Source organism: Streptomyces azureus (assembly GCF_001270025.1).
Classification (GTDB): Bacteria; Actinomycetota; Actinomycetes; order Streptomycetales; family Streptomycetaceae; genus Streptomyces; species Streptomyces azureus.
Genome location: NZ_DF968291.1, coordinates 1 through 56,129, shown reverse-complemented (window position 1 = coordinate 56,129; position 56,129 = coordinate 1). Strand labels below are relative to the sequence as shown.

Genomic DNA, 56,129 nt, shown 5'->3' with positions numbered 1-56,129 from the left:
GCCGTACGGGATGTCGTCCAGCGCGGCCCAGACCTTCTCCCGGAAGACGGAGCCGTCGGTGCGCCACGTCAGCCGGAACTCCTTCAGTTCCCCGGCGAAGTAGGCGGCGAGCTGCTCCTCGGCCTCGTGGAAGGGCCCCCGGTCCTGCCGCCAGTCGTCCCGCACCACGCGTCCGCCCTTCTGCCCGGGCACGCACAGCGAGGTCAGGGCGCCGTCCGGGGCTGCGGTCAGGAGCAGCGGCCCGAGCGGGGAGGCCACGTTCGTCCAGTACGTCGAGGTCATCGGAACTCCCACTTCCCTGCCGCGCGCAGGTGGTTCAGGGCGTACGAGCGCCAGGGGCGCCAGCTGTCGGGGACGTCCGCGCCGGGTGGGGCCACGTCCGGGTCGCCGAGGGCGCGGGTGCGGATCTCGGCGATGGTGCGGGCGTCCAGGCCGGGCACGGCGCGCAGGGCGTCCTGCGCGTCGTCCCGGTCGGCGCCGGGGTCCAGGCGTACGGCGTGGTCGGCGAGGGCGGCGGTGAGCGCGCCGAGGGTGCCGCCGGGTTCGGCGCCGGCGAGGACGGCCGGCTCGGGGAAGAGGTGGGTGAGGCTGCCGCAGGGGGCGTCCAGGGCCTTGCCGTAGCGCCGCACGAGCCGTTCCGCCTCCGCCCGGCCGACCAGTGCGCGTACCGCGAGTTCCTCCGGGTCGGCGGTGCCCGGCGAGCGCAGGCCGGGCCGGGCTGCGACCAGGGGGGCCAGTCCCGGGTCGGCGCCGAGGCGCTCGTCGACGGCGTAGGGATCGGCGTCGAGGTCGAGCTGCCGCCGCAGCCGCTGCACGGCGGTGGTCAGGTCGCGGGGGTCGGTGAGGTGCAGCCGGGCGTCGAGCCAGCCGCCCGGGTGGGCGCCGGACCCGGTCCGGACGGTGCCGGGGCGTTCGTCGACGGCGACGATGCCGGTGCCGTACGGGAGGCGGAGCGTGCGCCGGTAGGTGCGCGCGCCGGGCGGGCCGCCGACCTCTTCGATGCCGGGCACGGCCTCGCGTTCCAGCAGGTCGAAGACGGGGCCGGCCTGGTACGGCCCGCGGTGGGCGAGCCGCAGCGGGATCCCGGCGTTCGGGGTGGCCGTACGACGGGCCCGGCCGTTCTTCGGCGCTGCGGCGGCCCGCAGCTCGCTCGGGGTCGAGGCGTACACGGCCCGGATGGTGTCGTTGAACTGCCGCACGCTGGCGAAGCCCGACGCGAACGCGATCTCGGTGATCGGCAGGCCGGTGGTCTGCACCAGGACGCGCGCGGTGTGGGCCCGCTGGGCCCGGGCGAGGGCGACCGGCCCGGCGCCGAGCTCCGCGGTGAGCTGCCGCTGCACCTGCCGTGCGCTGTAGCCGAGCCGTCCGGCGAGACCGGCGACGCCCTCCCGGTCGACCACGCCGTCGGCGATCAGCCGCATGGCCCGGCCCACCACGTCCGCGCGGACGTTCCACTCGGCGGAGCCGGGCACGGCGTCCGGGCGGCACCGCCGGCAGGCCCGGAAGCCCGAGCTCTGCGCGGCGGCGGCCGTGGCGAAGAACCGTACGTTGGCCCGCTTCGGGGTGACGGCGGGGCAGCTCGGACGGCAGTAGATGCCGGTCGTCTCGACGGCGAAGAAGAAGGCGCCGTCGAAACGCCCGTCACGACTGCGCACGGCTTCGTACCTGGGGTCTTCCCTCGTGTCCGCGTCCCTCACGCTGTCCAGTCTCCGCCGCCGGCGGTAGTGCCGCTGGCGGAAATCGGACACGGCGCCCGGGACGCCGCCCTTCGGTACTACGGGACGTAGCACTCGGTGTCGTAGTACCAGTCGTCGACCCCGTTGAGCCGCAGCCGGCCGGCCACCACGAAGATCGACTCGTTGCCGACACGGACGGTCGGCGCGAGACATCCGCGGGTGAAGCCGGCGTTCAGCGTGGAGCTCGCGCAGTCCACGTTGCTGCCGAAGTTGCTGCTCACCGCACCACCGATGGACACCGCCACGCTCGCCGCGTTCTGCACGACCAGGACGGCCTGGCCGTACCTGCTGCCGTTGATGACGGCGCAGACCTTGAACTTGACGTTGCCGGAGACCTTGTGGGTCTTGTAGGCACCGCAGTGCCAGGTGGAGTTGGTGCTCACCGCCTGCCAGTTCTGCGCGGCGGCGACCGCACCGAGAGCTCTGAAACGCATGTCGTCCCCCTCAGTCCGAACACGTGCCCGCCCCCGGGCGGCCGTTGATCATATCCGGTCGGCGCGGCGCGGTTACGAACGCCAGCGCGGTCCGCGCTTCGCCTCCATCGCGGCCTTTCCGATCGCGCCCTTGCGCTTCCAGTCCTTGCGGATCTCCGCCCGGAGCCGGGCGTCCGTCTTGGCGACGATGCGCTGGTTCTCCCGCAGGAGCTTGCGGTAGCTGTGCAGCCGCCGCTCCGGCAGGTCGCCGCCCTCGACGGCGGCCAGCACGGCACACCCCGGCTCGGCCTCGTGGGCGCAGTCGTGGAAGCGGCACCGCTCGGCGAGTTCCTCGATCTCGGAGAACACCTGCCCGACGCCGGTCTCGGCGTCCCACAGCCCGACGCCCCGCAGTCCGGGCGTGTCGATCAGGACGCCCCCACCGGGCAGCGCGAGCAGATTGCGGGTGGTCGTGGTGTGCCGGCCCTTGCCGTCGACGTCCCGGGCGGCCTGGACAGCCATGACGTCCTCGCCGAGCAGCGCGTTGGCGAGGGTCGACTTGCCCGCGCCGGACTGCCCGAGCAGCACGGACGTACCACCGCCGACGATCGCCGCGACCACGTCCAGCCCGGCCCCGTCGACGGAGCTGACGGGCACCACCGGCACGCCGGGCGCGCTGGTCTCCACGTCCTGGACGAGGTGGGCGACGGTCGCGGCGTCCGGCACGAGGTCGGCCTTGGTGAGGACGACGACGGGCTGCGCCCCGGACTCCCAGGCGAGCGCGAGGAACCGTTCGATACGCCCGAGGTCGAGCTCGACGGCGAGGGACACGGCGACGATGGAGTGATCGACGTTGGCCGCGAGGATCTGCCCCTCGGACCGCTTGGAGGAGGTGGAACGGACGAAGGCGGTGCGGCGGGGCAGGTACGCGCGGACGTAGCGCGGGTTTCCGCCGGGTTCGACGGCGACCCAGTCGCCGGTGCAGACGACCCGCAGGGGGTCGTGCGGGGTGACGAACGCCGTGTCGGCGCGCAGCACGCCGTCAGCGGTGACGACGTCGCACTGCCCGCGGTCGACCCGGATCACGCGTCCGGGCAGCAGTCCTTCGGTGGCGAAGGGGGCGAACTCGTCCGCCCATGCGTCGTCCCAGCCGTAGGGGGCGAGCGCGGAGAAGACAAATGAGGCAGAGCTGGAAGTCAAGGGTGACCCTTCCCAGGTCGGCCCCCGGCCCGACAGTCGGTCGGTCAGCCGGCGGCCACGGAGGTGGACTTGATGGATTCCTGGATGCGGGCAGCGCCCGTCGCAATGACAGCCATCGGTCAACACCTCCTCGATCCTCGACTCTTGGTGATCCCTCGACTCCTCGTGGAACCGCCGTCACGGTATCCCGTCACGGCGGAGTCGCGTCAACTGCTTTTCGCGCAGTCCTGGCCGTTCAGCGTGAAGTCGTACGGCGGGGAGTTCTTGCCGCGCCAGGAGGCGAGGAAGCCGAAGGCCAGGTCGCCGCCCGCGGCGACCGACTTGTTGTAGTCGGCGGCGGTGGCGGTGACGCGGGAGCCGTCCTGGGAGACGGAGGCGTCCCACATCTGGCCGACGTGCTGACCGTCGCGGAAGGACCAGGACACGCGCCAGGAGTCGAGGGACTTGCTGCTGGTGACGGTGACGGTGGCCTGGAAGCCGTCGGGCCACTGGTTGACCAGGTCGTATTCGACCCGGCAGGCGGGGCTCTCGCTCTCGCCGCCCTCCGTGGGAGAAGAGGTGCCCTGCGGTTCGGTGTGGCGGTTACTGCTCTCCGGTTTGCCGGGCTTCTCCGACTTGCTCGTGTCCTCGGTTGTCTTGCCGGCCGGCTTCGAGGTCGCGGGAGGCAGTGTGGGGGCGGACGGCAGGGGCGGGTCGGGGTTGGGGTCGGCCACCGGCTGACGGCCGACATCGCCGCGTGCTCCGAGGTCGTCGCCGGAGCCGCCGAACGGCATCATCGAGACGCCGAGCGCGAGGACGGAGACCAGGACGGCGGCGACGAGGAGGCCGTTGCGGGCGACGCGCGCCTTCTGCTCCGCGTCCTCGGGTTCTCCGGTCGCCTTGTCCGCCGGGCCGGGGCGGCCGGCGCCGAGCCGTACCTCGGCGGCGCGGCGGCGGCGCTCCAGGTAGGCGAGGCCGCCCCAGCCGATCACCCCGCCCGCCAGCGCCCCGGGAAGTCCGCCACCGTGCAGGCGCAGACAGGCCGCGGCTTCGGCGCACTGGACGCAGGTGGCGAGGTGCCGGGAGAGGTCGCCCGGCGTGTCGGCCGCGGAGGAGCGGGTGACGGCGTCCAGCAGCCGGGCGTAGCTGCGGCACTGGGCGTCCATCGGGGTGTCGAGGTGGTTGCGGTGGCAGCGGTCCCGGAACAGGGTGCGCACCTGCTGGAGTTCGTCGGCGGCGGTGGCCGGGTCGAGGCCCAGGCGGCGGGCGACCACGGACAGCGGCAGCGCCTCCACCTCGGCCAGCCACAGCAGTTCCGCGTCGGCCTGCTGGAGGTCGCGCAGGCCGCGCAGCGCGAGCGGGCGCGTCAGGGGCGGGCCGGTGTAGCGGGCGGCCTTGTCCGAGTTGAGCCACAGGCGCAGGTCGGGGTCGAGTTTGTGGCCCTGCCCCTCCTCTTCCCAGGCCGCGGCCGTAGTGCGTACGGCGGTCAGCAGCAGGGGTATCCGGGGCAGCCGGACCGCGCGGCGGCCGGCGCTGCGCACCTGGCCGGTCTCGGCCGCACGGGCCTCACGTGTGCCGTGTGCGAACGCCTCGCGGCCCAGCTGTGCGGCGGCGGTGGAGCCGGACGTGCACAGGTCGGCGTAGGCGAGGACCGCGTCCCAGCACTCGGAGAACAGCGCGGCCTCGGCGGCGTCCTGAGGGGTCGGCAGGTCGGGCATGGGTCTCCTGCATCCACAAGCGAGGTCAACTCACCGTATTGGCAATGGAGTTGGGGGGAACCTCGAGGCAGGGCAAGAGCTTTTCACGCCACCCACACAACTGACAAGCGCCCTGTTCGGATATCACGACAGGGCGGCGTGCCCCCCACGGCTCCGGCGTCTGTATGCCGTACGGGTGCAACCGCCCTGCGACTCAACGCCGTAGCGCAATGATGCACGACGTCATCGAAGCGTTATCAAACAGCGGTGGGTTCGTCCGCCGGCAGGCTGTCCATGAAGGAGCTGACCGAGAAGACCGCGCGTCCGGCGCCGGGGGGACCGTAGCCGGGGGGCGAGGAGAGGCCGAAGTCCTCCATGGTCTGCCGGTACGCCTGGAGCAGGCGGATGTGGTACTCCAGCGGCGCGCCCTGGGGGTTGGCCTTGCCGAGCGGCGTCGTGGGCTCCGGGCACCAGGTGGTGAAGCGGGGCGTGATGCCGTGCGACATGAAGAAGCGCAGGCCCTCGGTGGTGGAGGCGATGGCCTCGTCGACCGTGGTGAAGCCGAACGGCTCGGCCATCTCCACGCCCGCCACGAAGTTGGGGATGACGTTGCGCGCGCCGAAGATGTCCGCCGAGTCGAGGATGCGCTTGTGCCACTCGTCACGGCCGACGTAGCGCTCCTTGCCGGGGCAGTACATCTTGAACAGGTACTCGTCCCACACCTCGTAGTTGGGGTGGTAGATCTGCACGCCGTAGTCCTTGAAGCGCTGGACGTCGTCGCGCGGCAGCGCCTGGGCCACGACCTTGCCGATCCAGCGGCCGGGGAAGCGCTCCTCGATGGCCTTGGCGTAGTGGCCGTAGAAGTCGGCCTCGTCGCGGCCCGCGACCGTCTTGGTGATGGCGCCGCCGGTGAGGGTGTAGGCGGTGGAGGCCTTCGCCGTGTCGTAACGGTCGATGATCTCCAGGGCCTCCAGGACCTCCTCGACGTCCTTCACCCCGGTGTACGGGCGCCCGGCGGCCTTGTGCTGGCGCCAGTTGTGGTTGATGTCGCAGTACTGGCACTCCTCCTTGGCGCCGAAGTACTGGCAGACCCGGAAGACGGTCAGGTAGATCAGGTAGCCCCACTGGATGGTCGGGGCCACCTCCATGACCGACTTCCCGCTCGCGAGGGTGTGCCGGTAGTACTCGGGCATCGGCGGCACGCCGACGTCGGAGATCCGCTTGCCGTCGAGGTAGAGACCGAGCACGCCGTCCTCGTTCGCGGCGACGCGGTAGGGCGAGGACGGGTTCACGCGCACCGAGACGACGGTCCGGCGCAGGTCGTACGGGCCGCCGGTGAGGATGATCTCCTCGGGCGGCCGGCGCAGCGCGGCCTCGCCCAGCTCGGGCAGGGTGCCGTGGTCGAAGGAGAAGATGAAGTACGACTTCGGCTTGACCTCGCCGCCCTCGTTGTCGCTGAGCGCGGACGGGTCGAAGGCCACACCGCCGCGGAGCAGGTCCTCCTTGAAGACGGCCTCCCGCGGGACATGCGGGAACCGCTCCATCAGATCCTCGACCAGCGCGGTACGGCTGCCGCTGCCCATCCCGACTCTCCTCCCGGTTCGGACGTACGACTCCTCACGTTATGCCCATGGGTGCGCGAGGCCGGTACCGGGTCCCCCTGGCTCGGGCGTATGCCCCTTATGTCCGCAAGTTACTGCCGGACCGTGATCAGCGGCCTGACGACCTGTAGCGTGCCGGCTCGCGGCGGAGCCCACAGCCGCGGGTACGAAGGAGCGGGGATGCCGGGAATACGCAGCAGGATCACACCACTGAGCAGGATGGGCGGCCTGGCCGTCGACCCGTGGAAGTCGGCGCGGCGAACGGCCGGGGTGGTGGCGTTCGGAGGGGCGTCCGCGGCGGCCGTCACTGGCCTCGCGTACCTGACCCCGGGCTCGGAGGCGGTCCCCATCATGGTCGGGGTGGCCCTGTGCATCGCCTTCGCCTTGTTGTTGCTTCTTCTCCATCGAGCCGTGTGGCTGGCCGTACTGTCCGCGGTGCCCGCGTTGTTCGTCCTCTTCGGCGCCGTCCGGTACGCGCCCGAGGCAGCTCTGGAACAGCGCGGCGTGCGCGAGAGCGTGGTGATCGTGGCCGACACCGCGGCCGGCACGTCGAGCAGCAACCATCGCTTCACCCTCCGGGGCGCGGACGGAAAGGAGCTGGAGGAGAAGCTGGGGTTCGATGGCGACGCCTGGGCTCCGAAGGTGGGTGACCGGCTCGACGTCGTTCGCGACCCCGAGGGCGCGGTCCCGATGGAGCAGGCGGATGACGTGGATGCCGCGGGCCGACTGGGCGGCCTGGTCGGCGGCACGGTGACGTGGACGTTGATGGCGGTGTTGGCGGGCCGGCGCGGCCATGTCCGTCGCCGCCGGGGGCGCGACTCCCTGTTGTACCAACTCCTGTGATCCCGAGCGTGCGCATGCCGCTTCGCAAGGATGAGGGCGACGCTATGGACATGCCCGAACGTGCCGACAGGCAGCACTCCGACGGAGGGGACGCGCTCACCGCGGGATGCCTCCTGCTGCTCGTACTGGTGGCGGACGCTGCGGCCGGCTTTCTGGTGGTCCTCCTGCTCGCGGTACGGGGGCTGGGCCGGATGGGCGCCGGCTCCGGGCAGACACCAGCCGGCTCACTGCCTGCGGACTGGGCGCCACTGCTGTGCTTCGGCGCCCTGGCCCTGGCAGTGGGAGCGACGGGCGTCCTGCTGCTGCGGCTCGGGCACCGATTCACCGGGGCGGTCCAACTGGTGTTCTGCACCGTCCTGGCATGCCACGCGCTGGGGTCATGGCCCTGACCAGATCGGCTCCTGCGCCGGCCCCGGCGCCCGACTACCCCCTCAGGCCCCGCGCTCCAGCGCCGCCAGGTCGACCGCGTACGCGAGTTTCCCCCCGGCCAGCAGCCGTTCGGCCTCCTCGGCGACCGTCAGCCCGAGGCGGGCCAGCTCGTTGCCCTGGGAGCCCGCGAGGTGGGGGGTGACGAAGGCTCCGGGCAGGTCGTAGAGGGGTGAGTCGGCGGGGAGCGGCTCGGGGTCGGTGACGTCGAGGATCGCGGTCAGGCGCCCGGCGCGCAGTTCCGCCACGAGGGCGTCGTGGTCGACCAGGGCGCCGCGCGCGGTGTTGATCAGCACCGCCCCGTCGGGCATCAGGGCCAGCTCGCGGCGGCCGATCATGTGGTGGGTCTCGGGCGTCTCGGGGGCGTGGACGGTGACGATGTCGGACGTGCGCAGCAGGTCGTCCAGCGGCAGCAGGGGGACGCCGAGCGCGGCGGCCTGACGCTCGTCGACGTACGGGTCGGTGAGGGCGGGCCGCAGATCGAAGGGGCGGAGCAGTTCGAGGACGCGGCGGCCGATGCGGGAGGCGCCGATGACGCCGACGCGGCGGCCGTAGTTGCCGATGCCGGGGACGACGCCCCAGCCGGAGGAGGTGCGGGTGGCGCGCATCCGGTCGCGGGCGACGAGGACGTCCTTCCCGGCGAGCAGGATCATGGCGAGGGTGTACTCGGCGACCGGCAGCGCGTTGGCGGCGGCGGCCGAGGAGACGGCGATGCCGCGCCGCCAGATTCCGGGGGTGGCGAAGGACTTGACCGAGCCGGCCGAGTGCAGCACGGCGCGCAGCCGGGGAGCCGCGTCGAGGACCGCCTCGTCGAGCCGGGGGCAGCCCCAGCCGGTCACCAGGATCTCGGTCCGGGCCAGCGCCTCGCGCACGCCCGGGTCGGCGAAGTCCCGCGCCACGAGCGCCGGATCGATGTCCACCGACTCGCGCAGCCGCGCCAGCACCTCGGGCGGGAAGACCTGCGGCACGTTCTCGGCGGTCATGGCGAACAGTGCCTGGGGGCGCTGGCTCAAGGAGGTGACCTTCCGGCTCGGCGGCGCGCTGAGGGAGACGGTTCAGCGAGACACGCATGGATGGGCGGCCCGGGGCAGAAACCGCTCTCTACAACTTCTCCACGGTAGGCCGCGCCGGGTGGCAGGAGCAATGGACGGAAGGAGCGTTGAACGGCACGGCGAGGTAGGTTCCGGCGGGGGCTCTCCCGGTCCCCGCTGTCTCGGGGAAGGACGACGCGATGGACGGGACCGTGACCAACTGGGCGGGGAACATCACCTACGCGGCCAAGGAACTGCACCGGCCGGGCTCGCTCACCGCGCTGCGCGCGCTCGTCGCGGACAGCGACCGGGTGCGGGTGCTGGGCAGCGGACACTCGTTCAACGAGATCGCCGAGCCGGGCGCCGAGGGCGTCCTGCTGTCGCTGGCGGACCTGCCCCCGGAGGTGGACGTCGACACGGCGGCCCGCACCGTCCGGGTCGGCGGCGGCGTGCGCTACGCGGAGCTGGCCCGCCGGGTGCACGGCGAGGGCCTGGCCCTACCCAACATGGCGTCGCTGCCGCACATCTCGGTGGCCGGGTCGGTCGCGACCGGCACCCACGGCTCGGGCGTGCTCAACGGCCCGCTGTCGGCGGTCGTGCGCGAGGTGGAGCTGGTCACGGCGGACGGCTCGACGGTGACCATAGGCCGGGACGAGGAGCGGTTCGGCGGAGCCGTCACCTCGCTCGGGGCACTGGGCGTCGTCACCGCGCTCACCCTCGACCTGGAGCCGGCGTACGAGGTGGAGCAGCACGTGTTCACCGAACTGCCCTTCCAGGGGCTGGACTCCGGCACGTTCGAGACCGTGATGGCGACGGGGTACAGCGTCAGCCTGTTCACCGACTGGGGTGCGCCGGGCTTCCGGCAGGTGTGGCTCAAGCGGCGCTCCGACCAGCCGCTGCCCGCCTTCCCCTGGGCCGCTCCCGCCACCGAGAAGATGCATCCCGTGCCGGGCATGCCCGCGGTCAACTGCACCGAACAGTTCGGCGTGCCGGGGCCGTGGCACGAGCGGCTGCCGCACTTCCGGGCGGAGTTCGTCCCGAGCAGCGGGGCGGAGTTGCAGTCGGAGTACCTGCTGCCGCGCGGGCACGCCGTGGAGATGCTGCACGCGCTCGACGCGCTCCGGGAGACCATCGCCCCGGTGCTCCAGACCTGCGAGGTGCGCACGGTCGCCGGCGACGACCAGTGGCTGAGCCCCTCCTACGGCCGGGACACCGTTGCGGCGCACTTCACCTGGGTCGCGGACACACCGGCGGTGCTGCCGGTGGTGCGGCGGGTCGAGGAGGCGCTGGCCCCGTTCGGAGCGCGGCCGCACTGGGGGAAGGTGTTCACCGTGCCCGCGTCCGCCCTGCGCGTGCTGTATCCGCGGCTCGGCGATTTCCGGGCGCTGACGCGGGAGCTGGACCCGCAGGGGACGTTCGCCAACGCCTTCGTGCGGAACGTGCTGACGGACGCGTAGCAGGAGGGGCCCGGCCGTCCGGTGGTGGACGGCCGAAGCGTCAGGTCGTGGCGTGCGGCCGGCCGGGGCCGCTGGGGGTCGTGGCGCGGTCGGCCTCGTCCTTGATGAGCAGGGAGAGCAGCGCCGCCACGGTCAGACCGGCCTCGGCTGGGTGCCGCAGCACCTTGCCGGGGTCGATCCGGTACGTGTTGGTGCGGCCCTCCCGTGTGTGGGAGAGATAACCGTCCCGCTCCAGGTCGGCGATGATCTTCTGGACGGCGCGTTCGGTGAGCCGGCAGTGAGCCGCGATGTCCCGGATACGCGCACTGTGGTTGTCGGCGATGGCTGCCAGCACCCGGGCATGGTTGGTGAGGAACGTCCATCCGGTGTGTGGCTCGGGCACTCCATCCATGCTCCAAGTCTACCGACCAGGCGTACACGCATTCAAAAACACGTACTGCGTTTCGTGTATTGATTGACGGGTGTGGGGTAGAGGGGCAACGCTGGAAGGCGGAGGCACGGCGAACAGACAAGGGAGAACGGGGCCATGCCGGACACTGCGCACTCGGTGACGGCGATCCCGCCATGCATGGCGACCATGGACGTCGTACCTGACGGCGACCGGATGACCGTCACCGTGTGGGGCGAACTCGACCTGGGCAGCCGGCAGCTGCTGCCGGATCTGCACGACACCCTCACCTTGTCGGGCAACGGCATCGACCTGCGTCTGGACGCGGTCGGGTTCTGCGACTGCTCCGGGCTCAACATGCTGCTCGACCTGCGGACGCATGCCCTCGACGAGGGCAAGACGGTCACTGTCCGCTCCTGCGGCCCCGCGGTCGAGCGCCTGCTCGATCTGACCGGTACCCGGGAGCTGTTCGCGGCCCGGGGCCCGCAGCAGGACGCCGTACGCCCGGCCGCCGACGAGCCCGGCCCGCCCAAGGGCGACGAGGACCAGGACCTCCGCGCGGAAGTCACCCAGCTGCGACGGGCCATGCAGACCCGGCCGACCATCGACCTGGCCCGCGGCATCCTCATGGCCTCCTTCGGCCTGAGCCCCGAGGGGGCCTGGAGCGTACTGGTCAGGACCTCCCAGAACACCAACACCAAGCTGCATCATCTGGCCCGGGACCTGGTGGGCACCGTGCACGGCGGCACACTGCCCGAGCCGGTGCAGCAGCAACTCGCGGCGGCCGTCGCGAGTACGGCCCCCTGAGCGAGGCGCCGGCGTGCCCCGGGAACGAGACATCACCTGAGGCAGGGTGATCAGGCTGCGATCAGCCACCACCGGTCCCCACCGGCCCTCACCTGGAGCGCACTTTATAAAGCCCCTTTCCTAACCCCTTGTCGAAAGTCCCGGCAGCCCATAGCCTTGCGCCGCGCCGGTGCCGAAGTCGACCCGGCCCGAGCCGGCCTGGGAAGGGATGGGCACCCCGGTGAAGCGCACATCACGTGACATCCGCACCGCGAACCGCTACGAGGTGCTGCGCCAGATCATCGCCGAGTCACCGACCTCCCGGCAGGAGCTGGCGGCCGCCACCGGCCTCAGTCTCGCCACGGTCGCCACACTCGTCGGCGAGCTGCTCGAACTCCGCATGATCACGGAGGTCGGCTTCGAGGACTCGGCCGGCGGCCGCCCCCGGGGCCTGGTGGCGGTCAACAGCTCGGGGGGCGCGCTGATCGGCGTCGATATCGCCGAGACGTACGTCCATGTCGAGCTGTTCGACCTGGGACTGAACGTCCTCGCCCGCGCCGAGGAGGACGTCCGCGCCGGCGAGAGCCTGCCGGAGCAGGTGGTGGGCCATGTGGCCGCCGCGGTCGGCTCGGTGGTCACCCAGGCCGGCATCGAGGGCGCCCGGGTGCTCGGGGTCGGGGTGAGCGTGCCGGGGCAGGTGGACCGCGCCACCGGCACCTCGGAGTACGCGCCCAACTGGGACTGGCACGACGTACCGCTGCTCAACCTGCTCACCGAGCACATCGCCTATCCCCTGTACCTGGACAACCCGCTGCGTGCCAGCGCGGTGGCCGAGCTGTGGTTCGGGGCCGCGCGCGGGCGGGGGGACGCCGTGGTGGTCAACCTCGGGACCGGGGTGGGGGCCGGGCTCGTCCTGGGCGGCGGGCTGCACCGCGGGGTGAGCAACAGCGCCGGGGAGTGGGGCCACACCACGATGGTCCTGGACGGACGCCTGTGTCGCTGCGGCAATCACGGCTGTGTGGAGACGTACGTCGGCGCGCGCGGCATCATGCTGAACCTGCGTGAGATCGGCCCCGACAGCGCGCTGCTGCACCCGGACGACCAGACGGCGACCATCGACGCCCTGGCCCGCGGGCTCGCGGCGGACGACCCGGTGGCGCGCCGGGCCGTTCATGAAACCGCGCGTTATCTGGGAGCCGGCGTCGCCGATCTGGTGAACCTGTTCAACCCCGAGATCGTCGTGCTGAGCAGCTGGGTCGCCCGCACCCTGGGCGAACCGCTGCTGCACGAGGTGCGTGAGGCCGTCGCCCGGCACGCGCTGCCGCGACCGCTGGCCGCCACCGAGATCGTCCTCTCCCCGATCCCCACCGACCCGGTGTGCCTGGGCGCGGCGACGTTCGCGCTCGAAGGGGCGCTCCAGACCGCCGGGCAGAGGAACGGCAAACGCACCACCCTCGCCAGAAGCACCACCCCCGCGCGGAGCCGCACCACCGCTTCACCCTCGTAGCGGCGGAAGCAACTCCTCCGCCACCCTGCGTGTTCGAAATCGCGAACCGGACACAACGCTTCGAACAGACTTCGTCCAACCCCTTGCCGAAGCCTTAGCCGAAGCTCTAGCGTCCCGCACCGCACCTCTCTTTGAGCCATCTGGCGCGAGCCGCCAGCTCGTGAGCCATCAGGCAGTGAGCCGAAGAGCCGCAGCCGCACTCGAGACAAGGACGTCAGCATGTCGGCATCGAGCAACATGAACTGGGACCGCCGGAACGTACTGCGGGCCGCGATGGGTCTGGCCGCCGCCGGCGGACTTGCCGCGTGCGGCAGCAACACGGGACGGGGCGGCGGGTCCGGGTCGGGTGAGGGCCTCGTCCAGTACTTCCACGCGTACGGCGAGGCCGGCGTCGAGCAGGCCGTCAAGCGCTACGCGAAGGCCTACAAGGGCGCCAACGTGACCACGCAGTGGATCACCGGCAACAACTTCGAGCAGAAGCTCTTCGCCGCGCTGCTCACCAAGAACGCGCCGGACGTCTTCGAGTTCCACCCGCAGATCCAGATGGTCAAGAGCGGCCAGGTGGCGGACCTGACCGACATCATCGAGCCGGTCAAGAACGACTTCAACCAGGCCGACATCAAGTCGCACACGGTCGACGGCAAGATATACGGCGTCCGGATGATCGACGACCCGCAGTTCCTCTTCTACCGGCCCTCGATGTTCGAGAAGGCGGGGGTCGAAGTTCCGACCACGCTGGAGGAGCTGATCGAGGCTGCCGACAAGCTGACCACGAGCAAGGTCAAGGGCATCTTCCTCGGCAACGACCTGACCAACATCGACCGCCCGCTGATCTGGTCGGCCGGTGCCGACACGCTCACCGCGGACAACAAGCCCGCCTTCAACACCGACGCCGTCGCCGAGGGCCTCAAGCAGCTGCGCGGTCTGTTCACCAGCGGCAACCTGCTCCTCGACGCCCCCGCCGACTCGTGGGACCCGTCGGCCTTCATCCAGGGCCTCACCGCGATCCAGTGGTGCGGCATGTGGGCCATGCCCGCCATGCAGAAGGCGCTCGGCGACGACATCGGCATCTTCCCGTTCCCGAAGGTCGGCTCGGCCGGCAAGCAGTCCGTCTACAACGGCGGCTGGTCGATGTTCGTCAACGCCAAGAGCAAGAACGTCGAGGCGGCCAAGGAATACGTGAAGTGGCTGTGGATCGACCAGAAGCAGTACCAGGAGGACTTCGCCACCTCCTACGGTTTCCACATCCCGCCGCGCACCTCCCTGGCCCAGTCCGCGGACAAGCTGAAGTCCGGCCTGCCGGCCGAGGGCGTGAAGCTCTTCAACGAGTTCGGCCACTTCGACAACATCGGCTGGACGCAGGCCATGATCGCCGCCTTCTGGGACGTGATCGCCAACACAGTCCGCAAGAACGGCGACCCGAAGGCCGCACTCGACGCCTGTGAGAAGAAGGTCGACGCCGAGCTCAAGAAGCTCTTCGGATAGACCACCGGACGGATCTCGACATGTCGACCACCACCACGCGCGGGGTCGCCCAGCCCGCCCCGGCCAAGGTCTCCCGGACCCGGCCGCGGCGGGGCCTGCGGGCGAACAGCACCTTCAACTTCTGGCTCTTCACCGGCCCGTTCCTGATCGGCCTGGTGATCTTCGTCTTCGTGCCCATCGGCTGGAGCGTCTGGCTCAGCTTCTTCGAGGCACGCTTCACCGTCACGCCGAGCGAGTTCGTCGGCTTCGACAACTACAAGCAGGTCCTGACGGACGCGGACTTCCGTAGCTCGCTCGTCACGTTCACCGTGTTCGCCGCGTTCATCGTGCCGGCCACCTGGGCCATGTCGCTGGGACTCGCCCTGCTGGTGAACCGGCTGCGGTTCATGCGGGCGTTCTTCCGGTCGGTGTTCTTCCTGCCGACCGCGGTCAGCTACGTGGCGGCCTCGCTGATCTGGAAGATGTCCATCTTCAACGGCGTCCGCTTCGGCATGGCCAACACCTTCCTCGGCTGGTTCGGCGTCGAGAACATCGCCTGGCTGGCCAACCCCGACCCGCCCTGGTACTGGCTGGTCATCGTGACCGTCCGCCTGTGGCTCCAGTCGGGCTTCTTCATGATCCTCTTCCTCGCGGCGCTGCAGAACATCCCGCAGGAGCTGTACGAGGCCGCCGCCATCGACGGCGCCAAGCCGGGCTGGCAGACCTTCCGGCACATCACGCTGCCCCAACTGCGGGCCACGTCCACCGCGGTGATCCTGCTCCTGCTGATCGCCGCCTACCAGGCCTTCGACGAGTTCTGGAACCTGCTGCCCAAGGCCACCTGGGGCCAGCCGCCGCTGGTCGAGCTGTACAAGATGGCCCTCGGCGAGAACCAGAACTACGGCGCGGGCAGCGCGGGCGCGGTCGTCCTGACCCTGCTCATCTGCGTCGTCACGCTGTTCCAGGGCAAGATCATGGGCTTCGGAAGGGGTGAGGAGTCCAAGTGACCACCACAGCACCCGACCTCGGGAAGGTCACGAAGCCGGCCAAGGCCAAGCGCGGCGGCGGCGTCATGAGCAGTACCGGCCTGTACATCGCGACCGGCATCGCGGCCGTCCTCTTCCTGATCCCCTTCTACCTCATCGTCCGCAACGCACTGATGACGGACCCGGAGATCACCGGGGAGGACTGGAAGTGGTTCCCCACCGCCATCCAGTGGGGCAACTTCGCCGAGCCGTTCAACGACGTCACGGTCGACTTCGCCCGGTCCCTGTGGAACTCGGTGGTCGTCGCCGTCCTGCACACCGCGGGCATCCTGCTGATCTGCTCGATGGCCGGATACGGTCTGGCCCGCATCCCGTACAAGCACGCCAACAAGGTGTTCTACGCCGTCCTGGCCACCCTGATGGTCCCCACGGCGGTCACCTTCGTGCCGAGCTTCGTGCTGGTCTCGTCCCTCGGCTGGGTGGACAGTTACCGGGGTCTCATCATCCCGGGCCTGTTCAGTGGTTTCACCTGCTTCCTGTTCCGGCAGTACTTCCTCGGGTTCCCGAAGGAGCTGGAGGAGGCGGCACGCGTGGACGGGCTCGGCTACTGGGGCGCGTACTGGCGGATCGTCGTACCCAACTCGCTGAACTTCTTCGCGGCGATGGCCACGATCACCTTCATCAACGGCTGGAACTCCTTCCTGTGGCCCCTGGTCATCGGACAGGATCCGAGTGCCTGGACAGTCCAGGTGGCTTTGTCGTCGTATATGACCAACCAGACCGTCAACTACCACCTGATCTTCATGGCCACGGCCATTTCCATCCTGCCCCTGGTGTTCGTCTTCCTCTTCCTCCAGCGCTGGCTGGTGCAGGGGATCGCCCAGACCGGCATCAAGGGCTGAGCTAGGAGACCGATGTCTTTCCGCACCTCCCCCAAGCTCTCGGCTCCGCTCGAGCAGGGGGGACCCCCAGCTGAGTACGTCGAGGACGTCTCCCCGGGCAGCGGGGCCCTGCCGCCCCGCGCCTGGTACGCGTCCTCGGACGCTCGGTCCCTGTCCCTGAACGGCAGCTGGCGCTTCCGGCTGTCCGCGACGATCGACGCCGAGGACGACTCGTTCGCCGAGGAGGGCTACGAGGCCGGGGGCTGGGCCGAGGTCACGGTCCCCGGGCACTGGGTCCTCCAGGGCGACGGGGCGTTCGGGTCCCCGATCTACACCAACCACCTCTACCCCTTCCCGGTGGACCCGCCGCACGTCCCGACGGAGAACCCGACCGGTGACCACCTGCGCGCCTTCGACCTGCCGTCCGACTGGCCGTCGGACGGCGGGGCGGTGCTGCGGTTCGACGGTGTCGAGTCCTGCGCCCGGGTGTGGCTGAACGGCACGGAACTCGGCGAGTTCAAGGGCTCCCGGCTGCCGCACGAGTTCGCGGTCGGGCACCTGCTGAAGCCGGGCGAAAACGTGCTGGCCGTGCGCGTGCACCAGTGGTCGGCCGGGTCGTACCTGGAGGACCAGGACCAGTGGTGGCTGCCGGGCATCTTCCGTGACGTGACGCTGCTGCACCGCCCGGCGGGCAGTGTGGGCGACTTCTTCGTGCACGCCTCCTACGACCACACCACCGGCGAGGGCACCCTGCGCGTCGACTCCGACGTCGACGGGCGGGTGACCGTCCCGGCCCTGGACATCGACGTCGCCACCGGCGAGTCGGTGACGGTGGCCGTGGAGCCGTGGACCGCGGAGACGCCGAGGCTCTACGACGGTGTGCTGGCCACCGAGGGCGAGCGGGTGCCGCTGCGGATCGGCTTCCGCACGGTCGTCCTCGAGGACGGGCTGATCAAGGTCAACGGCAGGGCCGTCCTCTTCAAGGGCGTCAACCGGCACGAGTGGCACCCCGAGCAGGGCCGCGCCCTCGACCTGGAGACCATGCGCGAGGACGTCCTGCTGATGAAGCGGCACAACCTCAACGCCGTGCGCACCTCGCACTACCCGCCGCACCCGGCCTTCCTCGACCTGTGCGACGAGTACGGCCTGTGGGTCATCGACGAGTGCGACCTGGAGACCCACGGCTTCACCGAGCAGGACTGGCGGGACAACCCGGTCGACGACGACCGCTGGACCCCGGCCCTGCTGGACCGTGCGGCGCGCATGGTCGAGCGGGACAAGAACCACCCGTCGATCGTCTTCTGGTCTCTGGGCAACGAGGCCGGTACCGGGCGCGGACTCACCGCCATGGCCGAGTGGATCCACGACCGCGACCCCGACCGGCTGGTGCACTACGAGGGCGACTGGAACTGCCGCGACACGGACGTGTACTCGCGGATGTACGCCTTCCACGACGAGGTCGACAAGATCGGGCAGCGGCTCGACGGCGGTACGCACAAGCGCCGTGAGCTCCCCTTCATCCAGTGCGAGTACGGCCACGCCATGGGCAACGGCCCGGGCGGGCTCGCCGACTACCAGGAGCTGTTCGAGAAGTACGAGCGGCTCCAGGGCGGGTTCATCTGGGAGTGGATCGACCACGGCGTCAAGCACCCCGAGCTGGGCTACGCCTACGGCGGTGACTTCGGGGAGGAGCTGCACGACGGCAACTTCGTCTGCGACGGACTGGTCTTCCCGGACCGGACACCGTCCCCGGGCCTCGTCGAGTACAAGAAGGTCATCGAGCCGGTCCACATCGAGGGCGACGGCGCGAACGGCATCGTGCGGATCACCAACAAGCAGGACTTCGCCGACCTGTCCGCGCTGGCCTTCGAGTGGTCGTGCCAGGTGGACGGCGAGACGGTCGAGTCGGGTTCGCTGTCGGTGCCGGCGCTCGCGCCGGGCGAGAGCGCCGAGGTGAAGCTGCCGGAGCCGCCCGTGGACGGCCGGGGCGGCGAACGCCAGTGGACCGTGCGGGCGCTGCTCGCGGACGACACGCTGTGGGCCGCGAAGGACCACGTCGTGGCCTGGGGGCAGTTCGCCGCGGGGGCACGGCCGCTGCCGTCCTTCCCGGCGACCGACCGTCCCGTGCGCGACGGGGACCGGTTCACCCTCGGCCCGGCCGCGTTCGACGCCCGCACCGGTGCGCTGCTGTCGATCGGCGACGTCGAGGTGAGCGCCCCGCGGCTGGACGTGTGGCGGGCGCCGACCGACAACGACGACGGCGCCGAATGGCAGACCGACACCCGCTACGGGATGCTGTGGCGCACGCTCGGACTGCACCGCATGCGGCACCGCCTGGTTGCGGTCGAGGCGGGCGACGACGCGCTGACGGTCCGCACCCGGGTGGCGCCCGCCGCCCGCGAGGTGGGCCTGGACACGGTGTACCGCTGGACGTCCGACGGCGAGCGGCTGAAGCTCACCGTGTCCGTGACGCCGGAGGGCGACTGGACCGTGCCGCTGCCCCGGCTCGGCGTCCGCTTCGGGCTGCCGGAGGCCGACGGGGTGGAGTGGTTCGGCGGCGGCCCGGGCGAGGCGTACCCGGACACCCGGACGGCGTCCATGGTGGGCCGCTGGCAGTCGACGGTGGACCGTCTCCAGACGCCGTACCTCCGCCCGCAGGAGAACGGCGCCCGCGCCGACGTCCGCTGGGTGGAGCTCGGCGGTCTGCGGATCGAGGGCGACCCGGAGTTCTGGTTCACCGCGCGGCGCTGGACCACCGAGCAGCTGGACGCGGCCCGGCACCGCACCGACCTCACACCCGGCGACACGGTGTGGGTCAACCTCGACCACGGGCAGCACGGCATCGGCTCGCAGTCCTGCGGTCCGGGTCCGCTGCCGCAGTACTTCCTGAAGGCCGAGCCGGCGGAGTTCGCGTTCGTGTTCTCGACCACCAGGTAAGAAATCGATGTAAGAAATCGATTAATCGATTGACCCATTGATCGACATTCCGACAGGGTCGGGACGTCATCCGCGGCCGGTCGGCCCTCGAAGCCGACCGGCCGCGACTGCGTTCACCGCAAGGAAGTTGGTGAGTCGGTTGAATGTCTCCATCGAGGTCCGCGGACTGTCCCGCACCTTCCACACCACCGTCCGCCGCCCCGGTTTCCTGGGCGCCGTCCGATCACTGGTCAATCCCGAGCGGGTGGCCAAGCACGCCGTCTCCGACATCACCTTCGACGTGGCCCCGGGCGAACTCCTCGCCCTGCTCGGCCCGAACGGCGCCGGCAAGTCCACCACCATCAAGATGCTGACCGGCATCCTCACGCCCACGTCCGGCGAGGCCCGGGTCGCGGGCGTGGTGCCGTACCGGGAGCGGGAGCGCAACGCCCGCAACGTCGGCGCCGTGTTCGGGCAGCGCACGCAGCTGTGGTGGGACCTGCCGGTGCGCGAGTCGTTCGCGATCCTGCGGGACATCTACGAGGTGTCGAAGGCCGAACACGCCGCCCGGCTCAAGGAGTTCGACGACATCCTGGACCTGTCGTCGTTCTGGGACACCCGGGTCCGTCATCTCTCCCTCGGCCAGCGGGTGCGCAGCGATCTGGCCGCCGCCCTGCTGCACGACCCGCCGGTGGTGTTCCTGGACGAGCCGACGATCGGCATGGACGTGGTGGTCAAGGAGCAGGTGCGGGAGTTCCTGCGCCACCAGGTCGAACAGCGCGGCCGTACGGTGCTGCTGACCACGCACGACATGACGGAGGTCGAGCGGCTCGCCGAGCGGGTGGTGCTGGTCAACCACGGCCGGCTGGTCCTGGACGGCACCCTCGACGAGATCCGCCGGAAGTTCGGCTCGACCTGGCAGGTGCGGGCCACGCTCGCCGACCCGCACGCCGAGGTCGTACCACCGCCCGGCATCACGCTGCTGCGGCGGGGCGGCGCGCAGGTCGTCTTCGGCCCCGACGGGACGGACGCGCCCACCGTCCACCAGGCGCTGAAGGCCGTGGTCGAGCGGTTCGAGGTGACGGACATCGCCCTGGACGAGGCGGACCTGGAAGACGTGATGCGGGCCGCGTACGTGCACGACGGGGAGGTCTGACGTGGCCGCGCTGCACGCCTGGCGCGCCGCGCGCGTCACCCCGCTCGGCGAGCTGAACGCCCCGCCCCGGATGACCGCCGTAGCGCTCCGGCTGGCCGTTCAGGTGGTGCTGGTCTGGTCGCTGTGGCGCGGCCTGTACGCGCAGACCGGCACGACCGCCGGCCTGAGCCGCGACCAGGCGGTGACCTACGCCGTACTGGCCGTCCTGGCGTCCCGGCTGCGGGAGCTGGACCAGTACGCGGGCCGGGACACGGTCCTCCAGCACATGCACTTCGGCACCATCGTCTACTGGTACCTGCGTCCGCTGCCGCCGCAGCGCTACTACGCCCTGCGGGCCGCCGGCGAGCAGCTGTACGGGCTCGCGTGGGCGCTGACGGGGTACGTCATCTGCCTGGCGGCGGGGGTCATAGAGCCGCCCCGCTCGGCCCCGGTGGCCGGGGTGTTCGTGCTCAGCATGCTGCTGGGCCAGTGGGTCCTGTACTACGTCATGCTGGTGCTCGACCAGTTGTGCTTCTGGACGGTCCGCAACACCGCCGCGATGCTCATCCTGCTGTTCGCGCAGAACCTGCTGTCCGGGGTGTACGCGCCGCTGTGGTTCTTCCCGGACTGGTTCGTGACGATGAGCGCCTTCCTGCCCTTCCAGGCGACGCTGAGCGTGCCGCTGTCGCTGTACGTGGGGCGGATCCCCTTGTCCGACGCGGCCTTCCAGCTCTCCGTCCAGGCCGCGTGGGTCGTGGTGCTGGCGCTGTTCACCCGGCTGCTGTGGCGGCGGGCCGCCCGGCGTGTGATCTCGCAGGGAGGCTGAGATGTCGGTGAAGGCTCTGCGGATCGTGTGGCGCGTCACGGCGCTCAACTTCCGCGCGCAGATGGAGTACCGCACCGAGTTCCTGCTGATGATCGCGATCGGGGCGATCTGGCAGGTGTCGGTGATCGTGTTCGCCACGGTGCTGCTGTCCCGGTTCGCCGGGATGGGCGGCTGGGACAGCTCGGACGTGCTGCTGATCCCGGCGACCCGCATGCTGGCGCACGGTCTGTTCGTGCTGTTCCTGGGGCGGATGCACTGGGCCGGCCGGCAGATCCAGGAAGGCCGGGTCGACATCTACCTGATGCGCCCGATGCCGGTCCACCGGCAGATGCAGCTGGCCTTCTTCCCCACCAACGCCATCGGGGACCTGACGGTCGCGGCGGGTCTGATGGTGGGCGCGCTGTCCCGCAGCGATCTCGACTGGACGGCGGGCCGCATCACGTATCTGGTCGCGGCCGTGCTCGGCGGCATGCTTCTGGAGGCGGCCCTGTTCACGGTCGTGGCCAGCGCGTCCCTGCGCTTCCCGGCCTCCGACTACTGGGGCCGCTGGCTGGAGGAGCTCCTCGGCACGTTCGGCAGCTACCCGCTGAACGTCCTCCCCAAGGCGGTGGGCGGTTTCCTGACCTACGGTCTCCCGCTCGCGTTCGTCGCCTACTTCCCGGCGGCGGTCCTCACCGGCCACGGCCACACCACCGGCGTGCCGTACTGGCTGGCGGCGGCCTCACCGCTGCTCGGGCTGCTGGCGTATCTGGGGGCGCGGCTGCTGTGGCGGTGGAGTCTGCGGCACTACAGCGGGATCAACGGGTGAGGTTCCGGCCCGATCCGCGGGGTCAACGGGTGAGAGCGCGGCCCGATCCGCGGATCGGGGTGAACAGGGCGGTCACGGCGAGCAGGACGCAGGTGGCTCCGGCGGCCAGGGCCACCGGGGTCGTGCCCTGTTCCTCGGCGGCCCAGGTCAGCACGGCCGCGCCGATCGGTGCCGCCGCGTACTGAAGCGTCCAGAAGGCGGACGTGACGCGGCCCAGGAGGTGCTCGGGGGTGACCTCCTGGCGCAGCGACATCGAGCAGGTGCCCGCCATGCCGGCGCAGGCGAGGAAGGCGGCGCTCAGGGCCGCGACGACCGGCACGTCACGGGCCCAGCCGAGACCCGCGAAGGCCAGCCCGCACACCGCGACCGAGCCGGTCCACGTCGGGCCGAAGCCGAGGCGGCGACGGAACCGGGCCACGAGCAGAGCACCGGTGATGGTGCCGAGCGCGCCGACCGCCATGACGGTGCCGACCGTGCCGTCGTCATGGCCGAGATCGTGCTTGAGGTGGTAGATGACCAGGTCGTTCAGGCCGAGCGTGAGGAAGCTGAAGACGAACAGCAGAGCGGTGAGCGAGCGCAGCACGGGGTGGCCGTAGAGGAAGGCGGCGCCGGTGCGCAGGTCCTGCCACAGGCCGGTGCGCTCACAATTGTGCTGCCCCGGCCGCTCGTCCGGTGTGCGCTTGCGGAACCGTACGAAGAACAGGCACGCGGCCGACACACCGAAGCTGGCCGCGTCCACTCCGACCGCCGCGGCCGGGCCTGACCAGGCGGCGACCACTCCCGCGCACAGCGGCCCGAGGACGCCCGCGGCGGCGGCCGTCGCGTTCAACCGTCCGTTCGCCTCCGTGAGTTGGGCGGTGCCGACCAGGCCCCGCACGACCGTGACGTAGCCGACCGCGAACAGCATGCCGACGGCCTCGCACATCGGCAGCACCACGTACAGCAGCCAGATCTGCGGGCCGAACAGCCACACCAGCGGGACCACCCCGTACAGCCCCATGCGCGCGAGGTCGCAGGCGATGAGCAGCCGCCGCCGGTCCACCCGGTCCACCACGGCCCCGGCGAACACCGCCGCCACGACCGAGGCCGCCCCGCCCGCCGCCGTCAGCAGACCCATCCGCGCGACCGAACCCGTGGCCTCCAGCACCAGCAGGGGCAGGGCGATCAGCGCGAAGGAGTCGCCGAGCACGGAGAGGGTCTGCGCGGCCCAGAAGATGCCGAAGTCGCGCTGCCGCCACAGGGGACGGGTGCCGGGTAAGCCCTCGTCGGCGACGTCCTCGCGCCGCGCCGCCCCGTGCGTCATGCCGCCGCCTCCCCGTGTCCCCACCGCCCGGCCCCGGCAACCTTACGGCTCCCCGCGGCGACCGAGGAATGCCGCACCCGCCCGCATTCCGATGCCCGCGCAAATCGATACCGGTGGGCGGTGCGGACGGAGTAGTGTCCGCACCGTGAGGTGATCTCTCCCGCGGTGTCCCCGACACCGCAGACGCGAACCCGACCCGTACCCCTGACGTTCCGCAGGGAGAGATCACCATGCACATCACCTTGGGCGACACCCCTGACGACACCCTGGCCGCCTTCACCGCACGGGCGGCCGCCGATCCCGGCGTCGCCGGGCTGGTGCTCAGCGGTTCCCGGGTCCACGAGGGCATGCCGACGGTCCACTCCGACTACGACCTGCACGTGATCCTGAGGGACCGGCACGCCTCGCCGATCGCCGAGTTGGACTGGTTCCGCTCCGCCCACCTGGACCTCGTGGTCATTCCGCTGGCGGAGTTCCGCACGCGCGGCATGCCCGGCCGCCCGGACAGCTTCGCGCGCTACTCCTACGTCCACGCCGAGGTGCTGCTCGACCGGCTCGACGGGACCATCGCCCGGATCCTCGACGAGAAACGGACGCTGGGCGCCGGCGAGGCCCGGGCCGCCGTCGACGGCTGGCTCGACGCGTACGTCAACCAGACCTACCGCTCCCTCAAGAGCTACCGCGACGGCCGCCCCGCCATGGGCCACCTGGACGCCGCCGAGTCCGTCCCCTACGCCCTGGAGGTGCTCTTCGCCCTGCACCGCCGCGTCCGGCCCTACAACAAGTACCTCCAGTGGGAGCTGGAGCGGAGCCCGCTGGGCGACCGGCGGTGGGACGCCGACCGGCTCCTGCCCGTGCTGCGCCGCCTGCTCGCCGACGGCGACCCGCACACCCAGCGCACCCTCTTCATGGCCGGCGCGGTCCTGCGCCCGCTCGAGGGCGGCGCGCGCATCGCCCCGTACATGGTCGCCACTGCCGACAAGGCTCCAGGACTCGAACTCCTGGAGCGGTCGGTCAACGGTGTGCCGGGTCTGGTGGCCCAGCGTGCCGGCGTCGTCATGACCGTGGCCTCGTTCGACGTCTCCGACGGGCGCGTCACCCGGGTCTGGGTGGTCCGCAACCCGGAGAAGCTGCGGCCGTGGGCGTGGTCGTAGCCCCGGTCTGCCGTTTCATCTCCCACTGTTTCCCCCTTGTCCCTTGCGCCTCGCCCGAGTTGGCATCGAACCTGAGCATCGTTCATGTCCCGCTCTGCCTCCCCGACCGGAGACACCCCCACCATGAGACGACTCCTCGGCGCCCTCGCCGCTGCCGCCCTGACCCTCACCGGACTGACCGCGACCTCCGCGACGCCCGCCGCCGCCGCGGAATCCGGCTCCTTCAACGTGCTGACGTACAACATCGCGGGCCTCCCCCTCGGGCTCGGCGACAGCGACCCCGAGACCAACACCCCGCTGATCGGGCAGCGGCTCGGGCCGTACGACATCGTGAATGTGCAGGAGGACTTCAACTACCACGCCTCGCTGTACGCCAACGACAAGCACCCCTACCGCACGGCGACCAGTGGTGGCGCGGCCTTCGGTGACGGGCTCAACACCCTCTCGGACCACTCCTTCGAGGACTTCCAGCGGGTGAAGTGGAACGCCTGCACCGGCACCAACTGCCTGACGCCCAAGGGGTTTTCGCTGGCCCGGGTGAGGCTCGCGGAGGGCGTCTTCGTCGACGTGTACAACGTCCACACCAACGCCGACTCGACCGACGACGCGCTGGCCGCACGCCGGGCCAACGTCGAGCAGCTCTCCGACTTCGTCCAAGCCAACTCGGCGGGCAACGCGGTGATCGTCATGGGGGACACGAACACGCGGTACACCCGCACCGGCGACAACATCCGCACGCTGCTGTCCGAGAACGGCCTGACGGACGCGTGGGTGAAGCTGGTGAAGGGCGGTACGCCACCCGCCCAGGGCAGCGACGCGCTGGTCTGTGACGAAGCGGTGCCGACGAACGACTGCGAGGTCGTGGACAAGGTCCTCTACCGGGGCAGCAAGCTGCTGACGCTCACCGCGACCCGCTACGCCAACGACTGGAAAGCCTTCCTCCGCTCGGACGGCAAGCACCTCTCCGACCACTTCCCGCACGCGGTCGACTTCTCCTACACGCTCAACTCGTCCCTGCGGGCGAGCGACTTCTTCGGCGGCCCGCACGGCACGGCCTTCAACGACGCGGACGACCTGCCGGCGAACCCCGCTCCCCGCGCCCTCACCCTGCGCGGCGGCACCCGCCTGGACGCGGTGTCCCTGACCCACGACGGCGGGACGGCCCTGACCCACGGCGGCACGGGCGGCACGGCGACCTCGCTGACGCTGGCCTCGGGCGAGCACCTGACCTCGGTGAAGCTGACCCAGGGCCAGAAGGACGGCCGTACCCGGATCTTCTCGGCGTCCTTCACGACGGACAGGAACCGCACCTTGTCCGCCGGCACGGCCACGTCCGCCGCGAAGACCTTCACGGCCCCGTCCGGCTGGCAGATCGTGGGCTTCACGGGCCGCGCGGGCGGAGAGATCGACAAGCTGGGGGTGATTTACGCGCCGATCCGCTGAGCTCGTACTACGCTCTTCCCTCATGCCCAGAGCCGGCCTCACCCCCGACCGCCTCGTCGCCGCCGCGGCCGATCTCGCCGACGAGGCCGGCTTGGATCACGTCACCCTCTCCGCCCTGGCCCGCCGCTTCAGGGTGAAGGACGCGAGTCTTTACACCCACGTGCGGAACCTCAAGGACCTGCGCACGCGGATGGCCCTCCTCGCGGGCGGCGAGATGATCGACCGGATCGCCGCGGCGGTCGAAGGGCGGGAGGCCGGCCGGGACACGCTCGGGGCCTACGCCGGCGCCTACCGGGCCTACGCCCTGGAGCACCCCGGCCGGTACGCGGCGACACAGATCCCGATCGACCAGGACCTGGTCGCGGACTCTCCGGCGATGCGCCGCACGGCCGACATCACCTACGGCATGCTCCGCGCCTACGGCCTGGAGGAACCCGACCTCACCGACGCCGTGCGCCTGCTGCGCAGCACCTTCCACGGCTACTGCGCCCTGGAGTCCACCGGTGCCTTCGGCGCGCCCCGTGACGTACAGGCGTCCTGGGACAGGGCGATCGACGCCCTGCACGTACTGCTTCGGAACTGGCCCCACGGACAGAGGACGACCGATGCGTGACACAGCCGACTCCATAGCGCGGACCTACGCCCTCGGCGCCGGGCCCTGGACCATGACACCGGTCACCCGGGGCGCACTGGGCCAGATCTGGAAGCTCACCGGAAACGGGTCCTCGTGGGCCGTGAAGGAGCTCCTCTTCGGCTGCGACGAGGCACAGGTGCGCCGCGAGGCCGCGCTCCGGGACTCCGCTGCGGACCTGGGCATCGCCTCGCCCCGTCTCCACCCCGACCGCCAGGGCGCGCACGTCTCCCGCCTCGGCGCCCCGGCCGGGTCCTGGGTGAAGCTGTACGACTGGGTCGACGGCACCCGGGCGGACGCGTCCGACCCGGACGTCCTGGACTGGTTCGGCCGGACCATGGCGCTGCTGCACCAGGCCGGTGAGGGCGCCGTCGAGACGCCGGGCGACTGGTACGAGCGGTGTCCTGACGAGGCCGACTGGGAGGACGTCCTCGAGAAGGTGCGGGACGCCGGCCTGCCGTGGGCGGACGAGCTGGGCCGGTTCGTCGCCACGTCCGCGCCCCGGCTGGCGCACTGGGTGACACCGTCGGCCCCCGGCGGTCTCGTGACCTCGCACCTCGACCTCCAGCCCCAGAACGTCCTGGTCGGCCCGCACGGGCCGGTCCTCCTCGACTGGGACAACGCCGGGCCGATCTCGGCGGAACGGGAGCTCGCGCGGGCCGTGTACGTGTGGTCGGGCCGCAACGAGGTGGACATCGCGTCCGCCCGGCGTCTGGTCCGGGCCTACCGGGATGCCGGAGGCCGGGCCGTGGTCACGGGCCCGCAGTCGTTCTCGATGCTCTTCGCCACGGACCTGAACTACATCCATGTGCAGGCGGAGACGGCCGTCGATCCCGCCGTGACCGCCGCGCAGCGCGAGTTCGCGGGCGACCAGGTCGTCACCTGCCTGCGCGGCCTGCCGGACCTCGCTGCCGTGTCGCTGCTGGTCGCCGCGCTCAACACCTGACGGAACCGCCTGCGGAAGCCTACGGAGCGACCTGACGAGCCACGTCCTCGTACGACGGAGTCGGCCCCGTCGGCGTCCGGCCGGCCCGGATCTCCGCCGCCGCCTCCAGGGCCGCGCCCAGCGCCCGCCGGTACAGCAGCGAGCCGAGGCTGATCCGGCGTACGCCGGCCTCGGCGAGGTGGAGGACGGAGGGGCCGTCCGGTGAGTAGAGGACGTTGAGGGGGGCGTGGACGCGGCGCACCAAGGTGGCGATCTGCCGCAGGTCGGTGAGGCCGGGGACGAACAGGCCGTCCGCGCCCGCCTGTTGGTAGGCGTCGAGCCGTGCGAACGTGTCGGTGACGTCGCCGTCGCCGAGCCAGTGCGTGTCGGTGCGGGCGTTGACGAAGAGGCCGGGGACGGCCTCCTTGACCGCGGCGATCTTCGCCGCGTGCCGGTCGGCGGGCCCGAGTCCGTCCTCCAGGTTGATGCCGGCCACTCCCACGGCGTACAGCTCGCGCGCGAACTGGGCCACCTCGTCCGGGTCCTCGCTGAAGCCGCCCTCGGCGTCGACCGACACCAGGAACGGCTCCGAGCCGAGCGCGAAGGCCAGCCGGAGCGTCTCCTCCCGGGTCGCCGCCTCGCCGTCGGGCAGCCCCGCGGCCGCGGCGACGCCCAGGCTCGTCGTCGCGACCGCCCGGTACCCCTGCCCCGCGAGGGCCCGGGCGGACGCGCAGTCCCAGGCGTTGGGCAGCAGGAGCGGCTCGTCGGCGTGGTGAAGGTCCGCGAAGGCGGTGTCCGCCCCGTCGTACCGTGTCTGCTTCGGGTGAGCGGTCATGGGGCCACGCTAGGCGCGGATCGCTTCGGTCCGGACCGAAGTGCGGCCGACGTGAGGCCGCCTCGGCGCCCCACCCGCCTCAGGCCGTGAGCGGCGCCACCTCCACTCCCGAACCGTCCAGCAGGACCCGCGCCCCGTCCCCGTCGCTCCAGCGGACCTCGACCGACCCCGGCTCGTCCACCCGCACGGAGACCAGTTCCGTCAGCGGGACCGGGTCCGGCTCGCCCGTCAGCCGGGCCAGGGCGACGAACAGCGTGGCGCCGTCGCCGGTGACGCCGGTGAGGGCGTCGTCGAGGCCGGCCGCGGGCAGGAGTTCGGCCCGCAGGCCCTCCTCCGCCGGCCAGCCGGTGACCCGTACGGGCGTCCCGGGCTCGGCGTCCGTCACCAGATGCGCCCGTACCTCCGCCGCCCCGTGCGCCAGCACCACACTCGTCACCCGGGCTCCTCCGCCCGCCGTGTGCCGCGAGGCCGCCCAGCCCTCGCCGACGCCCAGCGGTTCGATGCCGGTGCGGCTCGGGTCGTCGCCGACGAGCACGCTGTTGTCGTAGGAGGGGGACGGGGCCGTGACGGTCGAGTAGGCCAGGCGCGTGTAGTACGGGTCGTAGCGGACGTCCTCGCTGCCGTGGTTGTGGAGGCGGACCACACCGTCGGAACGGGTGGACTGGAGCAGCCAGTTGGGAGGGCCGACGGGGGTGACGGCGTCCGCGCGCTCGGCCGGGGCGGGTTCCTCCGCCGCCGTCCACACCTCGTGGCCGGGCGGCAGGAGCAGGCCGAGGAAGCCCTTGCTCGCCCAGTACGGGGAGGCCGGGCCCGAGTAGCCCTGGAGGACCGACTCGTCGGGGCCGTGCCAGCCCAGGGAGAGCAGGCCCCGGTCGTCCACCGCACCCCGGTCGAGGAAGTAGCGCAGTGCTCCCGAGGCCAGGCGCCGGGTCTCCCCCGGCGGCAGAGGCGTACGGCCGGTCAGTGCGCCCAGCCACAGCGGTGCCGTCGTCGCGAAGCGGTATGTCAGGGACCGGCCCTGGTGCATGGGAGCGCCGTCGCCGCCGAACAGGCGGGCGTAGTCGGAGAGATGACGTTCGAGGCGCGCCCCGTACAGCTCCAGCAGGCGCTCGTCCCGCTCCAGCCAGGCGTGCAGCACCGGGTAGAGGTGCATGGCCCAGCCGTTGTAGTAGTCGAACTTGCGGCCGTCGCCGTCGGTGTACCAGCCGTCGCCCACGTACCACTGCTCGATGCGCTCCAGGCCGCGCTCGATCGCCGCGCGGGACGCGTCCGGCTCGTGGCCGATCTCGGCCAGGAAGCCTCCCACCATGACCGGGAACAGCTCCCAGTTGCAGGGCCAGGCCTCGGCGGTGAGCGCGTCGCCGAGCCAGGCCGCCGTCCGCTGCCGTACGCCGTCGTCCAGCCGGTCCCACAAGAGGTCCCGCGTCAGGCGCAGGGCGAATGCGATCGACGCGGCCTCCACCAGGGGCTGGCTGCGGTCCTCGATGCGGGGCCAGACACCCGAGACTCCGGCGGCCAGGCCGTCGGCGTAGCGCTCCAGGGCCTTCTCGTCGCGGCGGAAGGCGGCCAGCAGCAGGGTGCGGGCGTAGCCCTCCAGTCCGTCGGAGAGGCGGCCCGACCAGCTGGTCCGGTCACCGGGCAGGTAGTAGAGGGCGCGGTCTTCGGTCGCGTACGGCTCGACGGCGGTGAGCAGGGCGTCGGCCGCCGCCTCCCAGTGGGCGCGGGTGTAGCCGGTGTACGCGGAGGTCGTGCGGTCGGCGGGCGGCAGCTGCATCGCGTCTCTTTCGTGCCGGGACAGGTCGGAAACGGTTGGACCTGGAGCGCCCCGGTTCCGGTCGGGGCGCCCCAGGGGTTCATCCCACCCGCACCTTGCCCTTCGGCACCAGATGCTGGGTGACGAGTTCGTCGCGGACCAGGCCCGCGTAGGCCGTGGCACCGCGCACGGAGGTGTGCGTGTTGTCCCGCGCCTCGTTGGTGAGGTACAGGGCCTTGGAACCCTCCACGCCCAGGGACTCGACGAGTGCCTTCGTCTTCGCCGTGAGGTCGATCAGCGGGACGTCCCGCTCGGCCGCGACGGAGCGTGTGACCGCCGGGTGGTCGACGCCCAGGCCGTTGACCAGGAGCGCGGTTCCGTTGTTCAGCGTGCCGTCGGGGTTGAACCAGCGCCGCACGATGGGAGTGACAAGGACCGGCTGTCCGCCCCGCTCCCGGACTCCCGCCACCAGGGTCTCCAGGTTGGCCCGGTAGGTGGCCTCGTCCGTGGTCTTGTCGTTGTGGGCGAGCTGGACGAGGACCAGGTCGCCGGGGCGGATCAGGGGCCGTACGGTGGCCCACAACCGCGGGTTCCCCAGAAACGTGACCGTACTCTCGCCGGAATCGGCGTAGTTGGCGACGGACACGCCCTTGCGGAGGTATTGGGGCAACTGCTGGCCCCAGCCGGAGTACGGGTCGCCGGGCTGATCGCAGACGGTGGAGTCGCCGACCAGGAAGATCTGGCGCGTGTGCCGGGCCGGGGTGACCTTGATGCCGGCGAGGGCGGGGGCGGAGCCGCCGATCCTCAGGTCGAGGCCGGGGGTTCCGTCAGGTCCGGTGGGCTCGCCCTCGGGGGTGCGGACGTTCACGGTGAAGGTGCGGGTGACGCGCTCGCCCGCCGGTGCGGCCGTCTCCGGCAGCAAGGCACGGCGGGTCTCGCCGCTGACGCTCGTGGCGGACGCGGTCTTTCCGCCGAGCACGACCCGCACGTCGTACGTGCCGGGCGGGACGTCGAAGTGGCAGGCGTCGGCGGTGCAGTTCGCGAGGCCCGGCCTTCCGCCCTCCCCCACGCTCGAACCGCCTCGCGCGGGGGGACCCCCATCGCCCGCATGGGCGGGCACGGCGGACAGGGCGGTGCCCAGCGTCACAGCCGCCAGCACGGCAATGTTGAAACGTCTCACTCGCAGCTCCTCCGTCACGGCGACAAGGCCTGGCGGCTGAACGTATCGCTTGCGGCAAGCGCTTTCTAGACCTGGGCTCGATTTCGCAACGATGCTCCTTCCGAGCGCGTGAAAGCCCTTTCGCGAAATCGATTCAACTGGCACGGTCGCTCTCGCTCTCGCTCTCCCCCGCAGCCCCACTGGTCTTCAAGGTGAGCAAGTCCACCGGCGACCTGACCTCCCTGGTCTACGGGGCACGGAGTACCACGGCTACGGCGGCATGAACTCGCACATCGAGTCCGGCCTCGGCGCCTCCACCGTGAGCCTCAGGCAGTCCGGCTCGACGATCCTGGTCCCGGTCACGCACGGCACACTCAGGCACTACTTCGCGGCCCGCAGCGGCGAGAACAACGCCTACCTGTGCACGATCAAGGCCGAGGGCCAGCGATTTGGTCTCCAGAGCCCGTACGTCATCACCTTCACGGACGGCGGGGCGCCTTCCCCGGCGCTGTTCCCGGGCACGCTGACCACACCGTGGGCCGATGCGCTCGGCGTCCCCGGGGCACGTGCCGGCGAGCAGCCGGGGGAAGGTCGCGGGCGCCGGGAGATCCGGGCGGAACACGGCGTGCCCGTACACGGTCGGGCTGGCCAACGCGGCGGCGCAGTACTGGGGTCCGGCGCGTTCCTCGGACGGCTACTTCTCCATCCCGGGTGTGCTGCCGGGGACGTACACGCCGACCGTCTTCAAGGGCGAGCCGGCGAGCGCGATCTCGCGGGCCGGCGACTCCACGCGGACCTGATGACGTACGCGCATCCGTTCCGGCGCGCGGGCCGCGTCCCGGACGGGGAACGTCGTCATCGGCGACGGCGAGACCGCGGCCTTCCCCTGCTGCTTCTGGAAGGACGTCAACAGCGGGGTGCTGGTGCACTTCCGGCTGACGGCGGCCCAGGCGGCGTCCGCGCACACCCTGCGGCTCGAAGGACGACGGCGTACGCGAACGGCCGGCCCCAGGTCACCGTCAACGACGCCTGGGCCCCGGCCATCCCTCCCCGCCCACCCAGCCGAACACCCGGTCGCTGACCACCGGTTCGTACCGCGGCAACAACCACACGTTCACGTACAGAGTGCCGGCGTCCGCTCGGAAGACGGACCCGAGTCAGTACAACGTGCTCAGGATCGACGTGGTGAGCGGGTCGGGGGCGACCGGCTCCCTCAGTGCGGGGACGGCGATCGACGCGATCGACCTGCTGACGTAGCGGCCGTCACGGCGGGTGTCATGTGCCGCGCGTCCACTGCTGGTTGGTGCCTCCGTTGCACGTGTACGTGATGAGCGCGGCGCCGTTGGCAGTGGACGCGCCGTTCACGTCGAGGCACTCGCCGCTCGCGCGCGACTTGACGTTCACGTACGAGCCGGCGGTGGTCAGCGACCACTGCTGGCTCGTCGCGGAGGCGTTGCAGTTCTCCTGCGTGACCGTGCTCGCGTTCTCCTGCACGCACAGGGAGCTGTTCCTGACCATCAGCTGGTAGTAGCCGCTGCCGACGGACTTGAACCAGTACTTCTGGTTGGCGCCGCCGTTGCAGTCGTACTGCTTGAGCTGCGCGCCCGCCCACAACGACTGACTGGTCACGTCCGCGCACTTGGACGAGTGGCGGGCGATGAGCGTGTTGTACGCCGCGCTCGTGCCGCTGATCGTCCCGGCGGCCGTGTCGATGGTGACCTCGGGCGACCATGCCATGGACATCGTCGTGGAGTTGGAGAAGGTCAGCGGGAGCCACACGTACCGCGAGTCGTTGACGGTCCCGCCGAAGGAGTTGCCCCAGCGGTCGCCCAGGTAGAGGTACGAGGTGCCCGAACTGCCCTGCACCGGAAGGACGTAGGCGGTCTGCGAGCCGAACGTCGTCGAGTCGCCGATGTTCTTCATGGCCGACCAGGGGCCGGCGATGCTGGTGGCCGTGGCGTACTGCTGCTGGTTGGGGTTCCAGCCCGTGGCGCCCGAGGTCAGCATGAAGTACACGCCGTTCCGCTTGAACAGCGCCGGGGCCTCGCGGTGGCCGCCGGGCCAGGGGTTGGCGACCAGGCTCGCGATGCCGGTGTAGTCGGCGGTGAGGCGGTAGATCTGGAGGTCGTAGTTCTCGCGGGCTGCGGAGATCATGTACCCGGCGCCGTCGGTGTCGACGAAGACCGTGATGTCGCGGGACATGTGCCGGCCGAGCGGGCGGAAGCTGCCCTTCCAGGTGTAGTTGCCGTCCACGGTGTCGGAGACGGCGACGGCCGCGCGGGCCTCGCTGTAGTCGGTGCCGTTCTCCTTGTGCATCCACATGACGAACTTGCCGGTGGACGCGTTGTACATGACCTTGGGCCGCTCGATGTTGGCGGTCGCCAGCTCCGGGTCGCTGGCCTCGGTCAGGACGTGGTTGCGGAACTCCCAGTTCTTCAGGTCGGTCGAGCGGTAGGCGTCGACGTACCGGAAGGTGTTGTCGGCGTTGCGGTGCTCGCCGAACCAGTAGTAGTACGAGCCGACCTTGATGACCCCGCCGCCGTGCGCGTGGACCGGGTTGCCGGAGGTGTCCTTGAACTGGGTGCCGTTGGTGATGGTCTGGGGCGCGGCCTGTGCGGTCCCGGCGGTGGCGAGGGCGCCGGCCAGCGCCAGGCACAGGGCGAGGAGGAGCGCGTACGCGCGTCTCATCTCAGTCACCCGCCTTCACGGTGTCGGCGACCGGGATGCCGAAGTCCGGGGTGCCGTCCGGCTTCCAGCCGAGCTTCTGGATGCGGGTGTGGCGGTTGGGGTCGTTCAGCGGGTCGCCGTTGATCTCCTTGTACTGGCGGGCGTGGTAGACGAGGACATCGGTGCGGCCGTCCTCGGCGACGGTGAAGCAGTTGTGGCCGGGGCCGTACTGCTTGGTGGTGTCGTTGCTGGTGAAGACCGGCGTCGGCGACTTGGTCCAGCTCATGGCGTCCAGGAGGTGGCTGTCGGCGTCCGCGGTCAGCAGGCCCATGCAGTAGTTGAAGTCGGTGGCGCTGGCCGAGTACGTCATGAAGATGCGGCCGTTGCGCTTGATGACGTACGGGCCCTCGTTGACCTTGAAGCCGATGCGCTCCCAGTCGTACTCGGGGGTGGAGAGCCGTACCTGCGGGCCCTTCAGGGTCCAGGGGTTCGCCATCTCGGACAGGAAGATGCCGGTGTTGTTGTCCATTCCGGGCTCGTGCTGCGCCCAGGCGAGGTAGCGCTTGCCGCGGTGGGTGAAGGTGGTGGCGTCCAGGGAGAAGGTCTCCCAGGCCGTCTTCACCTGGCCCTTCTCCACCCAGGTGCCCTTGAACGGGTTGGGATGGGCGTTCTCCAGCACCCATATGCGGATCGCCCACACGTCCTCCGCGGGCGCCGAGGCGAAGTAGATGTACCACTTGCCGCCGATGCGGTGCAGTTCCGGCGCCCAGATGTGCGCGCCCATGTTGCCCGTGGGGTGGGCGCGCCAGATCACGGACTCGTCCGCCGTGCCCAGGCCGTTCAGGGTGCGGGAGCGGCGCAGGATGATGCGGTCGTACTCGGGGGCGGTGGCGGTGAAGTAGTAGTAGCCGTCCTTGTGCCGGTTGATGTGCGGGTCGGCCCGGTTGCGGACGAGCGGGTTCACGAAGGGAGCCGGCTTCGGGGGCCTCGTCGGCGTGGCGGCCTGGGCCACACCCGGGAGGGCGGGGACGGCGGCCAGGGCACCGGCGGCTGCGGCGCCCTTCAGCAGCAGTCTGCGGCTGGGGGATTCGGGCAGAGCGTGGTCGCGGTCGCGGCTCATGCGGTGGGGCCTGCCTCTCGCTGGGGGACACACGGCGTCGCCTGACGCGTCGTCCGACATTTCGAACGCCATCTGTCATTACGAACGCCGAAAAGGTAAGGGTGCGCCACGACGAGGTCAACGGGTCTGACGGGACGAAGACGGCTGGGACATGGAAGGGGCGGCGGTACGGGTTCCCGCAGGCGGGGTTCCTCCTGTCGTGCCGCCGCCGCACGCCCGGCAACCTTTCCGGCCGCGACGACCACTGGTGAAGCGAAAGCGCGCATCCTCCTGCACCACGTAAGGACTCAACCGTGGCATCCCATTCCCGCCGCCGTCCCCTCCGCAAGCGGCGCACGGCCCTCGTCCTCGCAGTCGCCGTCGCAGCGGTGGGAATTCTGCTGTCCCTGGTGATGGCGCTGCGCCCCGACGGCGAGCCGAACACCGTGCGAGCCGCTGCCGAGCCCGCCGCCGGCAACCAGCCGACTGCCCCGGCCCCGACACCGGAACAGAAGCCCAAACCGAAGCCGAAGACGAAGCCGAAGCCGAAGCCGTCCAAGGCATCCCCGACGCCGGCCGCGGACACCCCGTCGGCGCGGCCCTCGCCCACCGGCGCCCCGCCGTCCTCACCACGGCCGGCGGCCGGCACGGCACCGCTGGCAGGGCGTATCCAGCCCCAGGTCGACTACAAGGGAGTCGCCACCCACTACGACGCCAAGGACGGCGACGGCGCCTGCCTGTACGGCCCGAGCCCCGACCTCATGGTCGCGGCGATGAACCACACGGACTACGAGACGTCCAAGGCGTGCGGGGCGCACATCCTCGTCCGCGCGGCGAACGGCGCCTCCGTCACGGTCCGGATCACCAACGAATGCCCGCTGCCCTGCGCCCCCGGGCAACTCGACCTCAGCAAAGAGGCCTTCGCCAAGCTCGCCGGCCTCTCCGCCGGCCGGATCCCGATCACCTGGAGCCTGTTGAGCCCCAGCACGTCCGACACCGTCGCGATCCGCTACAAGACCGGCTCCAGCCGCCACTGGTGCGGCATCCAGGCACTCGGCCACCGCAACCCGCTGGCCCGGCTGGAGGTCAGGACCGGCAGCGGATGGAGCCGGCTGACCCGCACCGAGTACAACTACTTCCTCTCCCCCGACGGCACCGGCTGCGGTGGCCCGGTGAGGCTCACCGACATCTACGGCGAACAACTCACCGTCGACGGCATCGCGATTCGACCGGACACCGTACAGCCGACCCGTGCCCAGTTCGCCCGGCACTGAGCCTCCACAGAGCAGCTGACGGAGCAGGACCGTTTGCCTGGGCTCCCCGGCCACACCACCGTCACCGACCGGGTCTCCCGGAAGCCATCCGCGCGGAAGCGGCCCGTCAGCGCCTTGTCGGGTGCGGCCGGCAGGATGAGGAGATCGTGGCCGGGGGCCTGCGCGGACTCAGGCCACGACAGGGGTAGGCCAATTGCCTCGGGGAGCAGCGGTCGTCGATTTTCTGTTATCGGCCGCCTGCCGCCCGCGTCTCCCCTCCCGTGCGCAGTCTCACCCACACCACAGCAGCGGCCGCCGGTGTCCTCGCGGCGGTCGCCTCCCTGCTCGCCGCTCCCCCGGCGGCGGCCGCCGGTCCCCGGGACGTCACCGCCGACGTGCTGGCCGACCGTGACGTGACGCTCACCGGCGACACGGTCGTCAGCGTGCCGCGCGGGACGACGACGTACGACGGCGTGTTCCGCGGCGAGGGCACGCTCACGGTGCGCGGCAGCGGGACCCTGGTCCTCACCAAGGACAGCGACTTCACGCTGCCCGAGTCCCGGCGGCGGCAGCGGGTGCGGACGCTGGGCGGGAACCACCCGTACGTCACCGTCGCCAACCCCGACCCGCCGGCCGTCACGGTGGAGCGCGGCGCGACGCTCCAGTACGGCGACGGCGGTACGACGGGACTGATCGGCCGCTTCCCGTACAACACCCCTGCGTTCCGCCTCAACCAGGACAACATCCGGGTCGACGGCACCCTGCGGCTGTCGCTGAGGAGCGCGTACAACCTGGGCACCATCAGCGGCTCCGGGCTGATCACCCAGCCGAGGTTCCTGTGGGGCACCTGGGACGTGTCGGGCACGCACTCCTTCTCCGGGGTGATCGACAACGGCACGCAGCTGAACGCCGGCCGCCCTGAGTACGCGACCTCGCTCCCGGACGTCCGCAAGGTCCTCAACCAGGGCACCTGGACCGTCGACACGCCCCTGGGCCGGACCGTCACGATGGGCATGGACTTCTACCAGCGCGAGTACGGCAGCGACATCAACGTCCAGTCGCGGCCCGGCGGCAAGGTGATTCTCACCGGCCAGTACAGCTGGTCGGACCAGGGCGGCGACAGCGACCCGTCGCTCAGCGACCCGGCCCTCAACTGGACGCCCGCCCGCAAGAACGTCAACAAGCGCGGCACCAACATCAAGGGCGCGAACGTCCAGTGGGGCGACGGCACCACGAACAGGATCTTCATGCCGGGCACCGCCGAGACGGTCTACATCAACCTCCTGGCCGCCCGCTCCCGTTCCCGCCTCACCTTCGACTACGACGGCCCCGTGACACTCGGCGCCCCCATCGGCGGCGGCGTATTCCACGACACCCTCGCGGCCCCCGGCGCCGGCGACATCGTCATCGCCGGGACGCCCGGCAACGACGTGACCTTCGCGGCCGTCCAGTACTACGACGGCTCGACGACGGTCGAGAAGGGCGCGGTGCTCCGGCTGGGCAGCGGGAAGCGGGGCGGGGACGGCGGGCTGTACACGGCGGGCGCCCACTACAAGGTCGTCAACAACGGCTCACTCGTCCTGCGCAACACGAACCGGCCTCTCACCCTCTCCCGCATCGGCGGCAGCGGTTCGCTCACCCAGTCGGGAGCCGCCACGACGACACTGACGGGTCCCGCCGTCACGTACACCGGGACGACCACCGTCTCCAAGGGCACGCTGGCCCTGCGAAAAGGTGCCACGCTGACTCGCAGCAAGGCGATACGGATCACGACGGCCGGGGCACGGCTGGACGCGGGTACGGCGGGCCTGCGCGTCGCGACCACGCTCACCGGCAAGGGCACGGTCGCGGGAGCGGTGACGAACGAAGGTGCCGTGACGACCGGCCTCACCGTGAACGGCCCCTACACGCAGAGTTCGAAGGGCACCCTGGTCCTGCGCGGCAAGCCGCTGAGGGTGACGGGGACGGTACGGCTGGCCGGGGACCTCGACGTCTCGGCCCTCGGAGACCGGGGCCGGCCGGCTCGTGAGGTCACCGTCCTCGACCACAGGGGCGACGGCAGGATCTCAGGAACGTTCAAGGGGCTGCGGCAAGGCGCCCGCCTGAAGCTCGGCGACACCACCTACCGCATCGACTACCGGGCGGGAGACGGGAACGACGTCGCCCTGACCACGGAAACCACCCCCAGTCCCTCCCCGACTGCGCCCGAGGCGTCCGCGTCCGGTGCCGTGGCGCCCCGGAGCGCCGGCGCGTCGGAGGACGTCGGCTTCGGCTGGTGGCCGTACGCCCTCGGGCTGGCCCTCGTCGTCAGCCTCGCCGTACCGATGGCGACGCGACGCGGCGGAGGCCGCCGGCGCGCCGGCCGGCACGCGGCCCGCGCGCGGCAGTGAGGCTCACAGCTCGGGCTCGCCCCACGCCGTGACGACCGCGTCGTCGCCGACGGACACACTGCCGGGCCGCAGCACGGCGAACTTGGCGCCGAAGGCGATGCCGCCTTCGGACGCCCGCCGGTAGCCGGCGAGGGTGCGCAGCGGTTCCGGGCCCGCCTTGGCCCCGGATTCCTGCTCGACCAGGGTGACGGCGCACCGGATGGCGAGCTTGGCATAGCCCAGTTCGGTGTCGCCGATGCGGATGCGGCGGGCGCGGTCCTCGGTGTGCGGTTCGGCCCGGCCGTCGCGTTCGTCCGAGCCGTCGAGTTCGTCCCAGCCGTCGATCACGATGTTGGGGCGGAAGCGGTTCATGGGCAGCGGGCTTGTGCCGCGTTCGGTCAGTTTCCGGTTGAGGAGGTCGAGGGTGGCGCGTGAGACGACGTGCAGGGCGCAGCTGTCGGCGTAGCCGGAGGTGCCCGGTGTCAGACCGTCGGTCACCCGGTCGTGTTCCGGCGGTACGCGCACGAGCCGGCTCCGGACGCGCAGCACCTCCGAGAGCCAGTCGGCTGCCGTGTCGCCCTGGTCGATGCCCTGACAGGCGGTCCCGAACAGGTCCACCTTCTGCCGGGTCCCGGAGGTGTCCACGCGGAGGTGCAGGGCCTCGGTCCGTGGCGCGCTGAGCGTGAGGCGTTCGCCATCGGCGGTGATGGCCGGCCGGATGACGGCCAGCCGGGGATCCCGGCGCTGGGTCCGGTACACGCCTTCCTCGCTGACGACCATGAAGCTGCGGTCGTGCGCCAGTCCGGCGGGAGTCAGCGGCGCCTCGGTCACCGATGTCCCGGCGCAGCCCTTGACGGGGTAGTACGACAACTCGACGACGCGGGCCATGCTCTTCCCTTCTCCCGGCAGTGAGCCTCACACATCCGCCGTCAGCGGCCGCTCGGTGCCTGCGGGAAACCGAGCTGGGGAGCCAGCAGCCGGGCCTCGGCCGCCCAGTCGGCGAGGAAGGCGAGAGCCAGGCCGCGTTCGCGGTAGCGGAGTTCGGCGGGGACGGTGCCCTGGCCGCCGTAGGCCGGCTGCTCGTCGTCCGCCCGGGCGAGCATCAGTGCGGTGAGCCAGTCGTACTTCACGGCGGAGGCGCACACGGCGAGCCGTACGAGCCGTTCGTCGCCGCGCCAGCCGCTCTCGCGCAGGCCCTGCACGTACGCGTCGTACGCCGCCTTGTCCAGGCCGGGGAGGTCGGCGGCGGGGACGAACAGGTCGAAGACGGAGTCGGGGAGGTAGTTGCCGAGGTCCTCGCCGAGCGCGCCGTCCCCGGCGAACGCCCAGTCGAACACGACGCTGTCGCGGCCGTCGGAGCGGACGTTGGCCGGCCACTGGTCGAGATGGCAGAAGGCTCGCGGCAGGGACTCCATGACCGTGAGGAACCACTCGCGGTCGTGGTGGAGGCGGACCATGTCCTCGCGCAGGCCCGCCGGGAAGTGCTCCCGGACCAGGGGGTGTCGCCAGGCCTCGTCGTCATCCAGCCTGTCCTGGCCTGTCGACTTGGAAGCCGTGTAGTCGCGCAGGAAGCACTGCGACAGCCACGGCCGGTCCTCCCCGGCGCCCACCGCGCCCTGCGCGGCCCCGAGCCGGTGCGCGTGCTCGACGTGCCGGGCGAGCGGCCAGGCCGTCGCCGGTTCGCCCGGCACGTCCTCCAGCCACAACGCCAGGTCACCGTCGGGGCGTTCGACGCAGGCCAGCAGCCGGGGCGCGCGGATGCCGTGCCGCTGCCAGATCCGGGCGAGCCCCGACTGGTAGACGTACGCTTCCCGGCGCCAGAAGTTCCAGTGCCGGGGGTCGTTGGAGGCGGCCCACGTGACGCTGGTCTCCTTCGTCCGCGTCAGCACCTTCAGGACGGCCGACCGGCCGCCGCCCGTGACGCGCCACACGCCCGCGGTGACGCCGTTCCACGGGTTGTGCGCGAGAGGTACGAGGGCCGTCCCCCCGCGGGCTGCGGAATCGAAAATGTCGTGGAACTCGGCTTCCGCCACGGCGACTTCAGGCATCCCGTCAGCTTACGGTGAGGTCCATCCGAGACCAGCGGGAGGACACATGGGGCCCGCTCCGCTCGGCGAGTCGTGGCAGCGCGTGGAACGCCGGCTCGAGGAACGCGGGCGCGCCCGGGAGCCGGCTCCCGCGGCCATCCCGGCCGACATCGCCCGGGCCCAGGCGCAGCTCGGCACGCGTCTCCACCCCGACCACGCCCTGCTGTTGCTGGGCCACAACGGCAGCGGCGGCTTCTGCCTGCCGCCCTGCTACGGGATCCTGAGCACCGACGAGGTCGTGACCGCCTGGCGGACCAAGAGCAAGGTCTGGGGTGACACGTCTCCCCCCGCCTACGCCCCGGAGTGGATCCCCTGCGCCTGCGACGGCGCGGGCGGTGTGCTCCACCTGGACGTCTCCCGGCCGCACGAGCGCATCCACGAGCACGACAAGCTGGGCGCCTCCCACCTGTCCGCCCACCCCATGTGGGGTTCCCTGCCCGCGCTGCCGCACCGCACCGCCGACGCGCTGGAAACCGGTCGGTACCCGGACGGTTACCGGCGTCCCGGTGACGACAACCCGTTCCTGCTGTGGGAGGACCTTCAAATCACGCGACATCGCCTTCGAACTGTGGGAACGTCACCCGCGATGACACAACGAACCGATACACCCCCCGCGTGGGACGAACGTACGCAGCTGGTCACCTTTCTGGATTACGCCCGCGACACGGCGCGAGCCAAGTGTGAGGGCGTGTCCGAGGAAGACGCCCGTAAGGCACCGCTGCCGAATTCACCGTTGATGACGATATGCGGGCTGATCAGCCACCTGCGATGGGTCGAGCATCACTGGGTCCAGGTGATGTTTCTCGGTGAGGAGCCCGCGGGACCGCTCACGGCGGCGACCGACGACGACCCCGACCCCGAGATGCGGACGGCGGTCGACATCCCGCTGCCCCAGCTTCTCGCCGAATACGAGGAACAGAGCGCCCGCTATCGCCGCCTGGTGGCCGACCGCGACCTGAACTCAACGGCCGAGCGTCCTATCGGCGACGGCCGCCACGTGGACCTGCGCTGGGTGGTCCTCCACCTCATCGAAGAGATTTCCCGCCACAACGGTCACCTCGATGTCGTGCGTGAACTCGTCGACGGACGGACCGGCGTCTAGCCTCTGCCCGGCATTCATGGGCGGAGCCGGAGTCTGATCGAGCGACGCTCGCCGCGCTGGCCGGTGTTCGGGGGACTGCGGTCGCGGGCACCGGCGACGAGGAGCTGGTGCGCGATTTCGGTGCGGAGTTCTTCGTGCCGCGGACTGCGGGCCCACCCGCCGCGGTGCGCCGCCTTGTGCCCGGTGGCGTGCACGCGGCAGTCGACCCGGCATCGGTGGGCATGCTCGCGCCGGACGCGGTGCGCGGCGGGGTTTCGCTTGTCAGCGTGCTGGGCAACGCGCCGACGCCGCGGCGCGGCATCCGGGTTGGGCCATGTGCGGTGCTGGTGCCCTGATACAGCGACTCGTGGCCTCAGGTGAGCAACGCTCCCAGCGTTCCCACGGCGATCAACAGGGCGGCCACGGAGGTCCAGGCGACGCCGACGGTGATCGGGGACCTCCTCTCCGTCCACCTCACCGCGTGCCCCGGATGTTGCGCGTCATAGATCAGCTCGAGCTGGTCGCCCACCTCCGGGAAGTCGGGCTCGCCGCCCACCATCGAGCGCATCCGGCGGCCGTCTTCGGAGTAGTACTCGCACAGCACCCTCTTGGGATCAACGCTGTTCCCCCCGTAGACCCCGGTCGACGCATGTCGCGACGACCCGCACCCCGTTGCGCTTCAAGCTCCGCTCGACGTATCAGATGCGCAGCCCGAACGGCAGCAACAGCACCGGTCGCTTCCCCCCTGTTTCCCTGCCCGGTTCCGGCAGCAACCTCTCACCCGGTCGCGGCCACCGGTACAGCCAAAAGACCGTCCGCTTGAGCTTGCGACCTTACCGAGTCAGTGCACCCCGACTCCGCCAGCGGCCGCGGCTCCTGGCAGCACGGCCGTGAACCACTTGACTCGCTGACCCAGCGGTGATCAATGATCATCTCGATGTGTTCCATGGTGGGAGGCAAGAGATGGCGATAACGCTGCCCGACGGGCTGACTACGCCTGCGCTCGTGGTCGATTCGGACGTGCTGGACAGAAACATCTCGCGAATGGCCGAGGCTTCGCGGGCCCAAGGGTTCGCCCTGCGTCCGCACGCCAAGAGCCACAAGTGCGCACAGATCGCCGACCGTCAGCTTCGGTCCGGCGCGAGCGGGCTGTCGGTGGCCACGCTCAGCGAGGCCGAGGCATTCGCCCGGGCCGGCGTGGACGACCTGTTCATCGCCTACCCCGTGTGGCTCGATACCGGCAAGTCGCGGCGACTGCGCAGGTTGGCGGACGACGTTGCCCTGAGAGTGGGCGTCGAGTCGGTCGAAGGCGCGCGGCGGCTGGGGAATGCCGTGCGCGGCAGCGCCCGGACGATCGAGGTGCTCGTCGAGGTCGACAGCGGGAGCCATCGCACCGGAGTACAGCCTGACGCCGCTGGTGAGGTCGGGAAGGCGGCCGCCGACGCGGGCCTGGACGTGGTCGGCGTGTTCACGTTCCCGGGACACGGCTACGGGCACGACGTACAGGCGCGCGAGCGGGCCGCACGGGACGAGGAGCGCACGCTGGGCCAGGCCGCGCAGACGCTGCGGGACCTGGGTCTCCACGTCCGTGTGATCAGTGGCGGGTCGACTCCGACGGTGGGGCAGTGGCAGCCGGGCGCGGTGAACGAGTTGCGGCCCGGTGTCTACGTCTTCAATGACGCCACCCAGCTGGCCATCGGCACCTGCGGGGTGGGGGATCTCGCGCTGGTCGCCGCGGCGACGGTGATCAGCGTTCCCGCCCCGGACCGCTTTGTGCTCGATGTCGGCAGCAAGGTTCTCGGCTCCGACCGGTCGTCCTGGGTGACGGGCCACGGCTATCTGCCCCAGTTCCCGCAGGGAGCCATCACCGGGTTGTGGGAGCACCACGCCGTGGTCCGGCTTCCGGAAGGGGTGCGGGGACCACGCCTGGGGTCGCTGGTCGCTGTCGTCCCGAACCACATATGCACGCCGGTGAATCTCGCCGATGAGCTTCTGGTCGTTCGAGACCGTGAGGTGATCGACCGCTGGCAGGTAACAGCACGAGGTGCCAATACGTGAACGTCACTTCAGAGGGGAGAAGCGGCGGCAGCAGTCCACCCAGTCCGCTGACTGCCTATTCTTGTGGCCATGACTGGCCAGCCTCCGGAGCCCTCGCCGCGCCCTGTTCCATCAGGAGAGCTCCGCGCCTCTCACGATGACCGGGAAGCAGTGGTGGAGCAGTTGCGCGATGCGGCAGCCGAGGGGCGAATCGATTTCGATGAGCTGGATTCGCGCCTGGAGCAGGCGCTGACGTCCAAGACGCACGCCGAGTTGGCCGTCCTGACCGCCGACCTGCCGGGGCTGAACTCCTCTGAGAGCCAGGCGCCGCTGGTGCTCGAGGGCGGCATGTTTGGCGCGTCTCGGGGCCCCGGGCGCTGGGAGGTTCCCGGGCACGTGATCACTCGTGGAGGCGTGGGGGGTGTGAAGCTTGACTTCACCCGGGTTGAGTGCCGCCTCACGGAGGTCGCAGTGGAGGCGTACGGGGAGACATCTGGTGTCACGATCGTCATCCCCGACGCCTGGGCCGCAGACACCAGCGGCATGGACCCCGGCATCGGCGGCCTGACGGACAAGACCACTCCCGACCGGCTACCGGGAACTCCGCTGATCCGGCTCACTGGGTCCGGCGGCATGGCGGGAGTAGTCATCCGCCATCCCAACCGCCGGGAACGGCGCAAGCTGCACAGCAACCCGCCGCAGGGCTAAGACGCGTGGGCCGCCTCCCGCCGCCCCCGCAGCCACACATACACCGGAATGCCGGCGAACAGGAACAGCACACCCTGGTAGACGGCCGCGTACCCGGCGCCCGCGATCAGCCAGAAAGAGAAGCCGAAGGAGAGGACGGCGACGATCAGGTCGCGGACCAGGCCCGCGGGGCGGACGCGGTCGCGGGTGCCGCGGGCCAGCCAGTACAGCTGGGCGGCGGCCGACAGCAGGTACGGCACGCAGCCGGTGAACGTGGTGATCAGGACGAGGACGCGGAAGGTGGTGTCCGGGCCCGCCGTGTAGTTGAGGGCGATGAGGAGCGTGCCGAGGACCGCGCAGGCCCAGACGCCGAAGCCGGGGACGCCGCCCTTGCCTACTCGGGCGAAGGGCGCCGGGAAGAGACCGTCGCGCGCGGCGGCGTACGGCATCTGCGCGGCCATGAGGATCCAGCCGTTGAGGCAGCCGGTGATCGAGACGACGGCGACCAGGGCGATGACGGTGCCGCCCCAGGAGCTGCCGGTGAGGGCGTTCACCGCGTCGGCGAACGGGGCGCCGGAGTCGACGAGCCGGCTGTGCGGGACGAGGCCGAAGACGGCGACCGTGCCGAGGATGTAGACCAGGGCCGAGGCCAGCGTGCCGAGGACGCTCGCCCGGGCGACGGTGCGCCCGGGGTCGCGGACCTCGCCCGCGCTGACCGCCGCCGACTCCACCCCGAGGAAGCTGTACAGCAGCAGCGCGGCGGAGGCGGCCAGCGCGCCGGAGACGCTCTGGCCGGAGGCGTTGAACGGGCCGAAGTTGTCCGTGTCGACGAAGAACAGGCCGATGGTCGCCAGCAGGAGGAGCGGTACGAACTTCAGGACCGTGGAGACGACCTGCACCGTGCCGACCCACCGCGTGCCGGCGAAGTTCGCCGCGGCGGGCAGCCAGAGAGCGGCCATGGCGACGGCTGCCTGGAGGGCGTGGTTGCCGTGCAGGGGTATCAGGACGTCGACGTAGCCGACGACGGCGACGGCCAGGGCGGCGATGCTGACCCAGCACATCGTCCAGTACGACCAGGCCGACAGAAACCCGGCGAACTCGCCGAACGCGTCCCGCGGGTAGACGTACAGCCCGCCCGTGACCGGGCTGCGCCGCGCCAGCCTGCCGAAGAGCAGGGCGAGGGCGACCGCGCCGACCGAGAGCACGACGAAGGCGAGCAGGCTGATCGTGCCGTAGGGGGCGACGGTGGCGGGCAGGGCGAAGATGCCGCCGCCGATGATGTTGCCCATGACGAGGGCCGTGGCGGCGGCGAGGCCGAAGGTGCGGCGGGGAGCGGGCGCCGGGGCCGGCTCGACGGGTTCGGCGGCCTCGGCGGGGCTGGGGGCGGTCATGGGCGGTCCTGACGAGCGGAGGAGGGTGGGGGGAGGGCTGTGATCGTAACCCGTCGTCCCATATGCTGGGCGACCTGTTCATGTACTGGACACAATCGGCTGGGGTCCACCGCCGGGTCTCGACTACCGTCGTCCGTATGACCAGCACCCTCACCCTCGCCGCAGCCCTCGCCGCCGGGACGGTCGTCCTCGACGGCGGCATGTCCAACCAGCTCGAGTCGGCCGGGTACGACCTGAGCGACGAGCTGTGGTCGGCGCGGCTGCTCGCGGAACAGCCGGAGGCGATCACCGAGGCGCACCTCGCCTACTTCCGGGCGGGCGCCGACGTGGCGATCACGGCCAGCTACCAGGCCACGTTCGAGGGCTTCGCCAAGCGCGGGATCGACCACGACCGGGCGGCCGAACTCATGGCGCTCAGCGTCGAGTCGGCCCGGGACGCGGCCCGGCTCGCACGCGTCTCCCGCCCGCTGTGGGTGGCGGCCTCGGCCGGCCCCTACGGGGCGATGCTCGCGGACGGCTCCGAGTACCGGGGCCGCTACGGCCTCACGATCGACGAACTGGAGCGCTTCCACCGCCCCCGCCTGGAGGTGCTGGCCGCCGCCCGCCCCGACGTCCTCGCGCTGGAGACGGTCCCCGACGCAGACGAGGCCACCGCCCTGCTGCGGGCGGTGCGCGGACTCGGGGTGCCGGCCTGGCTGACGTACTCCGTCGCCGGTGGCCGCACGCGCGCCGGGCAGCCGCTGGAGGAGGCCTTCGCCTTGGCCGCCGAGGCGGACGAGGTGATCGCGGTCGGCGTGAACTGCTGCGCACCCGAGGACGTGGACACCGCCGCCGCGACCGCGGCCCGGGTCACCGGCAAGCCGGTCGTCGTCTACCCCAACAGCGGCGAGACCTGGGACGCCGAGGCCCGCTCCTGGACCGGCCGCTCCACCTTCACCGCCGACCAGGTGAAGGGCTGGCAGCAGTCCGGCGCCCGCCTGATCGGCGGCTGCTGCCGGGTGGGCCCGGAGGCGATCTCGGGCATCGCGGGGACGCTGGGGGCGGCATAGGGCCCTGAGTGGTTGAGGTGCGGAAACCGCCGCCGGGATCGGCGCATCAAGCTCGGCGGCTGACGGCGGTCTCCCGCGCCACATGCGAAAGCTTCTCGGGGTTGCGGACATGGTAGGCCCCGGTGACGTAGCCGTTCTCGCCCCGCACAGCCACCACGCCGTCGGCTTCCCCATCGACCCGGACGAGCAGCCCCGGGCCGCCGTTGATCTGAACCGGCTCGACCGACCTTTCGGCGTCGCGCTTCCACCAGCCTCCCTCCAGCAGGCGGGCCACCTTGTCCGCGCCCGCGATGGGCCGCAGCAGGGCATGCTTGACTCCGCCGCCGTCGCTCAGGGGGCGGATGTGGCCGGGTAGCCGGATCACGGCAACGTGATCCGGCTACCCGGCCACAGAATGCGGTTGGCGACGACGTCCGGAGCGAGGATGTCGAGCAGGCTCTGCAACTCGCCGGTCCCGACCGCTCGCTGGAAGGCCTGGAGCGCGGCTCGCGTCTGGGCCGGGGTGACGGTGCCGCGTGTTCGGCGCGCGGCGACGTGTGCCCGTGCCCGATAGGCGAGCTGGCGGACCGCGGCCGGGCTCCTGCCGACGGCTTCGGCGATCTCGTCGTACTCGAGATCGAACACCTCGCGCAGCACGAACACCGCCCGCACCGAGGCGGTCTCCCTCAAAGGCCGAGGGCCTCGAAGTCAGCCTTGCCGGCGCCGGGAACAAGCTCAAGCAACGTGATGCCCAGGTATCTCAGGCCAGCGTGCCGTTCACCTCGGAATGCCCGGTTGAGTCTCCCGTGGGGGGAGACATCAAGCTGGGGGCATGGACAGCGACACGCTCTATTCCATCGGAGAACTATCCCGCCGGACCGGTCTGACGGTGAAGACCATCCGGTACTACTCCGACCAGGGCATCGTCCCGCCGACCGACCGCAGCCCGGCGGGCTACCGGCTTTACGGCCTCGACGCACTCGCACGCCTGGACCTGGCCCGCACGCTGCGCGATCTCGGGCTCGACCTGGCGACCGTGCGCAAGGTGCTGGACCGGGAGGCGTCCATACCGGAGGTCGCCGAAGCACACGCCGACGCCCTGGACGTACAGATCCAGACCCTCCGCCTGCGCCGAGCAGTACTACGAGCAGTCGCCAGACGCGGCCCCACCACCATGGAGATGGACCTCATGCATCGACTCGCCACGCTGTCCCGGTGCGAACAACGCCGACTCGTGAACGACTTCATCGACGACGCCTTCAGAGGCTTTGACGCCAACCCCGAGTTCGTGACCCTGATGCGATCCGCACTGCCCGAGCTCCCCGACGATCCCACGCCTGAACAGGTCGGGGCCTGGGTGGAACTCGCCGAACTCTGCCAGGACCCAGGCTTCCGTACCGCGGTACGGCGCATAGCCGGGGAGCAGGCGAAAGAGCCTGCCGAGCAGGACGTCGGCGACCTGCACGACGGTCTCAACCAAGCGATGCGTGAACGCATCGACGAAGCCGTATCCGCCGGCGTCCTCCCAGCCTCCGCCAAAGCCGCACCTCCTGCCGAATCACTGGGCGGCCTCTACGGCCACGCGTTCGAGCGTGCCGGCGACGGCGACCTGCGCCGCTGGCTCGTCGCCCGCCTGCAGATGACCGTTGACCCACACGCCAAGCGCTATTGGCGGCTCCTGGCGACGATCAATGGATGGCCTGCATCACCAACACTCGCTCCCGTTTACACATGGTTCACCACCGTTCTTTGCGGTGCTTCCGCCGCGGCAGCGACCTCTTGAGCTCCGCGTCCCGCCCGACGAGCTGATGGCCGGTCAACACGAAGCACTGCCCCGTCACCTGCGGAGGCGGATCGACTGAGGAGACGGGCTGCCGCCTCACGGTCTTCAGCTCCCGTCGACGACGAGACCGCCGAGAAATCGGAGCGTCTGCATGCCCTCCCGGCCTGACCCGCGTCGGACGGCCGCGATCACGCCGAGAGGAACGGCTCCGTCAAATGCGGCGTCGCCAGGTGCAGCGTGGTGGCGGTTTCGCGGCCGAGCATGCGCTCCCTTGAGTGCCTGGCCGCCTGCGGGTCGGCCTCGTGCGCGTAGGCGAGCTCGGGGTGGAGCAGCTGAAGCGCGTGCACCAGGAGGTCGCCGGTGACGAGCGCCAGCTCGCGCCCGTCGGCGACCAGCACGCTCTGGTGTCCGGGCGTGTGACCAGGCGTGGCGACCGCGCGCCCGGCGCGCAGTGGCGTGTCCCCGTCGAGGAGCCGGAGCCGACCGGCGGCCGCGAGCGGGTCGGTGAGGGTCTCGCGAAGCTGCGGGTTGAGCGCGTCGAGGGCGTCGAACTCGGCCCGCTGGAGCAGGTATTCGGCGTTCGGGAAATAAGGGCGGCGGCCGCTGGTCGCGCCGCCGGTCGAAGCGTTGCCGTCCACCGCGCCGCCCGCTGATGGGACGGCCGCCTCGGTCACGACCGCCCACCCGACGTGGTCGGTGTGCAGATGTGTGAGCACCACGGTGTCGACTTCTGCCGGGTCGATGCCCGCGGCGGCGAGCGACTCGGGGAGCACACCGGGCACGGGCGCCCACGAGCCGGCCGGGCTGTCCGCCGGACCGATCCCGGCGTCCACGACGGTGAGGCCCTTGTCGCCGCGGATCGCGTACGCGCGGAACTGGAGCCGCCAGCGGCCCTCGGCGTCGACCGCGCCCGGGTCGTAGCGGTCGGCCTCGGCCCACTGAGCGGCCGTGGCCTCGGGGAAGGCCTCGGCGCGCGGGGAGAAGAACGGGCCCTCGCCGTCGGCGAGGGCGATGATCTCGGTCGAGCCGATCCAGAGGCGGGGAACGCTGAGGGACATGGCCGCGATCCTGCCATGCCTTCCACACGGGTGGTGACTCGTCCCATGCCGTGATGATCTCGATGTGGGGCGAACTGGCCCCCGGGCAGATCCAACCCGACCTGTTCATCTCCACCGGCAAGCGCGAGGGCCGGGGCCCCAGCGGCACCGCATCTACCGAGCACTCGCCGAGCACGAGAAGACCCAGGCGCCCCGGCCGTCCCGGCAAGGCCCGCCGCGAGTACGAGAACCGCGTCAACTACCGCCCGGCCACAGCCGGACCGTGATCAATCTCAGCGCCGACCATGGTTCGGCTGATCCCCGGGGCCGTGTTACAGGCGCCGGCGTCTCGTGTGCGTCAGGACCGACCCGCCGAGAAGGGCATGGAACATGATCACCAGCAAGTTCGCAGTGGCAGGAGCAACCGGGCGGCTGGGACGCCACGTCGTGGACGTCCTGGCGGAACGGGGGCACCATGTCGTGCCGATGTGCCGCGCCACCGGCGTGGACATCATCACCGGTGAGGGCCTGGCCGAGGCACTCACCGGGGCCGACGTCATCATTGACGTCGCGTCATGGCACGCCTCCGGCCAGGAGACCGCCACGGAGTTCTTCCGCACCGCCACCCGCAATCTGCACGAGGACGGCCGGCGTGCGGGAGTCGGCCGGATCGTCGCCGTATCCATCATCGGCGCTGACAAGGCCACCGCCGGCTTCGTCGCCGCCCAGCAGGTGCACGAGGAGGCCCACCTGTCCGGCCCGCTGCCCGTTCGCATTCTGCGGGCTGCGCAGTTCCATGAATTCGTCGGTCAGCTCCTGGACTGGCAGCAGGGCGACGTCGCCGGCATCCCGCCCCTGCCCTCCCAGCTCGTGGCCTGCTGCACCGTGGCCGAAACGCTGGTCGACCTGGCCACCGACCCCGACGCGCCCGCCCAGCCGGATCCCGGAACACCGATCCCCGAGATCGCCGGGCCCCGCAAGGAGACGATGTCCGAGGCGGCGGGACTCCTCGGCGCCCGCCGAGGCGTCAAGGTCGTCGAGGTCGACGGCTCCGGCATGCCCGATGCCGAGACGGCGGCGGCCGGCGGGTTCCTGCCCAGCCCGCACGCCAAGCTCGCCGGCCCCGCCTTCCAGAAATGGCTCGACACCCAACCCTGACCCGGCCGGCGGTCGGCGGTCTCCGCGACCGAGCGCCCCGGGCCCATCGACACCAGTCCGCGCACAGCACTCCTCCCCCTCCCCTCCCCACTGCTAGCCTCCGTCCAGGGAACCGGTTGCCTTGGCGTTGCCGCAGTTCCCGAGGGGTGGGTGCGGACCGGCGCCCGGAGAGACGAGGCAGTCATGACGAGGAAGAGCGGGGACGCGAGCCGCAGCACCATCCGGGACGTAGCGGCCCGCGCGGGGGTCTCGGCGTCGACGGTGTCCCGGGTGCTCGGCGGCGTGTACCCGGTGAGCGCGGCGACGCGCGGGCGCGTCATGCGGGCGGTCCGCGAGCTGGACTACGTCGCGGACGCGCGGGCGAAGGCGATCGCGGGCGTCGGCACGCCCACGCTCGCCTTCGTGCTGGAGGACATCACCGGCCCGTCGTTCGCGCACATGGCACACGGCGTCGAACGCGAGGCGACCCGCCTCGGCCACCTCTGCCTGGTGTGCAGCACGGAGGGCGACGTCCGGCACGAGCTGGAGTTCGTCGAGATGATGCGCGCCCAGCGCGCCGCCGCCGTGATCCTGGTCGGCGGCACCGCCGACACCCCCGAGTACCGCGAACGCACCCACCGCATGGCCGACTCCCTCGCCTCGGCCGGTTCCCGCCTGGTCCTCTGTGGCAGGCCACCACTGGACCCCGGCGCCCCGGTGGCCGTCATCGAGTACGACAACGAGGGCGGCGCCTACACCCTGGTCGCCCACGTCCTCGCCCAGGGACACCGCCGGGTGCTGTTCCTCGGCGGCCGGACGGACCACACCACGGCCCTGGGCCGCGAACGCGGCTATCTCGCCGCCCACCGGGCCCGGGGCCTGACCCCCGACCCGGCCCTCCTCCTGCACGGCGACTTCACCCGGGACGCGGGCCACCGCCTCATGCAGCAAGCCCTCAAGGACGACCTCGACTTCACGGCCGTCGTGGCCGCCACCGACATGGTCGCGGCGGGCGCCCTCACCGCCCTGCACGAAGCGGGCCTGACCGTCCCCGGCGACGTCTCCCTCGCCGGCTACGACGACATCCCCTTCGCCCGCGACCTGCACCCCGCCCTGACGACGGTCCACGTCCCCTACGAGGAACTCGGCCGCCTCGCCGTCCGCACGGCCCTCGAACACACGCCGGGTGCTCCGGACGAACACCTGCTGCTGGGCACGCATGTCGTCGTACGCGACTCGGTGGGACCGCCTCCGGCCCACTGAAGTCGGTAGCGTCACAGGTTCGTTGACCGTTGTCCCTACTAGTAGGGACGTCATCCTGGACCGCACCCTCTCCGTCCACGGCCATGCCGCCAGGCGGTTGCACCGCGGTTCTCATGGTCCTGGCAGAGGGGCACGTTTCGCCGAGCGCCTCCCCGGTCCCGACTGCAATGAGCGGTCCTGAACGCACAGGCACCCTCTCCTAGCAGGGGCGGTCCTCCCGGCAACATGCGGATTTATACCGGGAATTGAGCAACAGGGGCCCCTGATATGGTGCGCGGATGTCATCGATCAAGCAGTTCCAAGTCACCTTCGACTGCGCAGAACCTGAGCGCGTCGCCCGCTTCTGGTGCGAGGTGTTGGGGTACGTCGTACCGCCGCCACCGGAGGGATTTGCTACTTGGGACGATTTCAATCGCTCGCTGCCACCTGAGGATCAGGGTTCATGGTTCGTATGCAGTGATCCCTCAGGTGTGGGCCCGAGAATGTACTTCCAGCGCGTTCCCGAAGGCAAGGTCGTCAAGAATCGGGTGCATCTCTGCGTGCGGGTCGGCACCGGGCTCGTGGGTGAAGAGCGCCTGGCCACACTCGAGGCCGAGTGCGCACGGCTGGTCGCGCTCGGCGCGGTACGCGTGCGACTGCTTCCTGCCGATGACGACAATGAGTCGTGCATCGTGATGCAGGACATCGAGGGCAACGAGTTCTGCCTCGACTGAGCATCCCCCGAGACGGCTGGGTGGGGAGCCGTCCCCCTTGGGCCTCTCCTGAATGTGGTGCCGTGTGGGGGCGGAAGTCATACGGGACGGTGCGCAGATGTGGAGCAGCCCTCGACCCCATGGAGGGCACCGGATGCCAGAGTCGAGCTCAGCGAGGCACCGGATCTTCGGAGGCGGGCAGCGGTTCCGCCGTCTTCGGGTTTAGCGCGCGGATGGAGGGGGCGACCATGGCGAGGGTGGCGAGGAGTATGAGCGCGGCGGCCGCGTAGAGGGTGGCCTGGAGGCCGAGGAGGAGTACGGCGGGTCCGGCAGCGAACTGGGCGAGCGGGAGCGCGAGGTGGGAGCCGAGGTCGTCGTAGGCGTAGACGCGGGCCAGTCGGTCCTCGGGGACCTGCTCGTTGAGGGTCGAGTACCAGGCGACGCCGGCCTGCTCGACGCCCACCCCCGCAACGAAGTTGGCCCTCCGCGCCGCAGATGCACGAGAACGAGCAGGTCCTGACGTCCCGCTGTCAGCAACAGAGCACCACGACCTGGAGGTAGGAAAACCCTCAGTGTCCGAGCCCAGGCGGCGATCTCGGTGGGCAGGGCTCCGGGGAGAGTCGTGATCAGAATGCACGCGGTGGATCGAGGCTCAGGGGTCCACGTCCTCGATCGAGCTGGGCCCCATCTGGGACGCGGAGCTGAACTCCGGCAGCGTTGCGGGCTGGTCGAAGAGGAAGAAGCTCTGGTTCATGCCGAGGGTGAACTCCAGGTAGGCACCCGTGGTGGCGTCGAAGCCGTAGTAGGTGTTGCAGGTCCCGGCCCCGTCGCTGTAGGTGCCGTCCATTTCCGGGAGCGGGACGTTGACCATGCCGTTGCTGCTCGATTTCGTCTTCGACGGTGGTGTACCCAGCGCACAGTACGAGACGGGCAAGCCCTTCAGAACGAAGTAGCCGTACTCACCCTTGGCGTTCTGGAGGTAGACGTAGCTGAGTTTGCCCTTGGAGCTGGCCTTCCCCCAGGTCTTGATCCACCTGTTGATGGTCTCTCGCGTCGTCGAGTACTCGGGGACCTCTATCGGCTGGTTCGCCACCAGTTTGTCGTAGCCCTTTTCCTTCGCCCTCGTCTCCGTCTCCTGTGAGGAGTCGTCTTCGCAGGCGGCTGCGCTGAAGCCGACGAGCAGAACGGTGGCGACGGCCAGTGCGGCGCGGATGACACGTTTCATGGCCTTCTCCTCTTCGTCACGGAGCACACGTGGTGTTCATGTCGTTCACGTCCAACCGCGGCGGCAGGTCCTTGTCCTTGAAGGCGCTCCGGTGCTCCTGTGCGGCCTTGGCGTTGTATTCGTTGACCGCTTCGATCCGGGACGACTTCAGGGCGGTGAGGGAGGTGCCGATCTGAGCCCGCCTGGACTCGGAGGCCGTCTTGTTCTCCTCCTCCAGAGTCCTGATGGCCCCTTCTTTGAACTGCACCGTGGCGCAGAGTCCGAAGAACTCCTCATACGTGGCGATCCGGAACGCACCTGAACCTTCGGTACGGTCGCGCTTGTCGACTTCGCCGCGGAACGGGGCAGTCAGCCAGCTGACGCCACCGAATGCGAGAGTGATGGTCAGGCCGACCGTGACCAGGGCGGCGATAGCGCCGATGACCCAGATTGCCGACGTGACTTCTTCCCGGGTCGTGCTCATGGTTCTTCCTCTCCAGCTCACCCGAGCACGCTATGAGAGTCGCCCGGGACCCCTCCCGAAAGCCGTGACCCCAGGCAAGTTCACCGGCCGGTTCAGGGCACGAACTCGCACCACACGATCTTGCCGGGACGCCTCACCCCCACACCCCACTTGTCCGCCAGCTCCGACACCAGCAACATGCCCCGCCCGCCCTCGCAAGGCTCCTGGACGTCCTGCTGCGGCAGCACCGGCGCGCCCTCACCACTGTCGTGCACCTCGATCCGTACGCCACCGTCCTCGTTGTACGGCACCAGCCTCAGCAGGAATCCACGGCCGGGCGGCACGCCGTGCACCAGCGCGTTCGTCGCCAGTTCGCTCACACAGAGCAGCACGTCCTCCGCGCGCCCGTAGCCGCCCCAGTCCTGGAGCGCGTCGCGCGCGAACGCGCGTGCGGCCGGAACGGACTGGCGCTCCCGGCGGTAGAACCGCTCGCGCGGAGACGGGGGTTGAACAGGAGTGGAGTTTCGTCGTTCACGGGACGACAGTCACACTCCGTGGCCATGATGGAACAGAGCGCGCACTCGTACAGCCAGGTTGTACGTGCGCGCAACAGTGCAAGTGCGCGCGCGGGTGGGGAGTTCGCCGCCATGAGCACCACGACACGGTCACGACGGTCACGCAGGAACGCCTCGGCGATGAAGATGGTGGGCGCGCTGCTCGCCCTCTCCCGAGAGGCGGCCGGCTATACGCAGAAGTCCCTCGGGGAGATCTTCGTCGTCGGCGAGCAGCAGATCGCGTCCATCGAGCAGGGCAGACGGCCGCTGAAGATTGATCTCGCGGAGCAGTTGGACCAACTCCTGGACACCAAGGGGGCTTTGGTGGCTGCGGTGTCGGAGATGCCGGAGGTGGATCTCGTACCGCTCTGGGCAGAGGAGTATCTGGATCGGGAGCGGGAGGCAATCGCGATCTCCGTCTACGCGAGTCTGGCCGTGCCCGGCCAGCTCCAGACCGAGAACTACGCGCGGGCGGTTTTCCGCAGCCGCGTACCGGTCTACGACGAGGACGAGACCGAGCAACTCGTCGCGGCGCGCATGGAACGCCAGGAGATCGTGCACCGCAAGAACCCGCCCACGACGAGCTTCGTCATCTGGGAGGCGGTGCTACGGGATCGCTTGGGCGGCCGGGAAGTCTACGTCGGGCAGCTGCGGAAACTGCGTGAGTACGCGGAGATGCCCGGCATCACCATCCAGGTCCTGCCGCTCGGCCGGACCTCACATGCCGGACCCCACGGTCCCTTTGTTCTCCTGGAAACCCCCGAGCACCAGCGGCTCGCGTACATGGAGACGCAGCGTGGAAGCCAGCTGATCGCCGACCCCGACGGGGTGGGGATCCTTACCCAGAAGTATGTGATGCTGCGGACGCAGGCCCTCAACACCGAGGACACAAGGGACCTGTTGGACCGTCTTCTGGGAGAAGCATGAGCGGCACCGCACTTGAGTGGTTCAAGTCGAGCTACAGCGGCAGCGAGGGCGGCCAGTGCCTCGAAGTAGCCACCCACCCCACCGCCG

The 56,129-nt window shown here is 70.8% G+C and carries 53 protein-coding genes and 2 pseudogenes (1 of these 55 running past the window's edge); 31 read left to right on the top strand and 24 right to left on the bottom strand.

The genetic code is table 11. From position 1 onward, the window contains the following. The 6 genes from AOQ53_RS19140 to AOQ53_RS19115 form a co-directional block, all read right to left on the bottom strand. A protein-coding gene (locus AOQ53_RS19140; protein ID WP_059418898.1) for a methylated-DNA--[protein]-cysteine S-methyltransferase crosses the window boundary here: on the bottom strand, positions 1-282 show its 5' portion. The gene continues 204 nt to the left of window position 1, outside the view; only the first 282 of its 486 coding nucleotides appear in the window; its start codon is at positions 280-282; the stop codon falls past the left edge of the window. Beyond that, the gene (locus AOQ53_RS19135; RefSeq protein ID WP_059418896.1) at positions 279-1,697 is read right to left on the bottom strand and encodes a bifunctional transcriptional activator/DNA repair enzyme AdaA; all 1,419 of its coding nucleotides are present in this window, start codon (positions 1,695-1,697) and stop codon (positions 279-281) included. Before AOQ53_RS19135 ends, AOQ53_RS19140 begins: the two co-directional genes overlap by 4 nt. A 77-nt stretch (positions 1,698-1,774) precedes the next feature. Continuing rightward, on the bottom strand, positions 1,775-2,170 hold the full coding sequence (locus AOQ53_RS19130) for a hypothetical protein (RefSeq protein ID WP_059418895.1): 396 nt from the start codon (positions 2,168-2,170) through the stop codon (positions 1,775-1,777). 72 nt (positions 2,171-2,242) lie between these two features. Next, positions 2,243-3,349 carry a ribosome small subunit-dependent GTPase A gene (gene rsgA / locus AOQ53_RS19125; protein WP_059418893.1) on the bottom strand — a complete coding sequence of 369 codons (1,107 nt, stop codon included), beginning with the start codon at positions 3,347-3,349 and terminating at the stop codon, positions 2,243-2,245. Between the two features lie 206 nt (positions 3,350-3,555). Further along, positions 3,556-5,046: a cellulose-binding domain-containing protein gene (locus AOQ53_RS19120; protein ID WP_059418892.1), complete on the bottom strand. Its 1,491-nt coding sequence runs from the start codon at positions 5,044-5,046 to the stop codon at positions 3,556-3,558. A gap of 236 nt (positions 5,047-5,282) precedes the next feature. Beyond that, positions 5,283-6,608 carry a radical SAM protein gene (locus tag AOQ53_RS19115; RefSeq protein ID WP_059418890.1) on the bottom strand — a complete coding sequence of 442 codons (1,326 nt, stop codon included), beginning with the start codon at positions 6,606-6,608 and terminating at the stop codon, positions 5,283-5,285. Between the two features lie 198 nt (positions 6,609-6,806). Here AOQ53_RS19115 and AOQ53_RS19110 point away from each other — a divergent pair, with 198 nt between their 5' ends. Continuing rightward, complete coding sequence (locus AOQ53_RS19110; RefSeq protein ID WP_059418888.1) at positions 6,807-7,469, top strand: hypothetical protein; 663 nt, start codon at positions 6,807-6,809, stop codon at positions 7,467-7,469. A 50-nt stretch (positions 7,470-7,519) separates the two neighbouring features. Further along, positions 7,520-7,858: a hypothetical protein gene (locus tag AOQ53_RS19105; RefSeq protein WP_059418915.1), complete on the top strand. Its 339-nt coding sequence runs from the start codon at positions 7,520-7,522 to the stop codon at positions 7,856-7,858. 42 nt (positions 7,859-7,900) lie between these two features. On the opposite strand, the gene AOQ53_RS19100 is transcribed toward AOQ53_RS19105, so the two are convergent. Continuing rightward, positions 7,901-8,908, bottom strand: coding sequence for a hydroxyacid dehydrogenase (locus AOQ53_RS19100; protein WP_059418886.1), 1,008 nt, complete (start codon positions 8,906-8,908; stop codon positions 7,901-7,903). A gap of 218 nt (positions 8,909-9,126) precedes the next feature. Here AOQ53_RS19100 and AOQ53_RS19095 point away from each other — a divergent pair, with 218 nt between their 5' ends. Further along, entirely contained in the window at positions 9,127-10,383 is a 1,257-nt protein-coding gene (locus tag AOQ53_RS19095) for a D-arabinono-1,4-lactone oxidase (RefSeq protein ID WP_059418885.1), read from the top strand. A 40-nt stretch (positions 10,384-10,423) separates the two neighbouring features. Here the strand turns inward: AOQ53_RS19095 and AOQ53_RS19090 are convergent, their stop codons facing one another. After that, entirely contained in the window at positions 10,424-10,774 is a 351-nt protein-coding gene (locus tag AOQ53_RS19090) for a helix-turn-helix transcriptional regulator (protein ID WP_059418883.1), read from the bottom strand. 135 nt (positions 10,775-10,909) lie between these two features. Here AOQ53_RS19090 and AOQ53_RS19085 point away from each other — a divergent pair, with 135 nt between their 5' ends. The 9 genes from AOQ53_RS19085 (at position 10,910) to AOQ53_RS19045 (ending at position 22,080) form a co-directional block, all read left to right on the top strand. Then, positions 10,910-11,578, top strand: coding sequence for an ANTAR domain-containing protein (locus AOQ53_RS19085; RefSeq protein WP_063888913.1), 669 nt, complete (start codon positions 10,910-10,912; stop codon positions 11,576-11,578). Between the two features lie 220 nt (positions 11,579-11,798). After that, the gene (locus AOQ53_RS19080; protein WP_059418914.1) at positions 11,799-13,064 is read left to right on the top strand and encodes an ROK family transcriptional regulator; all 1,266 of its coding nucleotides are present in this window, start codon (positions 11,799-11,801) and stop codon (positions 13,062-13,064) included. A gap of 219 nt (positions 13,065-13,283) precedes the next feature. Then, positions 13,284-14,549: an ABC transporter substrate-binding protein gene (locus AOQ53_RS19075; protein ID WP_059418879.1), complete on the top strand. Its 1,266-nt coding sequence runs from the start codon at positions 13,284-13,286 to the stop codon at positions 14,547-14,549. A 20-nt stretch (positions 14,550-14,569) separates the two neighbouring features. Then, on the top strand, positions 14,570-15,535 hold the full coding sequence (locus AOQ53_RS19070; RefSeq protein WP_059418876.1) for a carbohydrate ABC transporter permease: 966 nt from the start codon (positions 14,570-14,572) through the stop codon (positions 15,533-15,535). Further along, positions 15,532-16,416, top strand: coding sequence for a carbohydrate ABC transporter permease (locus tag AOQ53_RS19065; protein ID WP_059418875.1), 885 nt, complete (start codon positions 15,532-15,534; stop codon positions 16,414-16,416). The genes AOQ53_RS19070 and AOQ53_RS19065 overlap by 4 nt, the downstream gene beginning before the upstream one ends. Positions 16,417-16,428: 12 nt before the next feature. Further along, positions 16,429-19,332, top strand: a complete 2,904-nt coding sequence (locus AOQ53_RS19060; RefSeq protein ID WP_059418874.1) for a glycoside hydrolase family 2 TIM barrel-domain containing protein — start codon at positions 16,429-16,431, stop codon at positions 19,330-19,332. Between the two features lie 139 nt (positions 19,333-19,471). Then, on the top strand, positions 19,472-20,467 hold the full coding sequence (locus tag AOQ53_RS19055) for an ABC transporter ATP-binding protein (RefSeq protein WP_059418872.1): 996 nt from the start codon (positions 19,472-19,474) through the stop codon (positions 20,465-20,467). A gap of 1 nt (position 20,468) precedes the next feature. Continuing rightward, a complete protein-coding gene (locus AOQ53_RS19050) occupies positions 20,469-21,272 on the top strand; it encodes an ABC-2 family transporter protein (RefSeq protein ID WP_059418871.1) in 804 nt (267 codons plus the stop codon). A gap of 1 nt (position 21,273) precedes the next feature. Beyond that, the gene (locus AOQ53_RS19045) at positions 21,274-22,080 is read left to right on the top strand and encodes an ABC transporter permease (protein WP_059418868.1); all 807 of its coding nucleotides are present in this window, start codon (positions 21,274-21,276) and stop codon (positions 22,078-22,080) included. Between the two features lie 22 nt (positions 22,081-22,102). Here the strand turns inward: AOQ53_RS19045 and AOQ53_RS19040 are convergent, their stop codons facing one another. Next, positions 22,103-23,383 carry an MFS transporter gene (locus AOQ53_RS19040; protein ID WP_059418866.1) on the bottom strand — a complete coding sequence of 427 codons (1,281 nt, stop codon included), beginning with the start codon at positions 23,381-23,383 and terminating at the stop codon, positions 22,103-22,105. Positions 23,384-23,613: 230 nt separating this feature from the next. Between AOQ53_RS19040 and AOQ53_RS46360 the strand changes: the two genes are divergently transcribed. From AOQ53_RS46360 to AOQ53_RS19020, 4 genes are all read left to right on the top strand, one after another. Next, entirely contained in the window at positions 23,614-24,537 is a 924-nt protein-coding gene (locus AOQ53_RS46360; RefSeq protein ID WP_078945386.1) for a sigma-70 family RNA polymerase sigma factor family protein, read from the top strand. Positions 24,538-24,660: 123 nt separating this feature from the next. After that, positions 24,661-25,980 carry a jacalin-like lectin gene (locus tag AOQ53_RS19030; protein WP_059418864.1) on the top strand — a complete coding sequence of 440 codons (1,320 nt, stop codon included), beginning with the start codon at positions 24,661-24,663 and terminating at the stop codon, positions 25,978-25,980. A 22-nt stretch (positions 25,981-26,002) separates the two neighbouring features. Beyond that, positions 26,003-26,593 carry a TetR-like C-terminal domain-containing protein gene (locus AOQ53_RS19025; RefSeq protein WP_059418862.1) on the top strand — a complete coding sequence of 197 codons (591 nt, stop codon included), beginning with the start codon at positions 26,003-26,005 and terminating at the stop codon, positions 26,591-26,593. Next, positions 26,586-27,557, top strand: coding sequence for a phosphotransferase enzyme family protein (locus AOQ53_RS19020; protein WP_059418860.1), 972 nt, complete (start codon positions 26,586-26,588; stop codon positions 27,555-27,557). Before AOQ53_RS19025 ends, AOQ53_RS19020 begins: the two co-directional genes overlap by 8 nt. Before the next feature lie 19 nt (positions 27,558-27,576). Here AOQ53_RS19020 and AOQ53_RS19015 read toward each other — a convergent pair whose 3' ends face one another. From AOQ53_RS19015 to AOQ53_RS19005, 3 genes are all read right to left on the bottom strand, one after another. Then, positions 27,577-28,371: an isocitrate lyase/PEP mutase family protein gene (locus AOQ53_RS19015; protein ID WP_059418858.1), complete on the bottom strand. Its 795-nt coding sequence runs from the start codon at positions 28,369-28,371 to the stop codon at positions 27,577-27,579. A 79-nt stretch (positions 28,372-28,450) separates the two neighbouring features. Then, entirely contained in the window at positions 28,451-30,145 is a 1,695-nt protein-coding gene (locus tag AOQ53_RS19010; protein WP_059418857.1) for a DUF2264 domain-containing protein, read from the bottom strand. 79 nt (positions 30,146-30,224) lie between these two features. Continuing rightward, positions 30,225-31,304, bottom strand: coding sequence for a rhamnogalacturonan acetylesterase (locus AOQ53_RS19005; RefSeq protein WP_059418855.1), 1,080 nt, complete (start codon positions 31,302-31,304; stop codon positions 30,225-30,227). Positions 31,305-31,333: 29 nt separating this feature from the next. On the opposite strand from AOQ53_RS19005, the pseudogene AOQ53_RS41275 reads away from it, so the two are divergent. Next, positions 31,334-32,540, top strand: a pseudogene (locus AOQ53_RS41275) (rhamnogalacturonan lyase B N-terminal domain-containing protein). Between the two features lie 18 nt (positions 32,541-32,558). On the opposite strand, the gene AOQ53_RS18995 reads toward AOQ53_RS41275, so the two are convergent. Continuing rightward, positions 32,559-33,971: an RICIN domain-containing protein gene (locus AOQ53_RS18995; RefSeq protein ID WP_059418851.1), complete on the bottom strand. Its 1,413-nt coding sequence runs from the start codon at positions 33,969-33,971 to the stop codon at positions 32,559-32,561. A 1-nt stretch (position 33,972) separates the two neighbouring features. Further along, a complete protein-coding gene (locus tag AOQ53_RS18990; protein WP_059418848.1) occupies positions 33,973-35,070 on the bottom strand; it encodes a glycoside hydrolase family 43 protein in 1,098 nt (365 codons plus the stop codon). A 293-nt stretch (positions 35,071-35,363) separates the two neighbouring features. On the opposite strand from AOQ53_RS18990, the gene AOQ53_RS18985 reads away from it, so the two are divergent. Both AOQ53_RS18985 and AOQ53_RS18980 read left to right on the top strand, forming a co-directional pair. Next, positions 35,364-36,323 (top strand): expansin EXLX1 family cellulose-binding protein, encoded by a 960-nt coding sequence (locus AOQ53_RS18985; RefSeq protein ID WP_059418846.1) that lies wholly within the window; start codon positions 35,364-35,366, stop codon positions 36,321-36,323. A 260-nt stretch (positions 36,324-36,583) separates the two neighbouring features. Next, positions 36,584-38,692 carry an autotransporter-associated beta strand repeat-containing protein gene (locus tag AOQ53_RS18980; protein ID WP_059418844.1) on the top strand — a complete coding sequence of 703 codons (2,109 nt, stop codon included), beginning with the start codon at positions 36,584-36,586 and terminating at the stop codon, positions 38,690-38,692. Between the two features lie 3 nt (positions 38,693-38,695). Here the strand turns inward: AOQ53_RS18980 and AOQ53_RS18975 are convergent, their stop codons facing one another. Together AOQ53_RS18975 and AOQ53_RS18970 are read right to left on the bottom strand one after the other, a co-directional pair. Further along, a complete protein-coding gene (locus tag AOQ53_RS18975; protein ID WP_059418842.1) occupies positions 38,696-39,559 on the bottom strand; it encodes an MOSC domain-containing protein in 864 nt (287 codons plus the stop codon). Positions 39,560-39,600: 41 nt separating this feature from the next. Then, positions 39,601-40,719 carry an aminoglycoside phosphotransferase family protein gene (locus AOQ53_RS18970; protein WP_059418839.1) on the bottom strand — a complete coding sequence of 373 codons (1,119 nt, stop codon included), beginning with the start codon at positions 40,717-40,719 and terminating at the stop codon, positions 39,601-39,603. Between the two features lie 625 nt (positions 40,720-41,344). Here AOQ53_RS18970 and AOQ53_RS18965 point away from each other — a divergent pair. Together AOQ53_RS18965 and AOQ53_RS44190 are read left to right on the top strand one after the other, a co-directional pair. Continuing rightward, positions 41,345-41,860 carry a DinB family protein gene (locus AOQ53_RS18965; protein ID WP_059418911.1) on the top strand — a complete coding sequence of 172 codons (516 nt, stop codon included), beginning with the start codon at positions 41,345-41,347 and terminating at the stop codon, positions 41,858-41,860. 107 nt (positions 41,861-41,967) lie between these two features. Further along, positions 41,968-42,195: a hypothetical protein gene (locus AOQ53_RS44190; RefSeq protein ID WP_148640352.1), complete on the top strand. Its 228-nt coding sequence runs from the start codon at positions 41,968-41,970 to the stop codon at positions 42,193-42,195. A gap of 17 nt (positions 42,196-42,212) precedes the next feature. Here the strand turns inward: AOQ53_RS44190 and AOQ53_RS18960 are convergent, their stop codons facing one another. Next, positions 42,213-42,407 carry a hypothetical protein gene (locus AOQ53_RS18960; protein WP_167745736.1) on the bottom strand — a complete coding sequence of 65 codons (195 nt, stop codon included), beginning with the start codon at positions 42,405-42,407 and terminating at the stop codon, positions 42,213-42,215. A gap of 350 nt (positions 42,408-42,757) precedes the next feature. On the opposite strand from AOQ53_RS18960, the gene AOQ53_RS18955 reads away from it, so the two are divergent. Together AOQ53_RS18955 and AOQ53_RS18950 are read left to right on the top strand one after the other, a co-directional pair. After that, positions 42,758-43,897, top strand: coding sequence for an alanine racemase (locus AOQ53_RS18955; protein WP_236711727.1), 1,140 nt, complete (start codon positions 42,758-42,760; stop codon positions 43,895-43,897). Between the two features lie 69 nt (positions 43,898-43,966). Then, on the top strand, positions 43,967-44,584 hold the full coding sequence (locus tag AOQ53_RS18950; RefSeq protein WP_059418907.1) for a DUF1707 SHOCT-like domain-containing protein: 618 nt from the start codon (positions 43,967-43,969) through the stop codon (positions 44,582-44,584). Here the strand turns inward: AOQ53_RS18950 and AOQ53_RS18945 are convergent. Then, positions 44,581-45,954 carry an amino acid permease gene (locus AOQ53_RS18945; RefSeq protein WP_059418835.1) on the bottom strand — a complete coding sequence of 458 codons (1,374 nt, stop codon included), beginning with the start codon at positions 45,952-45,954 and terminating at the stop codon, positions 44,581-44,583. The genes AOQ53_RS18950 and AOQ53_RS18945 overlap by 4 nt on opposite strands. 137 nt (positions 45,955-46,091) lie before the next feature. Here AOQ53_RS18945 and mmuM point away from each other — a divergent pair, with 137 nt between their 5' ends. Then, the gene (gene mmuM / locus AOQ53_RS18940; protein WP_059418906.1) at positions 46,092-47,003 is read left to right on the top strand and encodes a homocysteine S-methyltransferase; all 912 of its coding nucleotides are present in this window, start codon (positions 46,092-46,094) and stop codon (positions 47,001-47,003) included. 46 nt (positions 47,004-47,049) lie between these two features. On the opposite strand, the pseudogene AOQ53_RS18935 reads toward mmuM, so the two are convergent. Continuing rightward, positions 47,050-47,651, bottom strand: a pseudogene (locus tag AOQ53_RS18935) (sigma factor-like helix-turn-helix DNA-binding protein); the annotation flags it as partial. Positions 47,652-47,814: 163 nt separating this feature from the next. Between AOQ53_RS18935 and AOQ53_RS18930 the strand changes: the two are divergent. Further along, positions 47,815-48,765 carry a MerR family transcriptional regulator gene (locus tag AOQ53_RS18930; protein WP_059418833.1) on the top strand — a complete coding sequence of 317 codons (951 nt, stop codon included), beginning with the start codon at positions 47,815-47,817 and terminating at the stop codon, positions 48,763-48,765. Between the two features lie 188 nt (positions 48,766-48,953). On the opposite strand, the gene AOQ53_RS18925 is transcribed toward AOQ53_RS18930, so the two are convergent. Next, on the bottom strand, positions 48,954-49,823 hold the full coding sequence (locus AOQ53_RS18925) for an MBL fold metallo-hydrolase (RefSeq protein ID WP_059418830.1): 870 nt from the start codon (positions 49,821-49,823) through the stop codon (positions 48,954-48,956). A 53-nt stretch (positions 49,824-49,876) separates the two neighbouring features. On the opposite strand from AOQ53_RS18925, the gene AOQ53_RS18920 reads away from it, so the two are divergent. The 4 genes from AOQ53_RS18920 to AOQ53_RS18905 all read left to right on the top strand — a co-directional run bounded on the left by AOQ53_RS18920 (position 49,877) and on the right by AOQ53_RS18905 (position 52,915). Beyond that, positions 49,877-50,089 carry a hypothetical protein gene (locus tag AOQ53_RS18920; RefSeq protein ID WP_059418828.1) on the top strand — a complete coding sequence of 71 codons (213 nt, stop codon included), beginning with the start codon at positions 49,877-49,879 and terminating at the stop codon, positions 50,087-50,089. Positions 50,090-50,192: 103 nt separating this feature from the next. After that, a complete protein-coding gene (locus AOQ53_RS18915) occupies positions 50,193-50,960 on the top strand; it encodes an SDR family oxidoreductase (RefSeq protein WP_059418826.1) in 768 nt (255 codons plus the stop codon). 183 nt (positions 50,961-51,143) lie between these two features. Next, on the top strand, positions 51,144-52,202 hold the full coding sequence (locus AOQ53_RS18910; protein WP_059418825.1) for a LacI family DNA-binding transcriptional regulator: 1,059 nt from the start codon (positions 51,144-51,146) through the stop codon (positions 52,200-52,202). A 278-nt stretch (positions 52,203-52,480) separates the two neighbouring features. After that, positions 52,481-52,915: a VOC family protein gene (locus tag AOQ53_RS18905; protein ID WP_059418824.1), complete on the top strand. Its 435-nt coding sequence runs from the start codon at positions 52,481-52,483 to the stop codon at positions 52,913-52,915. A gap of 148 nt (positions 52,916-53,063) precedes the next feature. Here the strand turns inward: AOQ53_RS18905 and AOQ53_RS18900 are convergent, their stop codons facing one another. The 4 genes from AOQ53_RS18900 to AOQ53_RS18885 form a co-directional block, all read right to left on the bottom strand. Further along, positions 53,064-53,357: a hypothetical protein gene (locus AOQ53_RS18900; protein ID WP_059418822.1), complete on the bottom strand. Its 294-nt coding sequence runs from the start codon at positions 53,355-53,357 to the stop codon at positions 53,064-53,066. 189 nt (positions 53,358-53,546) lie between these two features. Beyond that, on the bottom strand, positions 53,547-54,119 hold the full coding sequence (locus AOQ53_RS18895; protein WP_059418904.1) for a hypothetical protein: 573 nt from the start codon (positions 54,117-54,119) through the stop codon (positions 53,547-53,549). A gap of 16 nt (positions 54,120-54,135) precedes the next feature. Then, positions 54,136-54,582, bottom strand: coding sequence for a hypothetical protein (locus tag AOQ53_RS18890; RefSeq protein WP_059418821.1), 447 nt, complete (start codon positions 54,580-54,582; stop codon positions 54,136-54,138). Between the two features lie 92 nt (positions 54,583-54,674). Continuing rightward, positions 54,675-55,106 carry an ATP-binding protein gene (locus AOQ53_RS18885; protein ID WP_059418820.1) on the bottom strand — a complete coding sequence of 144 codons (432 nt, stop codon included), beginning with the start codon at positions 55,104-55,106 and terminating at the stop codon, positions 54,675-54,677. Positions 55,107-55,208: 102 nt separating this feature from the next. Here AOQ53_RS18885 and AOQ53_RS18880 point away from each other — a divergent pair, with 102 nt between their 5' ends. Both AOQ53_RS18880 and AOQ53_RS41265 read left to right on the top strand, forming a co-directional pair. Beyond that, positions 55,209-56,042, top strand: coding sequence for a helix-turn-helix domain-containing protein (locus AOQ53_RS18880; protein ID WP_059418902.1), 834 nt, complete (start codon positions 55,209-55,211; stop codon positions 56,040-56,042). Then, positions 56,039-56,129: DUF397 domain-containing protein (locus tag AOQ53_RS41265; protein WP_148640351.1), on the top strand; the 91-nt coding region annotated here is incomplete at its 3' end. The genes AOQ53_RS18880 and AOQ53_RS41265, both read left to right, overlap by 4 nt.

Coding starts and splice junctions, on each gene's coding strand:
- AOQ53_RS19130 (WP_059418895.1), bottom strand. CDS start 2,170: ATGCGTTTCAGAGCTCTCGGTGCGGTCGCCGCCGCGCAGAACTGGCAG.
- AOQ53_RS19120 (WP_059418892.1), bottom strand. CDS start 5,046: ATGCCCGACCTGCCGACCCCTCAGGACGCCGCCGAGGCCGCGCTGTTC.
- AOQ53_RS19115 (WP_059418890.1), bottom strand. CDS start 6,608: ATGGGCAGCGGCAGCCGTACCGCGCTGGTCGAGGATCTGATGGAGCGG.
- AOQ53_RS19110 (WP_059418888.1), top strand. CDS start 6,807: ATGCCGGGAATACGCAGCAGGATCACACCACTGAGCAGGATGGGCGGC.
- AOQ53_RS19105 (WP_059418915.1), top strand. CDS start 7,520: ATGCCCGAACGTGCCGACAGGCAGCACTCCGACGGAGGGGACGCGCTC.
- AOQ53_RS19095 (WP_059418885.1), top strand. CDS start 9,127: ATGGACGGGACCGTGACCAACTGGGCGGGGAACATCACCTACGCGGCC.
- AOQ53_RS19090 (WP_059418883.1), bottom strand. CDS start 10,774: ATGGATGGAGTGCCCGAGCCACACACCGGATGGACGTTCCTCACCAAC.
- AOQ53_RS19085 (WP_063888913.1), top strand. CDS start 10,910: ATGCCGGACACTGCGCACTCGGTGACGGCGATCCCGCCATGCATGGCG.
- AOQ53_RS19075 (WP_059418879.1), top strand. CDS start 13,284: ATGTCGGCATCGAGCAACATGAACTGGGACCGCCGGAACGTACTGCGG.
- AOQ53_RS19070 (WP_059418876.1), top strand. CDS start 14,570: ATGTCGACCACCACCACGCGCGGGGTCGCCCAGCCCGCCCCGGCCAAG.
- AOQ53_RS19060 (WP_059418874.1), top strand. CDS start 16,429: ATGTCTTTCCGCACCTCCCCCAAGCTCTCGGCTCCGCTCGAGCAGGGG.
- AOQ53_RS19045 (WP_059418868.1), top strand. CDS start 21,274: ATGTCGGTGAAGGCTCTGCGGATCGTGTGGCGCGTCACGGCGCTCAAC.
- AOQ53_RS19040 (WP_059418866.1), bottom strand. CDS start 23,383: ATGACGCACGGGGCGGCGCGGCGCGAGGACGTCGCCGACGAGGGCTTA.
- AOQ53_RS46360 (WP_078945386.1), top strand. CDS start 23,614: ATGCACATCACCTTGGGCGACACCCCTGACGACACCCTGGCCGCCTTC.
- AOQ53_RS19030 (WP_059418864.1), top strand. CDS start 24,661: ATGAGACGACTCCTCGGCGCCCTCGCCGCTGCCGCCCTGACCCTCACC.
- AOQ53_RS19025 (WP_059418862.1), top strand. CDS start 26,003: ATGCCCAGAGCCGGCCTCACCCCCGACCGCCTCGTCGCCGCCGCGGCC.
- AOQ53_RS19020 (WP_059418860.1), top strand. CDS start 26,586: ATGCGTGACACAGCCGACTCCATAGCGCGGACCTACGCCCTCGGCGCC.
- AOQ53_RS19015 (WP_059418858.1), bottom strand. CDS start 28,371: ATGACCGCTCACCCGAAGCAGACACGGTACGACGGGGCGGACACCGCC.
- AOQ53_RS19010 (WP_059418857.1), bottom strand. CDS start 30,145: ATGCAGCTGCCGCCCGCCGACCGCACGACCTCCGCGTACACCGGCTAC.
- AOQ53_RS18995 (WP_059418851.1), bottom strand. CDS start 33,971: ATGAGACGCGCGTACGCGCTCCTCCTCGCCCTGTGCCTGGCGCTGGCC.
- AOQ53_RS18990 (WP_059418848.1), bottom strand. CDS start 35,070: ATGAGCCGCGACCGCGACCACGCTCTGCCCGAATCCCCCAGCCGCAGA.
- AOQ53_RS18975 (WP_059418842.1), bottom strand. CDS start 39,559: ATGGCCCGCGTCGTCGAGTTGTCGTACTACCCCGTCAAGGGCTGCGCC.
- AOQ53_RS18970 (WP_059418839.1), bottom strand. CDS start 40,719: ATGCCTGAAGTCGCCGTGGCGGAAGCCGAGTTCCACGACATTTTCGAT.
- AOQ53_RS18965 (WP_059418911.1), top strand. CDS start 41,345: ATGACACAACGAACCGATACACCCCCCGCGTGGGACGAACGTACGCAG.
- AOQ53_RS18960 (WP_167745736.1), bottom strand. CDS start 42,407: ATGCGCTCGATGGTGGGCGGCGAGCCCGACTTCCCGGAGGTGGGCGAC.
- AOQ53_RS18950 (WP_059418907.1), top strand. CDS start 43,967: ATGACTGGCCAGCCTCCGGAGCCCTCGCCGCGCCCTGTTCCATCAGGA.
- AOQ53_RS18945 (WP_059418835.1), bottom strand. CDS start 45,954: ATGACCGCCCCCAGCCCCGCCGAGGCCGCCGAACCCGTCGAGCCGGCC.
- mmuM (WP_059418906.1), top strand. CDS start 46,092: ATGACCAGCACCCTCACCCTCGCCGCAGCCCTCGCCGCCGGGACGGTC.
- AOQ53_RS18930 (WP_059418833.1), top strand. CDS start 47,815: ATGGACAGCGACACGCTCTATTCCATCGGAGAACTATCCCGCCGGACC.
- AOQ53_RS18925 (WP_059418830.1), bottom strand. CDS start 49,823: ATGTCCCTCAGCGTTCCCCGCCTCTGGATCGGCTCGACCGAGATCATC.
- AOQ53_RS18920 (WP_059418828.1), top strand. CDS start 49,877: ATGATCTCGATGTGGGGCGAACTGGCCCCCGGGCAGATCCAACCCGAC.
- AOQ53_RS18915 (WP_059418826.1), top strand. CDS start 50,193: ATGATCACCAGCAAGTTCGCAGTGGCAGGAGCAACCGGGCGGCTGGGA.
- AOQ53_RS18910 (WP_059418825.1), top strand. CDS start 51,144: ATGACGAGGAAGAGCGGGGACGCGAGCCGCAGCACCATCCGGGACGTA.
- AOQ53_RS18905 (WP_059418824.1), top strand. CDS start 52,481: ATGTCATCGATCAAGCAGTTCCAAGTCACCTTCGACTGCGCAGAACCT.
- AOQ53_RS18895 (WP_059418904.1), bottom strand. CDS start 54,119: ATGAAACGTGTCATCCGCGCCGCACTGGCCGTCGCCACCGTTCTGCTC.
- AOQ53_RS18890 (WP_059418821.1), bottom strand. CDS start 54,582: ATGAGCACGACCCGGGAAGAAGTCACGTCGGCAATCTGGGTCATCGGC.
- AOQ53_RS18880 (WP_059418902.1), top strand. CDS start 55,209: ATGAGCACCACGACACGGTCACGACGGTCACGCAGGAACGCCTCGGCG.